Origin of the sequence: Propionivibrio sp. (assembly GCF_017995515.1) — a bacterium.
GTDB lineage: Bacteria > Pseudomonadota > Gammaproteobacteria > Burkholderiales > Rhodocyclaceae > Propionivibrio.
Genome location: NZ_JAGOIT010000018.1, coordinates 1 through 43,192, shown reverse-complemented (window position 1 = coordinate 43,192; position 43,192 = coordinate 1). Strand labels below are relative to the sequence as shown.

Annotated in this window: 40 protein-coding genes; 22 read left to right on the top strand and 18 right to left on the bottom strand. The window is 61.6% G+C overall.

The genetic code is table 11. The annotated features are described in order from the left end of the window. Positions 1 to 305: 305 nt before the first annotated feature. Genes KBA32_RS04885 through KBA32_RS04875 form a run of 3 tightly spaced genes read left to right on the top strand, consistent with a single transcriptional unit; the run spans position 306 to position 3,038 of the window. Entirely contained in the window at positions 306 to 1,430 is a 1,125-nt protein-coding gene (locus KBA32_RS04885; RefSeq protein ID WP_294356059.1) for an electron transfer flavoprotein subunit alpha/FixB family protein, read from the top strand. Next, entirely contained in the window at positions 1,427 to 2,728 is a 1,302-nt protein-coding gene (locus tag KBA32_RS04880; RefSeq protein ID WP_294356057.1) for an FAD-dependent oxidoreductase, read from the top strand. The genes KBA32_RS04885 and KBA32_RS04880 overlap by 4 nt, the downstream gene beginning before the upstream one ends. Positions 2,729 to 2,753: 25 nt before the next feature. Beyond that, positions 2,754 to 3,038 (top strand): ferredoxin family protein, encoded by a 285-nt coding sequence (locus KBA32_RS04875; RefSeq protein ID WP_294356056.1) that lies wholly within the window; start codon positions 2,754 to 2,756, stop codon positions 3,036 to 3,038. Positions 3,039 to 3,239: 201 nt separating this feature from the next. On the opposite strand, the gene KBA32_RS04870 is transcribed toward KBA32_RS04875, so the two are convergent. Beyond that, a complete protein-coding gene (locus KBA32_RS04870) occupies positions 3,240 to 5,549 on the bottom strand; it encodes a CHASE domain-containing protein (protein ID WP_294356054.1) in 2,310 nt (769 codons plus the stop codon). A gap of 435 nt (positions 5,550 to 5,984) precedes the next feature. Here KBA32_RS04870 and KBA32_RS04865 point away from each other — a divergent pair, with 435 nt between their 5' ends. Together KBA32_RS04865 and KBA32_RS04860 are read left to right on the top strand one after the other, a co-directional pair. Further along, positions 5,985 to 6,866 (top strand): DMT family transporter, encoded by an 882-nt coding sequence (locus tag KBA32_RS04865; RefSeq protein ID WP_294356052.1) that lies wholly within the window; start codon positions 5,985 to 5,987, stop codon positions 6,864 to 6,866. Between the two features lie 295 nt (positions 6,867 to 7,161). Then, the gene (locus tag KBA32_RS04860; protein ID WP_294356050.1) at positions 7,162 to 8,064 is read left to right on the top strand and encodes a carbohydrate kinase family protein; all 903 of its coding nucleotides are present in this window, start codon (positions 7,162 to 7,164) and stop codon (positions 8,062 to 8,064) included. 37 nt (positions 8,065 to 8,101) lie between these two features. Here the strand turns inward: KBA32_RS04860 and KBA32_RS04855 are convergent, their stop codons facing one another. Continuing rightward, positions 8,102 to 8,794, bottom strand: coding sequence for a hypothetical protein (locus KBA32_RS04855; protein WP_294356048.1), 693 nt, complete (start codon positions 8,792 to 8,794; stop codon positions 8,102 to 8,104). 306 nt (positions 8,795 to 9,100) lie between these two features. Next, positions 9,101 to 9,514 (bottom strand): helix-turn-helix transcriptional regulator, encoded by a 414-nt coding sequence (locus KBA32_RS04850; protein WP_294356046.1) that lies wholly within the window; start codon positions 9,512 to 9,514, stop codon positions 9,101 to 9,103. 286 nt (positions 9,515 to 9,800) lie between these two features. On the opposite strand from KBA32_RS04850, the gene KBA32_RS04845 reads away from it, so the two are divergent. After that, the gene (locus KBA32_RS04845) at positions 9,801 to 9,989 is read left to right on the top strand and encodes a hypothetical protein (protein ID WP_294356044.1); all 189 of its coding nucleotides are present in this window, start codon (positions 9,801 to 9,803) and stop codon (positions 9,987 to 9,989) included. 292 nt (positions 9,990 to 10,281) lie between these two features. Here the strand turns inward: KBA32_RS04845 and KBA32_RS04840 are convergent, their stop codons facing one another. Genes KBA32_RS04840 through KBA32_RS04830 form a run of 3 tightly spaced genes read right to left on the bottom strand, consistent with a single transcriptional unit; the run spans position 10,282 to position 15,557 of the window. Continuing rightward, complete coding sequence (locus KBA32_RS04840; RefSeq protein ID WP_294356042.1) at positions 10,282 to 10,725, bottom strand: DUF3293 domain-containing protein; 444 nt, start codon at positions 10,723 to 10,725, stop codon at positions 10,282 to 10,284. A 32-nt stretch (positions 10,726 to 10,757) separates the two neighbouring features. Continuing rightward, entirely contained in the window at positions 10,758 to 12,101 is a 1,344-nt protein-coding gene (gene rmuC, locus KBA32_RS04835) for a DNA recombination protein RmuC (protein ID WP_294356040.1), read from the bottom strand. Positions 12,102 to 12,119: 18 nt separating this feature from the next. Beyond that, on the bottom strand, positions 12,120 to 15,557 hold the full coding sequence (locus KBA32_RS04830) for a DUF748 domain-containing protein (protein WP_294356039.1): 3,438 nt from the start codon (positions 15,555 to 15,557) through the stop codon (positions 12,120 to 12,122). Positions 15,558 to 15,724: 167 nt separating this feature from the next. On the opposite strand from KBA32_RS04830, the gene KBA32_RS04825 reads away from it, so the two are divergent. Both KBA32_RS04825 and KBA32_RS04820 read left to right on the top strand, forming a co-directional pair. Beyond that, a complete protein-coding gene (locus tag KBA32_RS04825) occupies positions 15,725 to 16,681 on the top strand; it encodes a diguanylate cyclase (protein ID WP_294356037.1) in 957 nt (318 codons plus the stop codon). 2 nt (positions 16,682 to 16,683) lie between these two features. Then, positions 16,684 to 17,058 carry a response regulator gene (locus KBA32_RS04820; RefSeq protein WP_294356035.1) on the top strand — a complete coding sequence of 125 codons (375 nt, stop codon included), beginning with the start codon at positions 16,684 to 16,686 and terminating at the stop codon, positions 17,056 to 17,058. Positions 17,059 to 17,064: 6 nt separating this feature from the next. On the opposite strand, the gene gloB is transcribed toward KBA32_RS04820, so the two are convergent. Continuing rightward, positions 17,065 to 17,826 carry a hydroxyacylglutathione hydrolase gene (gene gloB, locus KBA32_RS04815; RefSeq protein WP_294356033.1) on the bottom strand — a complete coding sequence of 254 codons (762 nt, stop codon included), beginning with the start codon at positions 17,824 to 17,826 and terminating at the stop codon, positions 17,065 to 17,067. A gap of 28 nt (positions 17,827 to 17,854) precedes the next feature. Here gloB and KBA32_RS04810 point away from each other — a divergent pair, with 28 nt between their 5' ends. The 3 genes from KBA32_RS04810 (at position 17,855) to dnaQ (ending at position 19,930) form a co-directional block, all read left to right on the top strand. Then, positions 17,855 to 18,577 carry a class I SAM-dependent methyltransferase gene (locus tag KBA32_RS04810; RefSeq protein WP_294356031.1) on the top strand — a complete coding sequence of 241 codons (723 nt, stop codon included), beginning with the start codon at positions 17,855 to 17,857 and terminating at the stop codon, positions 18,575 to 18,577. A 7-nt stretch (positions 18,578 to 18,584) separates the two neighbouring features. Beyond that, a complete protein-coding gene (rnhA, locus tag KBA32_RS04805; protein ID WP_294356064.1) occupies positions 18,585 to 19,019 on the top strand; it encodes a ribonuclease HI in 435 nt (144 codons plus the stop codon). Between the two features lie 188 nt (positions 19,020 to 19,207). Beyond that, the gene (gene dnaQ, locus KBA32_RS04800) at positions 19,208 to 19,930 is read left to right on the top strand and encodes a DNA polymerase III subunit epsilon (protein ID WP_294356028.1); all 723 of its coding nucleotides are present in this window, start codon (positions 19,208 to 19,210) and stop codon (positions 19,928 to 19,930) included. Between the two features lie 100 nt (positions 19,931 to 20,030). Here dnaQ and KBA32_RS04795 read toward each other — a convergent pair whose 3' ends face one another. After that, complete coding sequence (locus tag KBA32_RS04795; RefSeq protein WP_294356026.1) at positions 20,031 to 20,504, bottom strand: hypothetical protein; 474 nt, start codon at positions 20,502 to 20,504, stop codon at positions 20,031 to 20,033. 101 nt (positions 20,505 to 20,605) lie between these two features. On the opposite strand from KBA32_RS04795, the gene KBA32_RS04790 reads away from it, so the two are divergent. From KBA32_RS04790 to KBA32_RS04765, 6 genes are all read left to right on the top strand, one after another. Continuing rightward, positions 20,606 to 21,505 (top strand): recombination-associated protein RdgC, encoded by a 900-nt coding sequence (locus tag KBA32_RS04790; protein ID WP_294356024.1) that lies wholly within the window; start codon positions 20,606 to 20,608, stop codon positions 21,503 to 21,505. Next, the gene (locus tag KBA32_RS04785) at positions 21,483 to 21,890 is read left to right on the top strand and encodes a GIY-YIG nuclease family protein (protein ID WP_294356023.1); all 408 of its coding nucleotides are present in this window, start codon (positions 21,483 to 21,485) and stop codon (positions 21,888 to 21,890) included. Before KBA32_RS04790 ends, KBA32_RS04785 begins: the two co-directional genes overlap by 23 nt. Positions 21,891 to 21,978: 88 nt before the next feature. Further along, positions 21,979 to 23,083, top strand: a protein-coding gene (prfB, locus tag KBA32_RS04780; protein WP_294356021.1) for a peptide chain release factor 2 whose coding sequence is annotated in 2 segments (ribosomal slippage) — positions 21,979 to 22,059 and positions 22,061 to 23,083 — 1,104 coding nt in all. Because the reading frame shifts where the segments join, the coding sequence is not laid out codon by codon here. A 34-nt stretch (positions 23,084 to 23,117) separates the two neighbouring features. After that, positions 23,118 to 24,632 carry a lysine--tRNA ligase gene (gene lysS, locus KBA32_RS04775; protein ID WP_294356019.1) on the top strand — a complete coding sequence of 505 codons (1,515 nt, stop codon included), beginning with the start codon at positions 23,118 to 23,120 and terminating at the stop codon, positions 24,630 to 24,632. Positions 24,633 to 25,223: 591 nt separating this feature from the next. Then, on the top strand, positions 25,224 to 25,937 hold the full coding sequence (locus tag KBA32_RS04770) for an EAL and HDOD domain-containing protein (protein WP_294356018.1): 714 nt from the start codon (positions 25,224 to 25,226) through the stop codon (positions 25,935 to 25,937). Beyond that, the gene (locus KBA32_RS04765; RefSeq protein ID WP_294356015.1) at positions 25,930 to 28,119 is read left to right on the top strand and encodes an EAL domain-containing protein; all 2,190 of its coding nucleotides are present in this window, start codon (positions 25,930 to 25,932) and stop codon (positions 28,117 to 28,119) included. The genes KBA32_RS04770 and KBA32_RS04765 overlap by 8 nt, the downstream gene beginning before the upstream one ends. On the opposite strand, the gene hemN is transcribed toward KBA32_RS04765, so the two are convergent. The 6 genes from hemN to KBA32_RS04735 form a co-directional block, all read right to left on the bottom strand. Next, positions 28,116 to 29,513, bottom strand: a complete 1,398-nt coding sequence (hemN, locus tag KBA32_RS04760) for an oxygen-independent coproporphyrinogen III oxidase (protein ID WP_294356061.1) — start codon at positions 29,511 to 29,513, stop codon at positions 28,116 to 28,118. The two genes, KBA32_RS04765 and hemN, sit on opposite strands and share 4 nt — an antisense overlap. A gap of 88 nt (positions 29,514 to 29,601) precedes the next feature. Next, positions 29,602 to 30,864, bottom strand: coding sequence for a hypothetical protein (locus tag KBA32_RS04755; RefSeq protein WP_294356013.1), 1,263 nt, complete (start codon positions 30,862 to 30,864; stop codon positions 29,602 to 29,604). 49 nt (positions 30,865 to 30,913) lie between these two features. Further along, positions 30,914 to 31,297, bottom strand: coding sequence for a SirB2 family protein (locus KBA32_RS04750; RefSeq protein WP_294356011.1), 384 nt, complete (start codon positions 31,295 to 31,297; stop codon positions 30,914 to 30,916). A gap of 12 nt (positions 31,298 to 31,309) precedes the next feature. Continuing rightward, positions 31,310 to 32,596 (bottom strand): hypothetical protein, encoded by a 1,287-nt coding sequence (locus KBA32_RS04745; protein WP_294356008.1) that lies wholly within the window; start codon positions 32,594 to 32,596, stop codon positions 31,310 to 31,312. Positions 32,597 to 32,661: 65 nt separating this feature from the next. Then, positions 32,662 to 32,928 (bottom strand): DUF2249 domain-containing protein, encoded by a 267-nt coding sequence (locus KBA32_RS04740; protein ID WP_294356006.1) that lies wholly within the window; start codon positions 32,926 to 32,928, stop codon positions 32,662 to 32,664. Continuing rightward, on the bottom strand, positions 32,918 to 33,544 hold the full coding sequence (locus KBA32_RS04735; RefSeq protein WP_294356004.1) for a hemerythrin domain-containing protein: 627 nt from the start codon (positions 33,542 to 33,544) through the stop codon (positions 32,918 to 32,920). The genes KBA32_RS04740 and KBA32_RS04735 overlap by 11 nt, the downstream gene beginning before the upstream one ends. Between KBA32_RS04735 and KBA32_RS04730 the strand changes: the two genes are divergently transcribed. After that, the gene (locus KBA32_RS04730) at positions 33,543 to 33,986 is read left to right on the top strand and encodes a universal stress protein (protein ID WP_294356003.1); all 444 of its coding nucleotides are present in this window, start codon (positions 33,543 to 33,545) and stop codon (positions 33,984 to 33,986) included. The two genes, KBA32_RS04735 and KBA32_RS04730, sit on opposite strands and share 2 nt — an antisense overlap. Positions 33,987 to 34,001: 15 nt before the next feature. Here the strand turns inward: KBA32_RS04730 and KBA32_RS04725 are convergent, their stop codons facing one another. After that, positions 34,002 to 35,021 carry an AAA family ATPase gene (locus KBA32_RS04725; protein WP_294356000.1) on the bottom strand — a complete coding sequence of 340 codons (1,020 nt, stop codon included), beginning with the start codon at positions 35,019 to 35,021 and terminating at the stop codon, positions 34,002 to 34,004. Between the two features lie 138 nt (positions 35,022 to 35,159). Here KBA32_RS04725 and KBA32_RS04720 point away from each other — a divergent pair, with 138 nt between their 5' ends. From KBA32_RS04720 to KBA32_RS04710, 3 genes are all read left to right on the top strand, one after another. Next, positions 35,160 to 35,600 (top strand): NfeD family protein, encoded by a 441-nt coding sequence (locus KBA32_RS04720; protein WP_294355998.1) that lies wholly within the window; start codon positions 35,160 to 35,162, stop codon positions 35,598 to 35,600. Next, positions 35,600 to 36,457 carry an SPFH domain-containing protein gene (locus KBA32_RS04715; protein WP_294355996.1) on the top strand — a complete coding sequence of 286 codons (858 nt, stop codon included), beginning with the start codon at positions 35,600 to 35,602 and terminating at the stop codon, positions 36,455 to 36,457. Before KBA32_RS04720 ends, KBA32_RS04715 begins: the two co-directional genes overlap by 1 nt. Before the next feature lie 142 nt (positions 36,458 to 36,599). Further along, on the top strand, positions 36,600 to 37,493 hold the full coding sequence (locus KBA32_RS04710; RefSeq protein WP_294355994.1) for a DMT family transporter: 894 nt from the start codon (positions 36,600 to 36,602) through the stop codon (positions 37,491 to 37,493). A gap of 221 nt (positions 37,494 to 37,714) precedes the next feature. Here KBA32_RS04710 and KBA32_RS04705 read toward each other — a convergent pair whose 3' ends face one another. The 3 genes from KBA32_RS04705 to KBA32_RS04695 are packed head-to-tail and all read right to left on the bottom strand — an operon-like array spanning position 37,715 to position 42,582. Then, on the bottom strand, positions 37,715 to 38,848 hold the full coding sequence (locus tag KBA32_RS04705) for an ABC transporter permease (protein ID WP_294355992.1): 1,134 nt from the start codon (positions 38,846 to 38,848) through the stop codon (positions 37,715 to 37,717). A gap of 2 nt (positions 38,849 to 38,850) precedes the next feature. Beyond that, positions 38,851 to 41,589 carry a ribosome-associated ATPase/putative transporter RbbA gene (gene rbbA, locus KBA32_RS04700; protein WP_294355990.1) on the bottom strand — a complete coding sequence of 913 codons (2,739 nt, stop codon included), beginning with the start codon at positions 41,587 to 41,589 and terminating at the stop codon, positions 38,851 to 38,853. A gap of 6 nt (positions 41,590 to 41,595) precedes the next feature. Next, a complete protein-coding gene (locus tag KBA32_RS04695; RefSeq protein ID WP_294355988.1) occupies positions 41,596 to 42,582 on the bottom strand; it encodes an efflux RND transporter periplasmic adaptor subunit in 987 nt (328 codons plus the stop codon). A gap of 324 nt (positions 42,583 to 42,906) precedes the next feature. On the opposite strand from KBA32_RS04695, the gene KBA32_RS04690 reads away from it, so the two are divergent. Beyond that, positions 42,907 to 43,192 (top strand): circularly permuted type 2 ATP-grasp protein (locus KBA32_RS04690; RefSeq protein ID WP_294355986.1); only part of this gene is annotated, 286 nt, incomplete at its 3' end.

The window sequence follows — 43,192 nt, the reverse complement described above, 5'->3', positions numbered from 1 at the left end:
ACGCCGCCGGTGCCGCGCTGCTGGAGAAGATCCTGGTGGAGTCGCCTTGCGCCGCGAAGGAACTCGCCAAGCGCCAACCCGGCTACCACGAAGAAGAATGAACCTAAAAAACTCAGTTCCTCACCGCGAAGGCGCAAAGATCGCAAAGGTTCGCAAAGAAAATCAAAGCGCTACGCGAACAGCACTTATCTTCCATCGCCACCCACAGGGTGAATGGTCAAGTACGATCAACCTGCTGTTTCCTTTGCGATCTTTGCGCCTTCGCGCCTTTGCGGTGAGGTTTTCAGGATGAAGCGGAGAATGACATGAGCGAAGCTAAAACTGCAAAACCGATCAAGAAACGCAAGATCAAACTCGACGAAGCCCTGCTCGCCTATCGCGGCGTCTGGGTTTTCATCGAGAGCGAACGCGGCCACGTCCACCCCGTATCGTGGGAACTGATGGGCCAGGGCCGGCAACTCGCCGACCAACTTGGCGTCGAACTATGCGGCGTCGTCATGGGCGCGCCCGGCCACGAACTCGACGCGCACTGCAACTCGACCTTCCATTTCGGCGCCGACCGTTGCTACCGTATTGCCAGCCCGGTACTCGCCGATTACCGTAACGTGCCCTACACCAAGGCCCTGACCGATCTGGTGAACACCCACAAGCCGGAAATCCTGCTGCTCGGCGCAACGACGCTCGGCCGCGACCTCGCCGGCTCGGTGGCGACAACGCTGAAGACCGGCCTCACCGCCGACTGCACCGAACTGGCGATCGACCCCGAGGACCGTTGCCTGCTCTCCACGCGGCCGACCTTCGGCGGCAGCCTGTTGTGCACCATCGTCACGCTCAACTACCGGCCGCAGATGGCGACCGTGCGCCACCGCGTGATGCCGATGCCGAAGTTGCAGCCACACTCGCAACCGGAGCGCACCGGTCTGGTCATCGACTTCGACCCGGCGCTGATCGAGACCGACATCGTCACCAAGATTCTCGAATTCATCCCCGACGACCTGAGCAACAAGCAGCACCTGCCGTACGCCGAGATCATCGTCTCCGGCGGCAAGGGGCTGGGCAAGGCGGAAAACTTCAAGCTGGTGTGGGATCTGGCGCACCTGCTCGGTGCCGAGGTTGGCGCTTCGCGCGCGGCCATCCACGCCGGCTGGATCGGTGCCGACCGGCAGGTCGGACAGACCGGCAAGACGGTGCGCCCGGCGCTCTACATCGCCGCCGGCATCTCGGGCGCGATCCAGCACCGCGTCGGCATGGAAGGCGCGGACTGCATCATCGCGCTGAACAACGACCCGAACGCGCCGATCTTCGACTTCGCCCACTACGCCGTGGTCGGCGATTGCAACCAGACGCTGCCGGCGCTGACCCGCGCCTTCGGCCAGTATCTGGGCAAAAACGCCACTGACACCAACACTGCGCAGGAGATTGCAGCATGAGTGAGAAATTCGACGTCATCGTCGTCGGCGCCGGACCGGCCGGCAACGCCGCCGCCTACACGCTGGCCAAGTCCGGCCTCAACGTGCTGCAACTGGAGCGCGGCGAATACCCCGGCTCGAAGAACGTACAGGGCGCCATCCTCTACGCCAATTCGCTGGAACGCATCATCCCGAACTTCCGCGAAACGGCGCCGCTCGAACGCCACATCATTGAACAGCGGCTGTGGATGATGGATGAGAAGTCGTTCATCGGCACGCATTACCGCTCCGACGAATTCAACAGCGAGCCGTACAACCGCTACACGATCATCCGCGCCCGCTTCGACAAATGGTTCTCTGAGAAGGTGCAGGCCGCCGACGCGCTGGTGATCTGCGAAATGACGGTCAAGGCGCTGCTGCGCAACGATTCTGGACGCATCATCGGTGTCGAGGTCGAGCGCGAGGACGGCAAGATCTACGCCGACGCGGTGATTCTCGCCGACGGCGTCAACTCGCTGGTCGCCACCAACGCCGGCCTGCGCAAGGACATCCAAGCGGGCAACGTCGCCCTCGCCGTCAAGGAAATGATCTTCCTGCCGCGCGAGACGGTCGAGGCACGCTTCAACCTCTCGGGCCAGGCGGGCGTCGTCATCGAAATGCTCGGCAGCATCACCGAAGGCATGGTCGGTACGGGCTTCCTTTACACCAACAAGGATTCGCTGGCGATCGGCGTCGGCGGCATGCTCAACGACATGAAGGCCCAGCGCACGACGCCGGTCGAGCTGCTGGGAAAGATGAAGGCGCACCCGGCGATCGCGCCGTTGATCGCCGGCGGCGAAACGCGCGAATACGCGGCGCACCTGATCCCCGAAGGCGGTTATCGCGCACTGCCGCAGATCTATGGCGACGGCTGGATGCTGGTCGGCGATTCGGCCGGTTTCGTCAATTCGGTGCACCGTGAAGGTTCCAACCTGGCGATGGAAACCGGGCGCCTGGCCGCCGAGACGCTGGTCGAACTGTTCAAGGCCGGGAAGGCGCCGAGTTCCGACAACTTGTCGCGCTACCGCGCCAAGCTCGACGAGAGCTTCGTCATGAAGGACATGAAGAAGTACCAGAAGATCCCGGAGACGCTGCACAACCAGCGGCAGTTCATCAACGACTACCCGCCGCTGCTCAACAGTGCCGCGCACCAGTTCTTCACCGTCGACGGCCGCGACAAGCGCACCAAGGAGAAGGAAATCGTCGCCGCGTTCATGCAGCGCCGCTCCCTGTTCGGCCTGCTCGGCGACGCCTTCAAGCTGTGGCGCGCCACGCGCTGAACGTCGGCCAGAAAAGGAACCCATCATGATCAAAGTTGAAGAAAAACTCTTCCAGAACCGCTACCGCGTCGATGCCGACTTGCCGCACATCCGTATCAAGGACGAATCGGTGTGCAACACGAGCTGCGCGGCGCAGAAATGCACCGTCTGTTGCCCGGCCGGCTGCTGGACGATCGAGGACGGCAAGATCAGCCTGATGACCGACGGCTGCCTCGAATGCGGCACCTGCCGCGTCGTCTGCGACGAGCACAAAAACGTCGACTGGAACTACCCGCGCGGGGGCTACGGCATATTGTTCAAGTTCGGCTGACACGCCGGATTCCGCGCCTGACGCGCGGGCGTATTTTTTTCTTACAAAAGGACTCACCACCAGCCATAACAGTCGCTCTGCGCGGTGCATGCACCCGCATTGCGGGCCCTCAACACCTTTTGCGCAGACTCACCGTATCCTGGGCATCGGCATCCCGTTATTCTGCGGGTGGATGCCGACTGCGCTGCGCGCCTTTCGTCGCTAACCGGTGATACCCGCCTTCTTTAGTCGCGCAGTAAACCAGAACCGACTCCCTTGGCCCGGACGGCTTTCACAGCCGGCGTCCCCGCCCATCAGCTCTGCCAGATTCTTGGTAATTGCCAAACCAAGACCAGTGCCGCCGTACTGACGCGTGGTGCTGGCGTCCGCCTGCTCAAAGGCGTGGAAGAGCTTGTCGGTGACATCCGGCGCGATGCCGATCCCTGTATCCTCGACTTCGAATCTGATCCTCGCATCGCTCGGCGTTTCCTCTTCAATGAGTGTTCTCAGCGTCACCTTGCCTGCCGGGGTGAATTTGATGGCATTGCTTGCATAGTTGAGCAAGGCCTGTCGAAGTCGTGTTGAATCGCCGATGAGCTTCAAAGGTTGCGGTGCGTTCTCGACGCTCAACTGAAGCTGCTTGATCTCGGCCGACGGCGTCAATATGGAAACAATTTCTCCGGTGATGCCATTCAGGCAGACTTCGCCTTCTTCCAACGTCAGCTTGCCGGCCTCGATCTTGGAGACATCCAGAATGGCATTGATGACTCCAACCAGATGCGTTCCCGCAGCATGGAGTTTGTCCAATTGCTCGGCCTGCTTTGGTGTGACACCGCCGCGGCGGATGAGATGCGCCATGCCGAGAACTCCGTTCATGGGCGTGCGCAACTCGTGGCTCATGTTCGCAAGAAACGTGCTTTTTGCGCGATTGGCTGCTTCGGCCTCTTCCTTGGCTTGTTCCAACGCCTGGGTGCGCTCTTTCACCTGCCGATCAAGCGTGGCCTGAATCTCCTTCTGCTCCGAAATGTCGTAATTGACGCCGATCATCCGCTGGGGCTTGCCCTGTTCGTCGAAAGTGGTGTGGGACATCGCCTTGATGTGGCGCACCGATCCGTCTGGCCAGACGACCCTGAACTCCGGGGCATACTCACGCTCCCCCCGGAGCGCCGCCTTTATCTCGCCTTCGGCATAGGCTTTGTCCTCCGGGTGAATGGCGCTGGCCCAGGCTTCATAGGCTTCGCCAAAATCACCCTCCTTTCGGCCATAAAGGCGATACATCACTTCGTCCCAGAGCAGTCGGTTATTCACGATATCCCAATCCCATACGCCGACGATGCCGGCTGATGCCGCGGCCTTGAGCCTTTCCTGCTTCTCACGAAGTTGGGCCTCGGATGCGCGTAAGCGACTGACCAACTCGGCCATGCGCTCTGCGCTCCGGGTGGCTTGCTTGCGACGATTGGACAGCGAGCGGATGACTGCGAACAGGAGGATATCGATACCGACGCCAACCCAGGCGATGATCAATGGCTGGTAGTTCTGCATGTCGCGTTCGAGTTGTTCGCTGCTGGAAAATCGTACCGCCCAGAGGCGTCCGGGCAACGGGATACGCTCTTCCGACTCGAATCGGGGTGAGCTATTTTCGACCCGATGTGAAGAGGGCGAGGCGTAAAGAATGTTCGCCTCGGAGCGGCTGTCTTCGTCAAAGATCTTGAAGTCAATCAACGGCGTGCGGCCGCCCAGAATCCTCTGCATCAGATCCGTTGCCCGGAATGGGCTATAGACAAAACCCACGAGTGCAGCGCGCCGCTGTTCCTCATTCCCGAGCGGAAGCCCTTCACGATAGTGGGGCAGATACATCAGGAAACCCGCCTGCACATCCTTATCCGTTTCTTGAACCAACGTCACTTTGCCGGAGACCGCGGGTTTGCCACTGTCGCGTGCCTGGATCATGGCGGCCTGACGAGTCGGCTCGGAGAACATGTCATAGCCAAGGGCCCGTTGGTTACGCCAATCCAGAGGTTCCAGGTAGACGATGCTGCTATAGGTGTCGCGAATGCCTTCCGGCCTGATATTGAAATCCGGAAAACCCTCCCGACGGATGCGCTGAGCCAATGCATCGCGCTGCGCGGCGGGGATCATGATGGAATATCCGATTCCCTGAATACCGGGCCAGTAGGTATCGATTTCGAGATTGGTGACGTACCGGCGCCAATCCTCTCGCGAAAGACCGTCGAGCCCCCGGAACAGCCCCACGCCCCCGCGCAGCACCTGCTCATACTCCTGCATGCGTTTGGTGATGGCTTCCCGCGCCTGGCTGACTTCGAACTCGAAGCGATCCTTCGCGCGCTCATCGACGTAGTTGCTGGCGAACCACCAACTGAACACGGTGATCAGCGAGGAAATTGCCAGGACAACCCACGCGGCTGACTCCGTGTGGAACCGTTCCGCCACGAGCGGAGGCTTGTCGTCCTTGCCCATAAGGGAAAGGGAGTCGGTGGAGCCCGCATCCGCGGTGATTCCTTCCAAGGCCATCTGCGTCCCTCCGTTGGCCGAAAACGTCTGGCGTACACTGGAACAACGTTTTCAGTCTAGAACCAACTTCGACAGTGTCCCAAGGTTTTCACAGCAAGATGTTGCTACAACTTGAAGGTGATCAGCTATTCCTTGTTTGTAGCGGGTCTTGATTCTTCAGAGGACCAAAGGAGTTTGCCAAATCGTGGCATTTTGGGCGAGTGGAATTGTTGACTCAGGGACATTGGCAGAGCGGCGGCGCGTCGTGGTGGGCACGCTCGGCGTTGGGGGAATGACACAGGTTGCTCGCCGAATTTCTGAATCCCGGCTTTCACCGGGATGACACAGCATCTCCTGACCTTGCCCCCCCACAAAGCGAGACCGCAAGATTCAGGTGGAACGCACCGCGCGGCGCGGCGACAATGGCGACTCGTCTCGACCAACGCCGCGCCCGCCATGCAACTCACGCACCTCATCCAACTGCTCACCCTCGCCGCCATCTGGGGCAGCTCCTTCCTGTTCATGCGCATCGGCGTGCCGGTGTTCGGTCCGGCTTTCCTGATCGCGCTACGGGTGTTCATCGCCGCCGCCGTCCTCGGCCTGGCCGGACTGTGGCTGAGGAAGCCACTCGATCTACGCCGTCACTGGCGGCACTATCTGATCATCGGCTTCCTGAACTCGGCGCTGCCCTTCCTGCTCTTCGCCTATGCCGCGCAGTCGCTCTCCGCCTCGCTGCTCTCGATCCTCAACGCCACCTCGGCGCTCTGGGGCGCGATCATCGCCGCCGCCTGGCTGCGCGTGCCGATCACGCGTTCGATCGCGCTCGGGCTGTGTTGCGGCTTGTTCGGTGTGGTCCTGCTTGTCGGCAACGGCGTTGCCTTGAGCGGCGATGCGGGTTGGTTGCCGGTCGCCGCCGGGCTGGTCGCGCCTGTCTGCTACGCAATCGCCAGCACCTACACCAAGGCCTTCCCGAGCACGACCACGCCCTTCGCCAACACGCAAGGCAGCATGTGGATGGCCGGTCTGGTCTGCCTGCCCGTGCTCTTATTCGTGCCAATCCGGCAGACGCCGCAAGTCGGCGACTGGGCGGCGCTGGCCGCGCTCGGCGTGTTCTGCACCGGCATCGCCTACCTGATGTATTTCCGGCTGATCCAGGACGTCGGCCCAACCAAGGCGCTGTCGGTCACCTTCCTGATCCCGGTGTTCGGCGTACTGTGGGGCGCGTTGTTCCTGAACGAGGCGATCGGCTGGGACAAACTGTCCGGCGGCGTGCTCGTCCTCGCCGGCATTTCGTTGACCACCGGCATCGTCAAACTCCCGTCAAGGAGGTCCGCATGACCGGCATCGATCGACGCAGTGCCGCGTATGAAACCGTCGCTTACGAGTCGGCCGTCGCCCTCGGTGGCTGATAGTCAGAACTCGACACTGATAGCACCATTGAACCTAAACCCCTCACCACAGAGGCACAGAGGTACAGAGAAGAGCGAAAAAACAACCGGTTACCGGCACCGGATGATTCACCCGACGGGTGAGCGCCAGCAACGTCGTAACGCTTTGTTTTTCCTCTGTGTTCTCTGTTTCTCTGTGGTTCAACTGAGGTTTTCAGGTTGAATAACAAGATGGAGAAAGAACGATGTCGTTGGATGTGATTGGTCTGGGCGTATCCACGCTCGACATCCTCAGTCTGGTGGAAGCATTTCCGTCGGGCGACGAAGTTCAACGCGCCGCGGCGGTTGCCGTGCAGGGCGGCGGGCCGGTGTCTACAGCGATCGTGACCGCTGCCGCGCTGGGCGCGCGAACCGCGATGATCGATCGGTTGGGTGACGATTGGCGAGGAGCAACGATCATGGCCGAATATCGACAAGCGGGTGTCGGCACCGATTTTCTCGAGGTCGTACCCGGCGCTACGTCGTCGATCGCCACCATTCTTGTGCGACGAACGGACGGTGCGCGTGCCATCGCCTATTGCCCGGGAACCACGCCGGAGGTATCGCCGGCCGATCTTCCAGAGGACGCCATCCGCACAGCGAAGCTGCTGCACATCAACGGTCGGTATCCCGAAGCCTGCCTCCATGCCTGCCAGCTAGCACGCCAGGCCGGCGTGCGCGTCTCATTCGATGGCGGCGCACATCGCTACCGTCCGGAAATCCGGCCGCTCGTTGGGCTGACGGATATTTGCATCGTGGCGCTCGACTTTGCCCGCCAGTACACCAGCCACACCGAGATCGAGGCCATGGCCGGGATGTTGTTGGCGGAAGGCCCGGAGCTCGTCGTGATCACCGACGGTTTGCGCGGCAGCTGGATTTACCCGCGCGGCGGCGAGCCTTTCCACCAGGCAGCTTTCCCGCAAGCCGACCTGATCGATACGACCGGCTGCGGCGACACTTACCACGGCGCCTTTCTGTTTGGCCTTGCAAGGGGGCTGCCATTGACCGAATGCGCCGCCCTGGCCAGCGAACTGGCGGCGCAGAACTGCCGATTTCTGGGCGGACGAGGAGGTCTGTCTGTGCTGAAAGACGGCCGCTCCAACGCATAGTTCGGCCGCGCCGAGGACGATAGCGCCGTCGCTCGCATCACCCCAGGCCCAAGGCACGCAGGGTTTGCTGGAAACACTGCTCCGCAATGCGATCTGCGGCCTTGCTCACGGCCGCATGGTCATCGGCTTTCCATGCCTCCAGCGACATCTTCTCCGGAACATGGCCTTGGCACGAAACGCGCGCGAGGGTTTTCGGCGCTTCGTTCAACGGCTCGACCATGGCAACGCCCAGCGCATAGCTCAGCGTGTAGTCGCTGCTGGCGAGGAAAGATTCATACCCCAATTCCCAGCGCGACGCCGACACCACGAGTTCGATCGGCTGGCCAGGCGTCCCACCGGGCGCCGACGGGAAACGTTCGCGCAGTCGTTTTGCCAGGCGGGCCTCCACGCCGATCCCGCTGTCGCTTTCGGCGCCCGTCGGCAGAGCCCGATTCAGTTCTTGACCAAAGGTCTGGCCGATCTGCGTGTTGGCCTGCATTTCGCCTGCCGTACGGGCGCCGGCTGCACTCGATGCGGCGCTGGAAACGACACTGGCCAGCAAGAAATTGCCAACGGCCTGCCCCTTGGTACGTTCGACCAGTTTCACGGACGTGGTGACGGAGCGAACACTGACAACGCTGTGCTGCACCCGCGTTCTCAACTCATCCGGCGTCAGTTCGGCAATGGGGGTACGGTTGGTGGCGCATCCGGAAAGAATGAGCAGGCAACCAAGAGGGAGGAATTTCTTCATCCGTGGAGTGCTTTCTGTGAGTTGCGTAAAAGGAGTTGTGGTGAAGGGGCGCAGTTATCGAGGACTCGAAGGCCGCTGCTAATTGAACAGACCGCTTCATTGAATTCGCTCATGCGATTCACGAAGCGATGGATCATGGCTTGGCCTCGATTTGCCATTGTCGAGCGGAATGAGGGCCGGCAGCCAACCTACGGCATTGCTTGTCGCTGTTCCGGCGTATCGGTGTACGGCTGCCCAGAAATCCGCATTGCGGTAGATACGCGTCGGTTGCACCATCACGAAAGGGTTCAAAGTGATTTCGGATTTTCAAATTACTCTGACCCCTTTGGCTTTTGATTCCTTTGATTCCTTTGATTCCTTTGATTCCTTTGATTCCGCAAGATGATCGCAGCACTGTTTAAGCATCGCCATGGCGAATGCCCTGTCGGTGGGTGACAGCACGTCCAGCCACACGGTCATGGCCGTTGCATCGTCGCTCGGCTGTTGCCCCTCTTCGGCCAGCAAGTCGGCAACTGTCGTTTGCAGCAGCCCTGCCAAGCGGATCAAGTTCTTGAGCGTTGGAGCATGCTTGCCACGCTCGAATCTCGACAAGGTTTCCGTGTCCACGCCCAACCGCTCAGCCAGTTGTGCCTGCGTCAGGCCCAAGGCTCTACGGCGCTCTCCGATGTTGTGTCCTACGCGAAGTACGACAGCTTCTTCTGTTGTCTGTGTTCCAACCATAAATGTCGGCCTTTTAGTCGACAGATATAGTTGTCCAGCATGGTTGGCTGTGACAGAATCAAAACCGTCGATTTTCTTATCGATGAATTTTGTTGACTAACCAGAAGAAGGAGTAGGTTATGGCTACTGAGTATCGTAAGTGCGATGAATGTCGCGGCACTGGCAAGACCGAATGCTATGTCTGCAAGGGCAAGGGAGACTGGGAGTGCCGGGGTTGTGGTGGTAACAAGCGCGTTACCTGCCCCGCATGCGGTGGCACAGGCAAGGTTCCCCAAGGGAAGTAAGCATGCCAAACAAACTTTGGAGCAACCTGAAAGATGCGGTCAACAAGGCTGCCGCAGGCGACTGGGCGAAGGACTTGAACATTCCCGACCTGACGTCCAGCGAGTGGGCTCGCATCGGTGATCTTGGCCCGAACTACAGTAACAGCGAGCTTCGGCGCATCATCCTCGACGAACGTGCAAAGAAGCGCTGAGACGTTGACGGTCAGGCAGTTACTGACCATTGCATTGGACTGGATTGAGGCACTGGCCACCATGGATCAAGTCATGGTGGCAGCCAGTCTCCAACGCCAACTTGCCGAGTGCGAGCCAGCATGTCGCGCCGCATGCCTTGCCGTATCCCCTCGTAAACCGGCGTAAACCGGGACGGATCGTAAACCGCGTAAACCGGGACAGACCACGATTACCCACACCTTTTTGCTATCTCTGGGCTAAGGCCCGTCATAAGGCTAGCACGCGAATAGCGCTTTCGATTCCAACCGCAGACTATTCCGTGGCATCCTGCCCCGCCCCGGTCCAGACCAAACGCCCACCGGAATCGGCGATCTCGCCGTAGACGACGGCTGCCTGACCAAGTCCATGCGCGAGCTCAAGAAGCGACCGCCCCCCTGCGTTCAGCACGCAATAGCCGGGTTCATCCGGCCAGGCGCCGGAGTCCGCATGATTGATCGACGGAAAAGCCAGCCAGCCGTGCGCCCGGATTCTCGTCGCCAGTTCCCTGGTCGCGGCGGCGTTGGCCTTTGCATCAGGCACAAGCCGGCCACCGGGATTGCAGGCCGTGATGATTCCCCAGTCGGTCGCCCGCCATCTACGCAAAAAGAGGACGAAAGCAAGATCCGGCTGGCCGACTCTGAGATTGAAGGTCGCCGAGGGTGTGACCACGCGGTAGGTCGTGGCCAAAAAGGCGGCTTCCAGCGGTGTGTTTTCCATGCGACTTTCGGCCGGGGCTACGCCTGAACAGGCTACTCGTCCGCGACCGATTCAATATCCTCCAGATTGCCCAGCCTGGCCTGCGCATCGGCAACCGGCAAGGCTTCGACACCCTTGAGCTTACGCTCGATCTGGCGGGTGCGCACGCCGGCCGATTCGATGCTCTTGGTCGCCTGTTCGAGCTTCTTGCGCGTCGCTTCGAGCACCTCGCCGAACTTGCCGAACTCGGTCTTCACCGCGCCAAGGACGGCCCACACCTCCGACGATCGCTTTTCGATGGCCAGCGTCCGGAAGCCCATCTGCAAGCTGTTCAGTAGCGCGGTGAGCGTCGTCGGCCCGGCGAGGCTGACGCGATAATCGCGCTGCAGCGCGTCGGCGAGCCCCGGGCGGCGCAACGCTTCGGCGTACAGCCCCTCGGTCGGCAGATAAAGGATGGCGAAGTCGGTCGTGTGCGGCGGCTCGACGTACTTGTCGCGGATCTTCTTCGCCTCGTCGCGCAGACGAGCTTCGAGCGCCTTGGCCGCCGCCTCGACGGCGACCGGGTCGGCCCTGTCCTGCGCTTCGACCAGTCGTTGGTAATCCTCGATCGGGAACTTGGCGTCGATCGGCAGCCAGACCGGGCGGCTGTCCGCGTCGCGTTTGCCCTGTCCCGGCAGCTTGATTGCAAACTCGACGCGTTCGTTGCTGTTCGGACGCGTGGCGACGTTCTTCTCGTACTGCTCGGCGGTCAATACCTGGTCGAGCAAGGCCTCGAGCTGGACTTCGCCCCAGGTGCCGCGCGTCTTGACGTTGGTCAGCACTTTCTTCAGGTCGCCGACGCCGGCCGCCAGCGTGTGCATTTCGCCGAGGCCTTTGTGCACTTGCTCCAGCCGCTCGCTCACCAGCTTGAAGGAGTCGCCGAGGCGCTGCTCCAGCGTGGCGTGCAGCTTCTCGTCGACCGTTTTGCGCATTTCTTCCAGCTTGGCGGCGTTATCGGTCTGAATGGCGCTGAGGCGCGTTTCGACGGAAACACGGAGTTGCTCGAAACGCTGCTCGTTGCTCTGCGTCAGGCGCGCCAGTTGCTGGGCGAAGGCTTCCAGTTGCTGGCCCTGCAAGGCGCCGAGCTGGCCGACCTGCGCCGACAGCGTCTTGGCGAGTCGGTCGAGCGCCTGTGCCTGTTCTTCGCGATCGCCGCGCGCCGCACTGGCTGCTTCCTGGCGCACGCGCGCCAGTTCCTGGCGCAACTCGCGCTCCAGCCGCTCCAATCCGCCCTCAATCGTGCGAAATCCTGGCTCAACCGTCTCGTCCTTGCGCCCTGCGCGCTGCAACAGAAGGAACTGCAATACCAGAACAACGATTCCAATCGCCACCAGACCGTACAAAACAAACTCACTCATGTATTGCCCTCAAAAAGACTATCTCAGCGAAAAGTCGGCGCGCGCCGCCTTCGCCTTGTTTTTCTGCGTGGCATCCGGCTTGGCCTCGCTCGTCGCCGGCTGCGTCGGGCGCAGGAAAATCCGCTCGCTTTCCACCTGATGTTCGATCAGCCAGTCGCGCACTGCCTTGGCACGGCGGTCGCCGAGATTCAGCAAGTCCTCCTCGTCTACCGTCGAATTGGCGAGGATCAGCTTTTCCATTTCCTCGACCGGCAAGGTCTTGACCATGCCGACCATGTTGCGCGGCTTGGGAAACTTCTCGGCGCGATAGACCCGTTCGAGCAGGCCCGGATACTCCTCGTCACTCAATTGTACCGATGCCAGCGACTCGACCTCGATCCCTGCCTTGGTCATGTCTTCGCGCTTGGCCGCGCGCACCTTGCGCTCCATACGTGCGTGCTTCAACCCTTCCGGATCGTTTTCCGGATCGATGCGCCCCTCGATCTCGAGCTTGAGCGCCGGCCGGTCGATCAGCGCTTTCGACAGGTTTTCCAGTCGCTTCTGCGCCTCGGCGTCGAACGTCGCGTAACCCGCTGCAAATTCGACGTTGGATAGCTCTTCGCCACCGCCGAACATCGATCCGATCAGCGCAAACGGGGAAGTCACCGCCTTCACGAGGAGATTGACGATGACCTTGATGACCAGGCCACCGATACTGAACTGCGGATCGTTGAGCGAGCCCGAAATGGGCAGGTTGACGTCGATTTCACCCTTGCTGTTCTGCAGCAGGGCGATCGCCAGCTTGACCGGCAGCTTGGTCGCGTCCGGGCTCTCAACCTGATCGCCAAAGGTGAGCTGATCGAGAAAGACCCGGTTCTCGGCGTTCAGCTGATCGTTCTCGATCTTGTACTTGACGAAGACGGAGAGCTTGCCCTTGTCGATCGCGTAGCCCGCGTACTTTCCGGAATACGTCGAGAACGAGGTCATCTCGATACCTTTGACTTCGGCCTGAAGATCGAGATAGGGCTTGGCCGAGAGCGGGTTGATCTTCGCCGTCAGGCTGAGCGGCGCCACGTCGTCGTAACTGCCGCGCAGCGCCAGGTCGGCGACGCTGCCCGGCTCCGTGGACAGACCGGTGACGCTGCCGCCGATCTTGCGCAGATTGGCCGTGTAGTTCGGCTTGACGAAGTTGTCGGTGAAACGAACCGCCCCTCCCTGCAGCGTGATCTTGCCGATCTTGACCGGCATCGTCGGCGTACTCACTGCCGCGTTGTCGACCGGCACCTCTGCTTTGCCTTCGACCGCGGGCGCCGGACTCGCCGCAACGCTTTCCGGTTTCGAAGCAGCGGCGGCATCGGGCACGACCGCCACTGCCTCGCCATCCGGCTGGCGCACGATCTGCATCAGATTCAGCTTGCCTTCCGGCGTCACGATCACGCGCGCGAAGAAGTCGGACAGCGCGATCTCGCCGATCGACACCGAATTCGGATTGAGCTTCGCGTCGATCTTGCCGAAATAGAACGACTTCCAGCGCAGGAAGTCGGCCGAGTTGAGCTTGTCGACCGCCGAGAAGTCGCCGATCGTGGCCTGACCGGCGAAGCCGCCGGCCAGCGCGGGCGCTTCGCCCGCCTTCGTCGCTTCGTCCTGGCGCAATTGCAGGTCTCCGCTCACCGCGACCTGCCCGCGCGTTACGTCGACGTTCAGCTTCTCGGCGAAATACGGCTGGAACGGAAGGATTTCGAGTCCCTTCACGTCCAGCTTGATGTCAGCCACGAGCGGGAACGGCTGGACAGTGCCGCTCAGCGCAACCTCGCCCTTCTTGTTCAATTTGAAGTTCGTCGCCACCTTGGTGGCCTGCCCGGGCACGGTCGTCACGTTCTCGAGGTCGAGGCTCAGGTTCTCGATCGACTGCGTCACCGCCGGCGATACGCCGGCATCCTCGAAGCGCAGGCCGATGTCGTCGCCATGGTATTTGTTGATGGTCAGCGTCCATGGAGCCGACGCATCCTGCTGCGACGCTTCGACGGCGCGCAGCGTTGGCGGCTTGATCCAGTCGATCGCGCCGTCCCTGGTACGCCTGATCAAGGAACGCGCGCCCTGCGTCTCAACCTCCGGAATGACCGCCTCGCGCCTGGCGAGATCGATCTGGCCGCCCTTGACGGCAAACCGCTCCACCGTCAGCCATTCGCCGGCGTCGATCCGCCAGGAGAGATCGACTTCGGCCGGTTTGTCGCCATTGCTGAGCTTTCTCAGATCGATATCGATGTTGTCGACCTTGGCGTTGAACGGCTCGCCGTGCGACTCGTCGAGCCAATGCACCGCGCCGCCACTCACTTTGGCTTGGGCAAGCGACCAGGAAACCTTGGCCTTGGCCGCGGCGGGACTCGCCGCCTTTTCGCCGCCATCCGCCGCCGCGACAGGCGCTGCTTTCGCCAGTTCGCCACGGAAGAACTCGATCCAGTTGATATCGCCCTCTTTGCTCACCCGGGCATGGATCTCCGGGGACGCCAGCGTCACCTTTTCGACGGCATAGCGTCCGCCGAGCAAATCGGACGGCGCGATCGCAACATCCAGTTGCTTGAACGAGAGCAGCGACGCACCGCTGTTATCCTTGACGTTCAACCCCTTGATGCCGAGCGTACCGGACACTTCCAACGTCGCTGCCTTCTCCGGTTCCTGACGGAAAACTGCGGTCAATTGCGTGTCGAGCTTTCCGGACAGCATCTTGATCGGTAGTTTGATCGGCGAGTAGTCGAGGAATCGATCCAGTTCCAGGTCGGCCAGATCGAGCGTCATCTCGCTCTCGAGCGATTGCGAAAACGGCTTGCTCCGGCCCTTGATGACCAGCGGCGAGCCGTTGAACGTCGCCGAGAACGCCGGCTCGACGAAGATCTCCGTCGCGTAGGCGAGGCTGGAGATGAACGGCAGGCTGAGGTTGATGTCGCTGACGACGTGTTTTTCGTCGATCGGCTGGTCGTCGAACACCACTTCGCCGCCGGTCAGCTGGATGTTATTGACCGAGAAGGCGGGCGTCGGCCCTTCGCTCTTCGGCTGCGCCATGAACTCGTCCATCAGGTCCGAGAAGTTGTAGCGCGTGTCGGACAAACGCGCGATCCGGACTTTGGGTGCCACCAGCCGGAACTCGCCGATGACCGGGCCGCCACGGAAGATCGAAGCAGATTCAAGATTCACGTACAGGTTCTCGAAACTCGCGAACGTCTCGACGCCGTCCGGCTCCTTGATCGACAGTCCTTCGACCTCAAGCGACAAGGCGTAGGGATTGATGTGAATCTTCTTGACTTCCACTGTGCGGTGCAGCGCTTCGCTCGCTTTGGCCAGCGCGAAGTACTTGACCACCGGCGGCAGGACCAGGAAGCCCAGGACGCCGATGAGCACGAAGGCAATCACGGCGCGAAGCACGTATTTCTTCAATTTTGCCGATTTCAGCACAGCCAGCGTCTTTGCCTTATCGATCATGATATCCATCCGTAATCATCGGTTCGGGAGGAAGAATTTATCATGAACGACTAGCCGCCGAAGTCTCACCGAGGCGCTGAATCAACTGAGGAATCGGCATTCGTCGGATCAGGCGTAGAATCTCGGCCAGCCAGCCCATTCCCAACCGCCCTCCCACTGAGATTTGCATGAAAACGCTTGTCATCGAGGATAGCCGAAGCAGCCTGAATCTGCTCTGCGGACACATCCAGCGGATGGGTATCACACCGATCCCGGCCGAGACGGGCGCGACCGGTATCGATCTCTTCCTCAAAGAGCGCCCCGACCTGATCCTGCTCGACATCGTGATGCCGGACATCGACGGCTTCGAAGTCGCGCGCCAGATCCGCCAACTGGAGGCGCCCGGTGACTGGACGCCGATCATCTTCCTCAGTTCGCTCAGCAAGGACAAAGACATCGAGAAAGGTATCGCTGCGGGCGGCGACGACTACCTGCTCAAGCCGATCAGCGAGATCGTTCTCGCCGCCAAGATCCGCGCCATGCAACGCATCCTCCAGATGCGCCAATCACTGCTCGTCTTGACGCGCAAGCTCGACTCGGCCAACCAGGAGCTGAAGCGTCTGACCTCGCTCGACGGGCTGACCGGCATCGCCAACCGCCGCCACTTCGACAGCATGCTGGAACGTGAATGGCGGCGCGCCATGCGCCAGGGCGACGAAGTCTCGATCCTGATGTGCGACATCGACTTCTTCAAGCAGTACAACGACGCCTATGGTCATCAGAGCGGCGACGAATGCCTGCGCCTGTTCGCCCAAACCTTGTCCGGCACGATGGACCGCGGTGGTGATCTGCTCGCACGTTACGGCGGCGAGGAATTCGCAGCTGTCCTGCCGAGCACGGCGCTTCGCGGCGCGGTTCACGTGGCCGAGCAGATGCGAAAAGCGATCGACCGCCTGAAGATCGAGCACAAGGAGACGCCGTTCGGCTATATCACCGCCAGCTTCGGCATCGCTTCCGCAGTCGCCATGCCGGAAACCGATCCGCAAGACATCGTCGGCGCGGCTGATCGCGCGCTCTACAAAGCCAAGCACAACGGGCGCAATCGCGTCTGCGTCACCTACTCGCTCGATCCGCAGGACAACTAAAGATGGCCTCCCCGAAAATCATCATCGTCGACGATAACGACCTGATTCGCACCTTGCTGCGCGGCATCCTGCGTGCCGAAGACTGGGACATCATTGGCGAGGCCCGCAACGGCACGGCAGCGCTGGAGCTGATTGAAAAGAGCAAGCCGGACATCGTTCTGCTCGACGTCCTGATGCCCGAAATGGACGGCCTTGAGACGCTTCAGAACATCAAGCAGCAATACCCGGAAATCATCGTCGTAATGATCACCGGCAGTCCCAGCAAGGACAACGTCAAAGAGTCGATCGAGGGTGGCGCCAGCGGCTTCATCGTGAAGCCGTTCAACTCGGCCAAGGTCCTCGAGACGCTGAAGCGCGCCTGGAATCCCAGGCGTTAGCCCGCGTCAAAAGGCGTTACGCCACTGACGCAAGGCTGTGAAGACGGCGAGCGCATCGCTCGCGTTTTCGCCGCGGTCGCGGACGCACGTACTGATCTCCGGAGCATTGCAGCGCAGGAAGGGGTTCGTCGCCTTCTCGAGCGCGATCGTTGAGGGTATCGTTGCCCGCCCCTTCACACGCGCAGCGTCTACGGTCGCCACGCGACGCAGCAACTCGCGGTTTCCCGGTTCGACGGTTTGTGCAAAACGCAGGTTGGCCTGCGTATATTCGTGGGCGCAATAGACCGCCGTCTCGTCCGGCAACGCCGCCAGTTTGGCGAGCGAATCGCTCATCTGCGCCGCAGTCCCCTCGAACAAGCGTCCGCACCCGGCCCCGAACAGGGTATCGCCGCAAAACAGGCATCCATTCCCGTAATACGCCAGATGACCCAGGGTGTGTCCGGGAACAGTCAGCACCTGGAAGTCAGCGCCGATGGCCTCGAACCGGATCGACTCACCGCCGCGCAAGGGACGCGACAGCCCTGTGATAGACTCCGCCGCCGGTCCGAAGACCTCGGCCGGAGAATTCGACAGCAACTTCGCCACGCCGCCCTGATGATCGGCATGGTGATGCGTGATCAGAATCGCCTCCAGCTGCAACGCCTCGCGCTTGAGAACTTCAAGCACCGGTTGCGCATCCCCCGGATCGACGACGACCGCCAACCGGCCTTTGCGCAGCAGCCAGATGTAGTTATCCTTGAATGCAGGAATTCTGATGACCTCAAACATTTGATCGATTGTGGAAGAAGCGAGAAAAATGTCAAACCCCGGAATCGATGACTGGCTCCAGACGCAGCAAGGGCGCTATGTCATGGACTGGGAAATGGAACGGATCGACACCCTCGTGGTCGATCTGTTCGGCTACAACGCACTTCAGCTCGGTTTGCCCGAACTCGATCTGCTTGCGCACAACCGTATCCCGTTGCGCCAGGTTGCCGGCGAGACAGGCAAGGTGGACGTCGTTTGCGACTTGCGCGAACTGCCCTTCGCAGCCAACAGCATCGACCTGGTCGTTCTACCGCACGTCCTCGAGTTTCACGACAATCCGCATCAGATCCTGCGCGAAGTCGAGCGGATCCTGATTCCGGACGGCCAACTGGTGGTCACCGGTTTCAACCCTTTGTCATTGTGGGGGCTGCGCCGCCGCCTGCCCAACTGCCCGACGGGTTTTCCGTGCAACGGCAGCTACATCTCGGTGCTTCGCCTCAAGGATTGGCTGCAACTACTCAGCTTCGAGGTCGATCGCGGCAGCTTTGGTTGCTACGCTCCTCCCTTCCGCGAAACCCGCTGGCTCAAGCGTTTCCATTTCATGGAGGCGGCTGGCGATCGCTGGTGGAGTTTCGCCGGAGGCGTCTATATGCTGCGCGCCGTCAAGCGCGTGCGCGGCATGCGCCTCATTCTGCCGCCCTGGGAGCAGAGCAATGCCCCACACAAGGCACTTACACCCATTGCACAAAAAGGAATTCAAGACCGTGGCTGAAGAACCGATGATCAACATTTACGCCGATGGCGGCTGCCGAGGCAACCCGGGTCCGGGCGGCTGGGGCGTGCTGATGCAGACAGGCTGTGCCGAGAAGGAGCTGTGCGGCGGCGAGCGCGACACCACGAACAACCGGATGGAACTCACCGCCGTGATCCGCTCGCTGGAAGCGCTCAAGCGCCCGTCCACCGTCAACGTCCACACCGACTCCCAGTACGTGCAGAAAGGGATCAGCCAATGGATCCACAACTGGAAGCGCAACGGCTGGCGAACCTCGGACAAGAAGCCGGTCAAAAACGCTGACCTCTGGCAAATTCTTGACGGACTCGCGACACAGCATCAAATCAAGTGGATCTGGGTCAAAGGCCACGCCGGACACCCGGGCAATGAACGCGCCGATGCCCTCGCCAATCGCGGCATCGACCAACTGCTCGGCAAGTAGCCGAATACTGAGAGGTTGTGAACAAATGCAGAAACGCCTGCCACAGAGTCACAGAGACGCAGAGTTTTCGCAGAGAAAACCTTTGGAAACGGTGCTTTTCCTCTGCGTTTCCTCTGCGCCTCCGTGCCTCTGCGGTGGGGTTTGAGTTTTTTCACAGGCTCTGAGTGAATATCCAGACGAATCATCCAATGCGCCAGATCTTCCTCGACACTGAAACCACCGGTCTTGAACACAAACTCGGCCATCGCGTCATCGAAGTCGGTTGCGTCGAAATGCGCAACCGTCGCCTGACCAACCGGCATTTTCACCGCTACATCAATCCCGAGCGCGATATCGACGCCGGCGCGCTCGCGGTACACGGCATCAGCCTCGAGTTCCTGCAGGACAAGCCGAAATTCGCCGACATCGCCGAAGAATTCCTCGACTTCGTGCGCGGTGCCGAATTGATCATCCACAACGCCTCCTTTGACGTCGGCTTTCTGAACGCCGAACTTGCGCTGCTCGCCATGGCGCCGATCGAGACGGTCTGCCGCGCGGTGCAGGACACCCTGCGCATGGCCAAAGAAATGCATCCGGGCAAGAAGAACAACCTGAATGCATTGTGCGAGCGTTACGGAATCGACAATTCTCACCGGACACTGCACGGCGCCCTGCTCGACTCGGAGATCCTCGCCGAAGTCTACGTCGCGATGACGCGCGGCCAGGAAAGCCTGATCATGGATCTGACGTCCGATGAATCCGGGCAAACGGCGCTCGCATCGTCGGCCCAACGCAACCGGCCGCGGCGGACACACACGGTCGTTCGTGCTGCCGAAGGCGAGTGCGCGGAACACGAGAAGATTCTTGCCGCCATCCAGAAGGAGAGCAAGGGCAAGTGTCTTTGGCTGCCGCCAAGCGAACCGGCGGCCTAGCAAGCGTTCGAGACGAGGCGATGCAAAAACGGCAACCGAAGTTGCCGTTTTTCATTTGAACAACCAAGTCAACACCAACTTGGACGCCAGTGGCCCCAAATCACGCAGCCGGTGCGCCACCCTCGCTACCGCCGCCGGAACCACCGGCGTTGGCAGGACCGCCATTACCCGAACTGTTACCCGTCGAGCGCTTCGGCCGCCGATGCTGCCGACGTGGCGAGCGACCGTCGTTTCGCCCTTCCTGACTGCGGTTCTCCTGCGGCTTGATTTCCTGCCGAGGCTCCTGAGCGCGAGGCACATTGCCTCCACCGTTGGGATTCTTGCGATCCTGCTTCCGGTCCTGGCGCTTTGCATGGCCTGGCGCCGGCTGGTTGAAGCGCTTGTCCTGAGACCGTTCCGGCACTTCCCGATTACCGGGCGCCGTACGGATTTCCAGTTCGTTGAGCTCGTCCCATTCCGCATCGGTGCGATCACGATCAGGGATCGCGAGCAACTCACGGATACGACGGCGCGGATCTATCGGTTGAGGATCATTCATGTCGTCATTATCACCCACAGGCGCCCCGTCGTTCAAGCTGTTAAAGGTGTTCCTTCGCGCGACAGTCCGACGTCCTCGCATTGAGTAAAGAAGAGTCGTTTCAGCCCTATAATCGCTTCCTTTTTCGGATCTGCACCATGTGGTTCAAAAATCTCCAGCTCTATCGACTACCGAAGGATCTGTCGATCGACATCTCGTCCTTCGAGGAGCAGCTATCCAAGCTGCCGCTTCAACCCTGCACTTCGATCGAACCCCGCAGCACGGGTTGGGTTCCGCCGCGCGAGGGCGGTCCGCTCGTGCATGGCGTCAATCATCAATGGCTGATTGCGCTCGGCTTTGAGGAGCGCTTGCTGCCGGCCAGCATCGTCAAGCAGTTCGCCGCCGATCGCGCCAAGGCGATCCTGGAGAACGAGGGACGCAAGGTCGGGCGCAAGGAAATGCGTGACATCCGCGAGGCGACGGCAATCGAACTGATGCCGCGAGCGTTCCCGCGCCGCCGCGTCACTTACGGCTGGATCGACCCGGTCAACGGCTGGCTGGTCGTTGACGCGGGTTCACCTGCGAAAGCCGAAGAATTCCTCGAGCACCTGCGCCGTTCGGTCGACAGTTTCCCGGCCAAGCTGGTCAAGACGGTGCAATCACCCGCTTCCGCCATGACCGGGTGGATCGCCGACGGCGACGCGCCCGGAAGTTTCACGATCGACCAGGACCTCGAACTGCGCTCGGCGGAAAACGCGGCGGTGCGCTATGTGAAGCACACGCTGGAAGGCGACGAGATTCGCCAGCACATCGCGACGGGGAAGATTGTCACCAAGCTGGGAATGACGTGGGGCGAACGGATCTCTTTCGTACTCAACGAAAACCTGCAGCTCAAACGCCTCGCTTTCCTCGACATCCTGAAGGAACAAGCCGACGGCCAGGCAGAAAACGAAGACGAGCGCTTCGATATCGACTTCACCTTGATGACGGGCGAAGTCGCGCACCTGCTCGCCGACTTGCTCGAGGCGCTCGGTGGTGAGTTGCCTGGAGCGATCTAGCGCGACCACGCCGTCCGAACCGGGGACTTCGGGCGAATCCGGCGTGCAGGATTCGCCCCGACCAACACGGCAGATGCAGGCTGCTCCGTGGTTTGTCTATCTGATCGAATGCCGTGACGGCAGCATCTACACGGGGATCGCCATCGATGTTGCGGCACGCTACGCCGCACATGCTGCCGGCAAGGGCGCCCGCTATACGCGCGCGCACCCGCCGGCGCGCCTCCTGGGCTGCATCGGCTTCCCGGATCGTTCCAGCGCGTCGAAAGCCGAATACCAAATCAAGCAACTGAAGCCGGCGGACAAGCGGCGGTACGCCGAAGCGATGGGATCGCGGATGATTCAGCCACCTGATGCGGACAACACCGATCGAGTTGCCCGGCGATAGTACTCAGCCGCAAAAACTCGGCCTTGCCGAAGACGGGCTGCAGCCAGCGTATATAATCCCCGGTTTATCGATTAACGCCTGGATGATCATGGAAGCCGAACAACTCAATATCGTCACCAACCGACTCGTGGATCTCGCCCAGCGCGCCACCGAGTTGCGGAGGTATCTTTGACTACGATCAGAAATTCGATCAACTGAACGCCGTTTCGCGCGAACTCGAAGACCCGAAGGTCTGGGACAACGCCGAGCGCGCGCAGGAATTGAGCAAAGAGAAGAAGACGCTCGAGAACGTCGTCCTGACGCTCGATCGTGTAGCCGATAGCCTCAAGGATGCCGATGAGCTGTTTGCGATGGCGCGCGAGGAGAACGACGACGACACGCTGAATGCCGTTGCCGCCGACATCGACGAAATCGAGAAGGCCGTTGCCGCGCTTGAGTTCCGCCGCATGTTCAACAACCCGGCCGACCCGCTCAATTGCTTCATCGACATTCAGGCCGGCGCTGGCGGCACGGAAGCGCAGGACTGGGCCTCGATGCTGCTGCGCATGTACATCAAATACGGCGAACGCAAGGGCTACACCGTCGACGTGCTCGAAGAATCCGAAGGTGACGTCGCCGGCATCAAGACCGCAACGATCAAACTGACCGGCGAATACTGCTTCGGCATGCTGCGTTCGGAAACCGGCATCCATCGTCTGGTCCGAAAATCACCGTTCGACTCGAACGCCCGACGCCATACGAGCTTCTGTTCGGTCTTTGTCTATCCCGAGATTGACGATTCCTTCGAGATCGAGATCAATCCGGCCGACCTGCGCATCGACACCTACCGCGCCTCGGGGGCCGGTGGTCAGCACATCAACAAGACCGACTCGGCGGTGCGGATCACGCACAATCCGTCGGGGATCGTCGTGCAGTGCCAGAACGACCGTTCGCAGCACCGCAACCGCGCCGAGGCGATGGCCATGCTGAAATCGCGCCTGTACGAAGCCGAGTTGCGAAAACGCCAGGCCGAACAGCAAAAACTGGAAGACTCCAAGACCGACATCGGCTGGGGCCACCAGATTCGCTCATACGTTCTCGACCAGTCGCGCATCAAGGATCTACGTACCAACGTCGAGTGCGGCAACACGCAAAGCGTGCTCGACGGCGATCTCGACCAGTTCATCGAAGCCAGCCTGAAGCAAGGCGTTTAAGACCACCACACCACTCCATCGATTGAGATTGACCATGTCTGAACAGACCAACGCAAGCAACACCGCCGCCGAGCAGGACGAGAACCACATCATCGCCGAACGCCGCGCCAAGCTGGCCGAGTGGCGCGCCACAGGCAAAGCCTATCCGAACGATTTCGAGCGCGAAAACATCTCGGGCAAGATCATCGAAGTCTATGACTCGAAGTCGGCCGAGGAACTCGAAGCGAACCCGGTCGAGGTCAAGGTCGCCGGCCGCATCATGCTGAAGCGCGTGATGGGCAAGGCATCGTTCATCACCATTTCCGACGTCGGCGGCCGCATCCAGATTTACGTCGCCCGCGACAAGGTCGGCGAGGAAACCTACACGGCGTTCAAGCGCTGGGATATCGGCGACATCGTCGGCGTCGTCGGCGTCCTGTTCCGTACCAAGACCAACGAACTGACGGTGCAAGCCAATGAAATCCGCCTGCTGTCAAAGTCGCTGCGTCCGCTGCCCGAGAAGTTCCACGGGCTGACCGACCAGGAACAGAAGTACCGCATGCGCCACCTCGACCTCATCATGAACGAGCAGTCGCGCTTCACCTTCGTGGCGCGCAGCCGCATCGTCCAGTCGATCCGCAACTACATGAGCAACCACGGCTTCCTCGAAGTCGAAACGCCGATGATGCACCCGATCCCCGGCGGCGCCTCGGCCCGCCCGTTCGTGACGCACCACAACACGCTCGACATGGACCTCTACCTGCGCATCGCGCCGGAGCTTTACCTCAAGAAACTCGTTGTCGGCGGCTTCGAGAAGGTGTTCGAGCTCAACCGGAATTTCCGTAACGAGGGCATGAGCCCGCGCCACAACCCGGAATTCACGATGATGGAGTTCTACGAAGCCTACAGCGAGTACAACAAGCTGATGGACTTCACCGAAGGCCTGCTGCGCCACTCCGCGCGTGAAGCACTCGGCGCCGAGGTTTTCGAGTATCAGGGCCGCACGCTCGACCTCTCCAAGCCTTTCGCGCGGCTGACCATGGTCGAAGCGGTCATGAAGTACAAGCCGCAATACACGCTGGAGCAACTGACCGATGCCGACTGGCTGTGCCAGAAACTCACTTCGATGAAAGTCGAACTGAAGCCCGGCACCGGCATCGGCACGCTGCAACTCCTGATGTTCGAAGAAACCGTCGAGGCCGACCTCTGGGAACCGACCTTCATCGTCGACTACCCCGCCGAGATCAGCCCGCTCGCCCGCGCCAGCGACAGTAACCGCGACATCACGGAGCGCTTCGAGTTGTTCATCGTCGGCCGCGAAATTGCCAACGGCTTCTCCGAATTGAACGATCCGGAAGACCAGGCCGAGCGCTTCCTGTCGCAGGCCAAGGCCAAGGAAGCCGGTGACGAAGAAGCCATGTACTACGACGCCGACTTCATCCGCGCCCTCGAATACGGCCTGCCGCCGACCGGCGGCTGCGGCATCGGCATCGACCGCCTGGTCATGCTGCTCACCGATGCGCCCAACATCCGCGACGTAATCCTCTTCCCGCAGATGCGCCCTGAGTGATGTGCGCTAGCACATCACGAAGAAGTACTCTTGGGGTGCGCCCTGGATGAAGCATCGGAACCCGGCCTCGCGCCGGGGTTCCGCTTTTTGGCGGCCCTTCCTTCTACGATGTTTCGCTATTCACTTCGCCTACTCATTTCGAAAAAATCACGGCGCAGACGCAGGTAATCTTTACTAGAATCAGAACAACGCTTGTGTGTTGGTGCAGCAGGAATCAGCGCTCGAACCCTTGAGTTATTCCGTTGTGCGCCGTAGACACCCGGGGAACAAAGGCAGCAAACGATCGCTTGGACACCCACCGAGAGAGACGATATGAGCCTGATGCCGTTGATTTTCTTTGAACTGCTGGCAGACGCCAAACTCACCCCAATGGCAGCCAGACTACACGTCAGCAAAAGCGATTCGATCGGTTTGCTCCCGCTATGCGCGACCGAAGATTTTCAGGCCTTGACCAGCCGCTTTCCCAGCCTCATCGATGACGGTACCGAACAACGCTTTCCGGTCGAATTGAGCGAAGCGATGAACGCGAGCGGAATACAGATGGTTGCCGCTACCGCAATCCAGGCGGCTGAGCCAAACGGAAAACCGGCTATGCAGCCTGGAAAGCAATGGCTTTCAGGCGACTGGTATCTGGCGCAGCCCCCCAAGTCCACACCGACACAAGCTGCCTCACGCGCGCTCGCGCTCAAGCTGATGCAACTCGTCGCGACGGACGCAGATACCTGCGAGATCGAGGCCATATTCCGCCAGGAGCCGGTGCTCGCCTATCACCTCCTGCGCCTCGTCAATTCCCTTGGCGTGGGTGTCGGGCGGCATATTTCCAGCTTCTCGCAAGCCATCCTCATCCTTGGACGCCAGCAACTGAAGCGCTGGCTCAACCTGATGCTGTTCGCTGCGAGCCGCGACGATTATCGCTCGGCGATGCTGATCGCGCGTGTCGCCGTCCGCGCGCGCAGCATGGAGTTGCTGGCGAAGGCGGTCGGACTCGATCGATGGCATCAGGAGCAAGCGTTCATGGTCGGGATGTTCTCGCTGCTTGGCGTCCTCTTCGGCATGCCGCTCCCCGAAATTCTGACGCCCTTGAAGTTGAACGATCTGCTCGACGATGCCCTGCTCCGGCACGAGGGCGACATCGGTCACTTCCTGCAGTGCGTCGAAGCTTCCGAACGCCTCGACGAGACGCGCGTTCTCGCCTTGCTTCTCCAGATCGGCCTGACTGCTGACGACTGGAATCGGCTGACGCTCGAAGCGCACCTCTGGATGTTGGGCGCGATACACGATCAACAGGACAAGCGCCATGGCTGAATCTGGCGACGAACAACAACTGCGTCAGTGTCTTGACCTGTGCACCACTGCGCTGAGTCTAAGCGACACCGCGCGCTCGCACGTGCTTTCCGAACTCCGGCGCAGGCTCGCCTTGCTCGTCGAAAGCCCGGAGACCCTGGCGCCGACCGTCACCGCTCAGAAGTCGCAAGGCCACGAACAGGAGCCTGTGATCACGATGGACATGGCCGGCTACGTCACCGGCTGGAACCGTGGCGCGCAGCGCCTGTTCGGCTACCTGCCCGAAGAAGCGATCGGACAGCACATCCTGTTCCTCTACGCCGACGAACCCGGGCGACGCAACGGAGAGATCCACGAATTGTTCCTCGACTACGGCAGTCCGTTGATCGAGGTAAAACGGCGCAAGAAATCCGGCGAAACTTTCCGTGCCAACCTCGCGCTGACGCACATTCTAGACGAGAACAACGAGCCGGTCGGCATGGCCGCGCACCTCACGGAAATCGCGAACCGTCTATCCGAACAAGAGAAACATCGCCTGCACGCCCGCATCATCGAAGACAGCGACCAAGGCATCATGATTACCGACAACCAGGAGAAAATCGTCTCCGTAAACGCCGCATTCAGCCGGATCACCGGCTACTCGGCGACCGAAGCGATCGGCCAGACGCCCGACCTCCTGCGTTCGGGCGTGCACAGCGCCGATTTCCGTGAGCAGATGCGCGCCTCGATCCGCGGCGCCGGTGCCTGGCACGGCGAAATCATCGGTAAGAGAAAGAATGGCGAACTCTTCCCGCAGTCCGTCTCGATCGGTGTCGTGCGCGATGCCGACGATGCCATCACGCATGTCTTCTCGATCTTTTCCGACGCCAGCGTCCTGCGCGCGACCGAGGAACGCGTGCGCAATCTGGTCAATTACGATCACCTGACCGGCCTGCCCAACCGGGTTTTGTTCCATCAGCTCGTCGAACAGGCGCTGACCGCGGCCCGACGCAACAACGACCACGGTGCGGTGCTCGTGGTCAACGTCAATCGCTTTGCCGCTTTCAACGACACGCTGGGGCACGACGTCGGCGACGAATTGCTCAAACAGGTCGGACAACGCCTGCGCATGGCCTTGCGCGAGGAGGACATTCTGGCGCGTATCGGCGGCGACGAGTTTGTCGTCGCGCTGGTCAGCATCCAGAAGCGCGAACACAGCGGGCTGGTCGCCGACAAACTGCTCGACTCGCTGGCTCAGCCCTTCATCATCGAATCGCACGCGCTGCACATCAGTGCGCGAATCGGCATTTCGATTTATCCCGAGGACGGACAAAGCACCGCGGCGCTGCTGCGCTTTGCCGACGTCGCAATGAAACGCCGGCAAGGCAGCGGCGGTTCCGGCTATCTGCTCTACAGCCCGGAAATGAACGAACGCGCCAGGGAACAATGGCAGCTCGAAGCCGAATTGCGGCAAGCGCTGAAGAGCGATCAACTGCTCCTGCACTATCAACCCAAGGTCAGCCTGCGCAGCGGGAGGATCGTCGGCGCAGAGGCGCTTATCCGCTGGAATCACCCGGCGCAGGGCATGATTCCGCCCGACCGTTTCATTCCGCTCGCGGAAGAAACCGGCCTCATCTTTGAACTGGGCAGCTGGATACTCGAAGCGGCCTGCCGGCAGATCCGCGTCTGGCTCGACAACGGCCGAAGCATGCTTCCAATCGCCGTCAATCTCTCGGCCCGCCAGTTCGACGCGCAGTTGCCGGAACGCCTGCAAGCCGCGATCAAGCGGCACGACGTGCCTTGCGAGATGCTGATCCTCGAGATTACCGAGAGCCTGCTCGTGCGTGGGCCGGAATCCGTCATCCCGATCATGAACAAGCTCGTCGCCATGGGCTTCGCGCTCTCGCTGGACGACTTCGGCACCGGCTACTCAAGCCTCGCCTACCTGAAGAAATTCCCGATCACGACGTTGAAGATCGACCGCACCTTTGTCACCGGCATCCCGGAAGATACGAACGACTGCGCCATCGCACAGGCGATTGTCACCATGGGCAAGCAGCTGCGCCAGGAGATCGTGGCGGAAGGCGTCGAAACCGTCGAGCAGATGGGATTCCTGCGCGATCTGGGTTGTGATCAGCTTCAAGGGTATCTGTTCAGCCCGCCGGTTCCAGCCGCCGAATTCGAGCGCATGGTCAGGGAAGATCAACGGCTGGTTCAGACCTAAATCACCTTCGAATACCGCTTGTTCTCGTGGTCGGCGCGCAGGAAGCGATCAAAGGCCATCGAGATGGCGCGCACCAGCATGCGGCCCGGTGGCAGGACGACGATCCGCCGCGCTTCGATGCGCAGCAGACCACCCTCCTCCATCTCGCGCAGTGCCGCGAGTTCGGTCGCAAAGTAGCTCCGGAAATCGATGCCGTGCTTCGCTTCGACGGCGTCCATCGACAGCTCGAAGTGACACATCAGCGACTGGATGATCGCGCGGCGCAGGATGTCGTCGGCGTCGAGCTCGATGCCGCGGAAGACCGGCAGCACGCCCTTGTCGAGTGCATCGTAGTACTCGTCGAGCGTCTTCACGTTCTGGTAGTAGCCCGGTCCGACCTTGCTGATCGACGAGATGCCGAAGGACATCATGTCGCAGTCGGAATGCGTCGAGTAGCCCTGAAAGTTGCGGTGCAGGCGTCCTTCGCGCTGTGCAATTGCCAATTCGTCGCCGGGTTTGGCGAAGTGGTCCATGCCGATGAAGACGTAGCCGGCGTCGGTCAGCTTGCGGATGGCCAGTGCGAGAATCTGCAGGCGGTTGTCGGCCGTCGGCATGTCGGACTCGAGGATGCGTCGCTGCGGCTTGAACAGGCTGGGCAGATGCGCGTAGTTGTAGATCGACAGGCGATCCGGGCTCGCCGCAAGCACGCGATCGAGCGTGCGGTCGAAGCCTTCCACCGTCTGGCGCGGAAGGCCGTAGATCAGGTCGATGCTGACCGACTTGAAGCCGTTGGCGCGCGCCGCGTCGATCACGGCCATCGTCTCGGCCTCACTCTGGATGCGGTTGACCGCCTGCTGGACACGCTCGTCGAAGTCCTGCACGCCGACGCTCATGCGGTTGAAGCCGAGTTCGCCGAGCAATTCGACCGTCGCGTAGTCGACCTTGCGCGGATCGACCTCGATCGAATACTCGCCGTCATCGACGAGGCGGAAGTGCTTGCGCGTCGACGCCATCAACTGGCGCATTTCGTCGTGCGAGAGGAAGGTCGGCGTACCGCCTCCCCAGTGCAGCTGCTCGACGACGTTATCGCCTTCTGCGAGGAAACTGTTTTGCAGCGCCAGCTCGCGCGCCAGGTATTTCAGGTACTTGGCCGAGCGGCCGTGATCCTTGGTGATGATCTTGTTGCAGGCGCAGTAGTAGCAGATCGTGTTGCAGAACGGGATGTGGAAGTACAACGAAAGCGCCTGCCGCGACGCACCGCGGGTTCTCTCCGCGAGCCAGTGTTCGGCGTTTTCGGCGCCGACCTTGTCGGCAAAGCGGTCGGCCGTCGGATAAGACGTGTAGCGCGGCCCGTTGATGTCGAAGCGACGGATGATCTGAGGGTCAAAAACCAGCGTGTCGGTAAAGGTGTTCATGGTTTCCATGTGTATCGGTCTTGGTGCGCACCACGTATTGCACAGAGGCAGGAGTTTTCCGGCTCGCCGGCACGCTGTCAATCCAAAGTCATTGCAACGCCCCCGGCGACAGCGCGCTGGCCGGAACAACCTTTCGCACGCCGGCCGGAAAGACAAACTCGCCCGAGGGCAGCAGATCAACGCCGTTCGCCTGCCCGGGAATCCGAACTGAACCGCGCAACGGCGAACTGCTCCCCAGCCGCGCCGGGGCGCCGCCGTAGCCCAGCATCTCGCGCCGCTCCGCGGTGGCGTTCCCTTCGAACCGCCCATAGGCCGGTTTGTTCAGGTTGCCGTAGCCGATGGTCAGGTTGTTGATCACCCAGACTTCAAGGCCGCCCGGAAACTTCTCCGTCCAGAGCTTGAGAAAATCGCCCGACGGGTAATCATTGATCAGCGTGTTGTGCGCCAGGTAAAGCGCATTGTCCGGCCACCGCGGCCCTTCGGCGCCATACGAAACGATGTCCGGATTCTCCGTTTCTGCCGACTGCCCGATAACGTTGCCAACGACGTAAGCCAAGCCGCCGTTCGGGAATTCGAGTTCGTAGGACGCGCTGCCGTTGTCGCCATCCACGAGAAAGTTGTAGCGCACGTGGTTTTCCCGCGCGCGCGACTTGACGAGATGCCCGAGGTAGCCGCGCTCAAAACGACTGCCAATGAGTTCGAAACGCGCGATGGCGCCAACGTAAAGGAGATGATGCAGGTCACCGGCGGTTTCGGGTGCCGCGCCGAACTCGCTATCGCTCACGGTGAGCGTCATGTCCGGCAAATTGGCCGTCAGGATGCCCATCTCGTTGTCGAAGAAAGCGCAGCGATGAACGACGAGCTGGCCGCGCTCGAAACGGATGCCCGCACCGTTGAACTCGCCGACGCGCGCGCCGCGAAACTCGATGTTCTCGATGCGCACGTTGTCGCCGCGCACGACCCAGATCGCCTTGCCTTCGGCGCTCTTGCCGTCGGCGAGCATCACCGGACGCTTGTCCGAGCCGCGAATCGTCAGGTTGTTCTGCGTCCATACGACCGGCTGGCCCCGGTAGTCGCCAGAACGGATCTCGATAACCTCCCCGTCCTTTGCCAGCTTTGCCGCCTCGCTGATGCTCGTGATCTTTTCCTGCGGGCCGACAATCATCGAGGCGGCTTTGAGCGCAGCGCCCGGGAGCTCTGCCGACTCAATGGACATCAACCGACCATCCGGGCCGCGCCGGATCTCCCCTTTGTAGATGGATGAATCGGGCAGTCGCTCGTCGACCGCAGCGAGCGACGAGAGCGATGAGAGCGACGTAAGGAACAAGGCAAGGAGGACGGTTTTAACCACAGCGGCTCCAATCGAAACCGGATCGATACGCGGCCCGAGAAAATGCGCGTCAGGCGAATCCAGCCAGCGGACTGCGATGCAGGGCGACCGACACAATGTAGGCGAAAACCAGCAGCGCCACCACAAAAAACACGCCGCGGATGGACTTCGTCCGCCCGCGCTTGAGCGCCATCGTGCCACAGAGAATGTAGGCGACGAGCCCGATCACCTTGGCCGAAAGCCAGCTCTGCGCCAGCGGATACTGGCCGCTGATCGTCGCCAGCGCGATCGCACTCCCGAGCAGGCCGGTATCGACAACATGCGGAAAGATTTTCACCCAGCGCTGGTTCAGCCTGGGCGAATCGAGAAGCATCCAGATACCGCGCAGGACGAAACCGCAGCCGCTGGCGATGACGCAGCCCACATGCAAGTTCTTGAGCAGAAGGTAATCCACCGAAACTCCCGATCAGGCCGCCGCAATCTTGCGCAGGTGCGCGCGATAAACGGCCACGCCCGACCACAGATTGCGCAGCAGCCAGACGTTGGCAACGATCAAACCAACACCGGCCGGATAGACAAACCACGTCGGCCAGCAGGCCGCAGCAAGAACGAGCGCACAGGCAGCGAAATGTGCCCGTACCTGACGATCCATCGCCTGCTCGGCAATGATCTTCTTCATGTTCGGCACCAGAACACGGCGCGCGCCGGCATTTTGCAGGTGCAGCCAGATGAGGAAAGGAACAATCTTGTAGAGCATGCCGACGATGACCGTCATGAAGCCGCCGAACAGCACGAGAACGCCGCAGAGCAGCGGCCAGCCCATCCACTCACCGAACGCCGGCAGCAACATCGCCAGCAGCCAGACTGCGCACGCCGCGAGGGCACAAAGCATTGCGATGCGCCAGCAGTGCTGATTGGCGTCAAAGCGGGCGCGCTTGCTGGCACGCTGGAGCTGCAGTGTAATTGCCGCAAAGCTGGCGATAACGGCCACGACCGCCACACCGAGTATGAAGCGCGCGACTCCCAGCTCAAGATACTCGACGACTGACCAGGCACCGGCCATCGTCAGCGCGACGTACGAGAACCGTCGCTCGAACCCGCCCGGATACGCCGGCGTGATCTGGAACATCGGCACCACCACGTAGGCAACGGCCGCAAGCAGGATCAGGCCCCAGCCGACGAATCCCCAAACGAGATGAATGTCCGCCAACGGCAACAACGGCAGCCCAAGCGACCAGCCAAGCGATGTGGTCAGCGCAACGCCGATGCCGACGGCAACGCCCAAGCCGACCAGCGCGTGCTTCAAGCCCCGGATCGACGCGCTGGTCGCCGGAATGCCGCGCAGCGCAATGAACGCCGCGAAAAGGAATAACACCGTACCCGCACCAAGAACGATGGCTGCACCCTTGAACCAGCGCTCGTCGAACGTAAGAAAAGCCGCACCGAGCAGCAGCGCGCCGATGTTCAGCGCCCCATGCACGACTGCGGCAAGGCGCATGGGTTGCCGCAGATTGGCCCCCGCGACGACGGGAAGAATCTGGATCAGTGCGCCGAGCATCACCTGCAACATGAAACCGACGGTGATCAGGTGCGTCACGGCGAGCACATCTGGTGTCCAGCGCGACGCGAGCGCATCCGGCCCGCCCCAGAGCAGCAGTACGCCGGCGAGGATGGCGAACACCGGGGCGGTCAAGAAGAAGCGGAAAGGCGCCGCGATCGGCGGCGACTGGTCGTAAGAAAGCAGGGCCTGCATTACCACTCAAGGCCGGACGCAATGCCCGGTTGCAAAGGGAAAATCATCGTCAAAACAACAACCGCCTAACCGACCGCCTTGTGCCAGATCAGGATCTCCACGGAGCCGTCGTCCTTGCGCTCCGTTTGCCAGGCATAGCCGTTGAGCTCCAGCGCCCGGTAAAGCGGATGCGGCTCGCGGCCGAGGATGAGCATGACCTTCTGCCCCAGCGTGATCGCGTCGAGCGCATCCATCGCCTGCACGAAAGGTTCGGGCGGCTCCAGATTGCGGCCATCGACAACGCGGGCGACGCCGTCGCGTGTTGCGGGCATGGATTCCGACTTATCGGGCATTCAGGTTCTTTTTCAGCGTCGGCAGAATTTCATCGATCCGGTCGTTCAAGTGTTGGTCGCACATCGGATAGAGGATGTTCTCTTCCTTCATGTTGTGCTGTTGCGCCATGATCAGCAGCGTCTCGGCGTAGCCAGAGTAATCGTCTGCATCGCGTGCACCGAGAGAGACCTCGGCCGCCGCGAGGAGTTCGCGCATCTGGCGATGTTCGCTACGCATCACCTGCGTCGGCCCCATCGTCATTCCCGTCCGTGCCTCGAATTCCGGAAAGAGCGTACCCTCCTCGAGGTCGAAATGATTCAGCATCGCTGCGCAGAAACGTGCGAACGCAGCATCGGCCTTTTCCCACTCGCCCGCTGCCACCGCCTGCTCGACCACGGCGAACAGATCATCACACAGGCGATGGTCATCGGTCAGCAACTCCCGGATCGTTTCCATAAGCACCTCAATCGGCTTGTTTATTGATGGCGGGAATTGTCTGCCGATTGACGCCGATCCGTATTGACCGAAATCAAAACGATGCAATGTCATCGCTTGGTCCGATGCCGAAGCGATTGTCCTTCGCATGATTTTGGCTATATTGGGAACAGGCTCTCCACAAAAGAAAGGCGTCATCATGTTCAAGCACATCCTTGTTCCGACAGATGGTTCCCCGTTCTCGCAGGACACCTGCCGCCGCGCCGTCTCCTTCGCCAAGGAGGCCGGGGCGAAGATCACGGCGTTCTATGCCAAGCCGGAATATCCGGTCACCTACTACGGCGAGGGTGCGTTGATCGACTCGACGACGCCCGAGCAGTTCGCCGAACTGGCCGAGACACAGGCCAAGGAAATCCTGGGGTTCGTCGAACAGCTCTGCCGCGACGCCGATGTCGAATGCGCGACGATATCGCTCACCAACGACATCGTTTACGAAGGCATCATCGAGGCAGCGACAACCGCAGGTTGCGACCTGATCTTCATGGCCTCGCACGGACGACGCGGGCTGACCAGCCTCTTGCTCGGCAGCGAAACCCACAAGGTGCTCACGCACACCAAGATCCCGGTGCTGATCTACCGCTGAGTCAACCTTTGACGCTCAGGCGCCCGCTGCCGTGGGCGCCTTGCGTACCAGTCGCGGCTCTTCGAAGAGCGACGCGATTTCGACCCGGCCGATGTCCGGGCTGTCCGGCACCACGTAGAGCACCGGCGTCATCAATTCCTCGAAAATCCCGCGCAGGCTGCGGGCGCCGGTCTTGTATTCGATGGCAATCTCGGCGATCTGTTCGAAGACGCGCGGTGCGATAGCCAGTTCGACGCCTTCGGCGCGAAAAATCTCGACGTACTGCCGATAGATCGAGTTCTTCGGCACGCTCATGATCCGGACCAGCATCGACTTGTCGAGATCCTGGAAGCGCGCAACGATCGGCAGACGCCCGGTGAACTCTGGAATCAGGCCAAATTCGAAGAGATCGGTCGGCTTCACGCGCTTGTTCAAGCGATCGAGAATATTTCGGTCATCGCTGTCGGTGGTCGAAATAAAACCGAAGCCGTGTGTCTTGGACATGATGTTCTCCAGCCCGACAAACGCGCCGCCGCAGATGAAGAGCACGTTGCTCGTATCGAGGTACTGGCCGTCCTTCAGCTTGACCGGTGACCCTTCCATGATCTTCAACAGCGCGTGCTGCACGCTTTCGCCGGAGAGCACACGCGCCTCGGCCCTGGTCGCCTTCAACTTGTCGATTTCGTCGATGAAAACGATGCCGAGCGCCGCCTTGCGCAGATCGCCATTCGCCTTGTCGACCAAGCGCTGCAGGATGGCCTCGATTTCCTCGTTCACGTACTTCGTCTGCGCCAGCGAGGTCGCATCGGCGGTCACGAACGGCACACCGAGCATGTGCGAGAGCGTTTCACACAGGAGCGTCTTACCCGTTCCGGAGGAGCCGATCAGCAGCACGTTGCTCTTGGCGATCGTGCCGCTCTTCTGCAGCACGGTGGAAATCTTGCGGTAGTGCGAATAGACCGCGACGGCGACGGTCTTCTTCGCTTCATCCTGGCCGATCACGTACTGGTCGAGGTATCTGACGATGCGGCTGGGCGTGGTTTCCTTGGTCAGCATGGGTATTCCAGCGTTGGCGATTTGGCAAGGCGCCATGGTAATCCGAATTGCCGCAAATTCTCGTAAAGGCGCCCTGCCCGGCGCTTCTGGGCTATCCTTGCGGTATTCCCCGGTATCGATTCCACGGAGCGTCTTCTCATGTTCGAATGGTGGCACTGGATGGTTCTCGGGCTGTGCCTGTCGATGGCCGAACTGCTCGTCCCAGCCTTCTTCATCGTGTGGTTCGGCATCGGCGCGCTCGGCGTCGGCATCGTGCTGCTCTTTGCCCCCGCGCTTTCGCTGGCGACGCAGCTGCTCTTGTGGGCGGGACTATCGACGGTGCTCGTCGCCGTCTGGTTCAGACATTTCCGGCCGCGCACCATGACTTCGGTCGGCACATCGGCGGCATCGGTCGCTGGCGAGGTCGGCCTGTTGGTCAGCGACATCACGCCCGAGATCCGCGGCCACGTGCGCTTCCAGAAGCCGATTCTCGGCTCGGACGTCTGGGAGTGTTATGCCGAGACAGCGATCAAGGCCGGCGCGCGAGTGAGTATCGTCACCGTCGAAGGCAATTTCATCAAAGTGAAGGAGACGAAGTAATGGGCATGACAATCACCTCCCTGGTATTCCTCGCGTTCGTCCTCATCACGATCGCCAAAGGCGTACGCATCGTCCCGCAGGGCGAGGAATGGATCGTCCAGCGCCTGGGCAAGTACCGCGTGACGCTGCTACCCGGCCTGCGCTTCATCATCCCCTACTTCGACACCGTCTCCTACAAGGTAACGACCAAGGACATCATCCTCGACGTGCAGGAACAGGAAGTCATCACGCGCGACAACGCGGTGATCGTCGTCAACGCCATCGCCTTCATCAAGGTCACCGATCCGGTCAAGGCTGTCTACGGCGTCGAGGACTATTCCGAGGCCATCCGCAACATGATCATGACGACGCTGCGTTCGATCGTCGGCGAAATGGAGCTTGACCACGCCCTTTCGCAACGCGACATGATCAAGGCCCGCCTGAAAGCCGGCGTCGCCGACGAAGCATTGGACTGGGGCCTGACCGTGAAATCGGTCGAAATCCAGGACATCAAGCCGTCCGAATCGATGCAGCGCGCGATGGAACTGCAGGCGGCGGCCGAACGCGAGCGGAAGGCGATGGTCACCAAGGCGGAAGGCGAAAAGCAGTCGATGATCCTCTCGGCGGAAGCGCGGCTGGAATCGGCGCGGCGCGACGCCGCAGCGCAGGTCATGCTGGCCGAAGCCTCCTCGCAGGCGATCACCAAGGTCACCGCGTCGTTTGGCGACAACGAGTTGCCGATGCTCTACCTGCTCGGCGAGAAGTACATCACCAGCATGACCAAGCTCGCCGAGTCGCCGAACGCCAAGATGGTGCTGCTACCGGCCGACCTGCAAGGCACACTGCGCGGTCTCTTCCAGAAGGTCCCGAAAGCCTGATTGGCCGTGACAACTACAGAGACACAGAGACGCAGAGGTTGCACACAGAAAAACATCGGTCTCAAAGGTTTTCTCTGCGAAAGCTCTGCGCCTCTATGTCTCTGCGGTGGTCTTTTGATTGATTACAGACTCCGAGTTTCGCTTGCCTGACAGAAATCTGCTGTTGCGCGGCTACCTCGCCGCATTCTTTACGCTCGTCACCTGGACCGGCTTTTCCCTCGTCTCGCGCGTCGGCGGCAAGAGCCCGCTGACGCCCTACGACATCATCGCGCTGCGCCTGATAACCGCATCACTCGTCCTGCTGCCGATCGCCTGGCGCAAGCTGCCAGCGGGCGCATGGTGCGATGGGCGGTTGTGGATTCTGTCGCTGCTCGGCAACCTCATTTACTGCCTGCTCGTCTATCGCGGCTTCAAATACGCGCCGGCGGCGCACGGCGCCATCCTGCTCTCCGGCCTGCAGCCTTTCCTGATCAGCGCCGTCGCGTGGCTGATCGTCGGCACGCGCCCGTCGCGCAAACGACTCATCGGGCTCTTCTTCATCGCCGCAGGCATCGGCTGCGCGGCCACGCCCTACTTCTCCGACGGATCGCCCGACGCGCTGCTCGGCGACTTCCTCATCCTGGTGGGTTCGATCTGCTGGGCGGTGTACAGCGTGCTGGCGACGCGCTGGGGCTATTCCCCGTGGACGCTCACCTGCGCCGTCGCGCTTGGTTCCGCCGTACTGTACCTGCCTGCCTACGCCCTCTGGCTGCCGAAACGACTGGTGGCGGCACCGCTGTCGATGATCGTGCTGCAATGCGCGTTTCAGGGTATCGTCGCGACGGTGCTTTCGATGCTCGCCTACCTGAAAGCCATCTCCCTGCTCGGCACCGAACGCGCCGCCGCCTTCCTCGCCCTCGTACCCATCGTCACCGGCATCGTTGCCGTACCACTGCTCGGCGAGCCGCTGACCGGGTGGCTGTTGAGCGGACTTGTCTTCGTCTCACTCGGTTCGTTCATCGCTTCGCGCTATGGGAATACAGCTTCTAAGCGGTGACACACCTCACAGGGGCGCCCATTATCCAAAACCGTGGTCTGTCCCGAATGGCGCGTTACGAATGGCGCGTTAAAAAGACGGCGGCCGCAGCCGTCGCGAAGACTTGTCTGAGGAAAAGCATGTCGAAATTGCCACGGCGCCATGAGGGCGCCGCGCCGGCCTGATTGTCGGCAACGGGCGAGGCCCTGCCCATGATGCACATCAACGATTCCTGATGCGCTTCACACCTGCGTCTGCGTCACCGCCTTGCGGAAGCGCAGCAGCGCCACCGTGAAGAAGCAGGCGCCGACGCCGATCATGGCCAGCAGGTCGCGCCAGATCACGTCCAGGCCGGCGCCCCGGTAGAGGATGGCCTGGGCCAGGCGCACGAAGTAAGTCGTCGGGGCGGCCAGCATGAGGTTCTGTACCAGCGGCGGCATGCTCTCGCGCGGCGAAACGCCGCCGGAAAGCATCAGCAGCGGGATGATGCAGAGGATGACGAGCAGCCCGAACTGCGGCATCGAGCGCGCCAGCGTGCCGAGGAAGATGCCGATCGACGCCGCCGCGAACAGGTAGCAGGCCGCTGCCGCCAGGAACAACGGCAGCGAGCCGGCAATCGGCACTTTCAGCACCTGCTGCACCATCACCAGCAATGCAAAGGTGACGCCCGCCAGAACCGCCAGCCCGTTGGCCCAGATCTTGGCCATCATGATCTCGAACGGGGTCAGCGGCATCACCAGCAGATGCTCGATGGTGCCGTGCTCGCGCTCGCGGATGAAGGCGGCGCCGACCAGGATGATGGTCAGCATGGTGACGTTGTTGATGACCTCCATGACGCCGCCGAACCAGACGCCGATCAGGTTGGGGTTGAAGCGCACGCGGGTGGTCAGCTTGATCGGCGTGGCGGCGCTGTCGCGGGTGCCGGTCAGGTATTCATTCACTTCGCCGAGGGCGATGCTCTTGATGTAGGTGGCGCCGATGAAGGCCTGGCTCATGATCGTCGCGTCGATATTGAGCTGGACATCGGGCGCGCGGCCCTTCTCCACATCGCGCTGAAAATTGGGCGGAATCACCAACGTGAAGTTGTAGCGGCCCGAATCCATGCCCTGATCGAGTTCGCTCAGCGTCGTCTGCTGCGGTGGACGGAAATACGGCGGGTAAAACGCACCGACGATGCGCCGCGAGAGCGGCGACTGGTCTTCGTCGACCACCGCGATCGGCGCATTGCGCAGCTCCTGCGAAGCGCCGGTCGCCGCCGTGTAGATGGCGCCGGAAAAGGCCCAGCAGATGAGGATCAGCAGCACCTTGTCGGCCCCCAGGCTTTTCAGCTCCTTGAGGCCGAGGCGGTAGATGTTGGACAGCGTGGCAAGACGCATGGCTATTTCTCTTGCTTGCGCAACAGCGCCACCGAGGCCAGCGTCAGCACCGGGATGAATGCAGCCAGCGCGACGAACTGCGGAATCAGGTCGGCAAAGCCGAGCGCCTTGGTAAACACGCCGCGACTGATGACCAGAAAATAGCTGGCCGGGAAGAACTGGCCGATCCAGTAGCTCGCCCCTTCCAGCGCCGCGACCGGCGTCGTCAGCCCGGAAAAGCTCACCGTCGGCAGGATGGTCAGGATCGCCGTGCCGCACAGCGCGGCGATCTGCGTGCTGGTGAAGGTCGATATCAGCAGGCCGAAGCCGGTGGTAGCGATGACGTACAGAAAAACCCCGAAACTCAGCGCCAGCAGGCTGCCCTTGATCGGCACGTGGAACATGAGCTGCGACTGGATGACCAGCAGCACGAAGCTGATGAGCGCCACGATGATGTACGGCAACTGCTTGCCGAGCAGGAATTCGAGGCGCGTCACCGGCGTCACGTAGAGGTTGGTGATCGAGCCGAGTTCCTTCTCGCGCACGACGCCGAGCGCCATCAGGATGGCCGGGATGAAGATCAGCAGGATCGGGATCACCGCCGGCACCATCGCGTAGATGCTCTTGAAATCCTGGTTGTAACGATAGCGGGAAACGATATTGACCGGGTAGGCGGTGTCGACGCCGGTCGCCTCGCGAACGATCTGCTGCACGTATTGCAGGTGCATGCCCTGCAGGTAGCCGCGCACGGTTTCGCCGCGATAGGGCATGGCGCCGTCGATCCAGACGCCGATTTCCGGCCAGTGGCCGCGCCGCAGATCGCGGCCGAAATCGGCGGGGATGTCGATGGCCAGCGCCAGTTCGCCGTTTTTCATGCGCCGGTCGAGATCGGCATCCTCGAGGATAGCCGGCTGCTCGATGAAATAACGCGAGCCGGCGATGTTCTGGATGTAGGCGCGGCTTTCCGGCGACTGGTCGCGGTCGAGCGCGGCGAAGCGCAGGCCTTCGACATCGAGCGAAATGCCGAAACCGAGCACGAACATCAGCAGCACCGAGCCGAGCAAGGCGAAGGCCAGGCGGATCGGGTCGCGGCGCAATTCCAGCGTCTCTCGGTAGGCGTAGCCGAGCAGGCGGCGCGGACTGAAGGCGCTCGGGCCAATTTTTTGGCTGTTACGGTCGACCGTGGTTTTTGCCTGTTTTTCAGGATCGACCGCAACAGGCGCGCCGGTAATGCCGGTAGCTTCCTCCAGATAGCCGATGAAGGCCGCCTCCAGCGTCGGCTGGCCGCGCGCCGCGCAGAGGCCGGCGGGCGTGTCGCTGGCCAGCACCTTGCCGGCGTGCATCAGCGAAATGCGGTCGCAACGCTCGGCCTCGTTCATGAAGTGCGTGGAGATGAAAATGGTGACGCCCTGCCCGCGCGACAGTTCGACCAGCAGCGCCCAGAATTCGTCGCGCGCCACCGGGTCGACGCCGGAGGTCGGCTCGTCGAGAATCAGCAGTTTCGGCGCATGCACCACCGCCACGGCCAGCGACAGGCGCTGGCGAATGCCGAGCGGCAGGTCGGCCGCCGCCTTGTCGGCATGCGGTTCCAGCCCGAAGCGCTGCATCAGTTCGGCGATGCGCGGCGCGCGCCGGTCATCCGGCAGGTGGAAGAGCCGCGCATGCAGGTCGAGGTTCTCGCGCACCGTCAGTTCGCCGTAAAGCGAGAAGGATTGCGACATGTAGCCGACCTGCCTGCGCGTGTCGAGATCGCGTGCATCGACGGTCTTGCCGAACAGCTTCGCCGCGCCCTCGGTGGGCGGCAAGAGGCCGGTCAGCATCTTCATCGTCGTCGTCTTGCCGCAGCCGTTGGAACCGAGGAAGCCGAAGATTTCGCCGCGCTCGATCCGGAAGCTGACGCGGTCGACCGCGGTGAAATTGCCAAAACGCTGCGACAGCCCGTCGGCCTCGATGGCGTAAACGCCGCCGTCGCCGACGCGCGGCGGAATCACCAGTTCGTGGTGCGCCCGCCGGCGTTCCTCGGGCAACAGGCGGATGAAGGCGCCGTCCAGCGTCGCCTGCCCGGTCTGCGCCCGCAATTCGGCCGGCGTGCCGGTGCCGATCGCCCGGCCGCCGTCCATCGCCACCAGCCAGTCGAAGCGCTCCGCCTCCTCCATGTAGGCGGTCGCCACCAGCACGCTCATGCCCGGCCGGCGGGCGCGGATGCTGTCGATCAGATCCCAGAACTGACGGCGCGATAGCGGATCGACGCCGGTCGTCGGCTCGTCGAGGATCAGCAGGTCGGGATCGTGGATCAGCGCGCAACACAGGCCGAGCTTCTGCTTCATGCCGCCCGAGAGCTTGGCCGCCGGGCGGTCACGAAACGGCGTGAGGCCGGTGCTGGCCAGCAATTCGGCGATGCGCTGCTCGCGTTCGCGCCGGCCCTGCCCGAACAGGCGGCCGAAGAAATCGACGTTCTCGAACACCGACAGCGTCGGGTACAGATTCCTGCCCAGTCCCTGCGGCATGTAGGCGATGCGCGGCTGCACGGCCGCGCGGAAATGGCGGTCGCCGATGTCGCCGCCGAGCACCTCGATCTTGCCCGTCTGGAACTGCCGCGCCCCCGATACCAGCGCCAGCAGGGACGACTTGCCGACGCCGTCGGGGCCGATCAGCCCAACCATGCAGCCGGCCGGCAAGGCGAGATCGACCGCCTCCAGCGCCGTCACCGCCCCATAACGGTGGCTGACGCCGGCAAGACGGGCGACCGGCGGGCGGTCCATGGCCGATTACTTTCCGTCGATCTGCAGGTTGGCCGGCCACGCCGCATCGGCATCGAGGCGCACGATGGCGACACCCGGGAGGCCACCCTTGACCAGGTCGCGGTGCGCCGCCAGCCAGGCCGGGTCGGGCTTGACCTTGAGGCGGAACATCAGCTTTTCGCGCTCGGTGCGCGTTTCGACTTCACGCGGCGTGAATTGCGCCTTCGCCGCCACAAAGACGACGGTGGCGGGAATCGGCTGCCCCGGCATGGCATCGAGCACGATGCGCGCCTCACTGTTCAGCGCCACCTGCCCCGCCTTGTCGGTCGGCAGGTAGATGGTCATGTACATGTCGGACAGATCGAGCAGCGTCAGTGCCTTGCCGCCCGCCGCCAGCACCTCGCCGGGCTCGGCCAGGCGGTACAGCACGCGGCCGGAAATCGGCGCCTTCAGCGAAGTGTCGTTCAACGTCGCTTGCAGGCTTTCCACCTTCGCCACGGCCGCCGCAGCCGCCGCTTCGGCCTCGGCCACCCGACTCTGCGCCTGATCCATGCCGGCCAGCGCGCCTTCCATGCCGGTCTGGTCGGTATCCAGCTTGTTCCGGCTGATGAAGCCCTTGTCGACCAGACTCTGCGAACGCTTCAGCGTCTTGCCGGCCAGTGCCACATCGCTGCGCGACTTGCGCTCGCCGGCGCGCGCCTCGTCCACCGCCTTCCGCGCTTGCGTCACCGCCGCCTCGGCCGCGCGCAACTGGGCGCGCAAGTCGTCGGCTTCGAGCCGCGCCAGCACCGCCCCCGCCTCGAGCATGTCACCCTCGCGCGGCAGGAGTTCGCTCAGACGGCCGGCAATCTTCGTCGCGACATCGACCTCGGTGGCCTCGAGGCGACCGTTGCCCGAAGAAAACCCGCTGGGCAGGCCGGCGTTTCGATGCTGCATGAAGTAGAAGATCGCGGCCGCACCGAGCAGCGCGAAGAGCAGGAAAATGACGATTTTGACGAGGGGTGCGCGGTCCATGAAACACCTGTCGTTTTACTGACCACATGGTCATTAGAAGAACCCAGTATACCCCATCCCGTTACCTGATTAGCAACAATCGTCAGCCAGGCTCATGTAGTGAGCCTGGTGGGGGCACACGTCGTTGGTGCCGCAAACAGAGTGTGTAGCACTGCATGCACAGCAACCGGCTGTTTTGCACCACTTTGGTTCGCCAACAGCCATCGCATTAAAAATTACTACATAAAAACAATACACTACTAGCTGGCACATTTCTCGCTGATAACGCACCACTTATTCTCTCAGCGAGCTTGAGCCATGAAGTCTGCGGAGTTCTACAACGAAATGCAGGACGCCAGTGGTGGTATCCGGTCGCACTACGACGCTTACTACCGCTGGCTGAACGAGATGCCGCCGGGCAAGATCAATGCGAAGCGGGCAGAGGCCGATGCGCTGTTTCACCGGGTTGGGATCACCTTCGCTGTTTATGGCGAAGAAGGCGGTTCCGAGCGCCTGATTCCGTTCGATATCATTCCGCGCATCATCCCGGCCAGCGAGTGGGAGTTTCTTTCGCGCGGGCTGCGTCAGCGGGTCCAGGCCTTGAACGCCTTTGTCCGCGACATCTATCACG

Coding starts and splice junctions, on each gene's coding strand:
- KBA32_RS04730 (WP_294356003.1), top strand. CDS start 33,543: ATGTTCAAGCACATCCTTGTTCCGACAGATGGTTCCCCGTTCTCGCAG.
- KBA32_RS04880 (WP_294356057.1), top strand. CDS start 1,427: ATGAGTGAGAAATTCGACGTCATCGTCGTCGGCGCCGGACCGGCCGGC.
- rmuC (WP_294356040.1), bottom strand. CDS start 12,101: ATGAGTGAGTTTGTTTTGTACGGTCTGGTGGCGATTGGAATCGTTGTT.
- KBA32_RS04850 (WP_294356046.1), bottom strand. CDS start 9,514: ATGGTTGGAACACAGACAACAGAAGAAGCTGTCGTACTTCGCGTAGGA.
- KBA32_RS04725 (WP_294356000.1), bottom strand. CDS start 35,021: ATGCTGACCAAGGAAACCACGCCCAGCCGCATCGTCAGATACCTCGAC.
- dnaQ (WP_294356028.1), top strand. CDS start 19,208: ATGCGCCAGATCTTCCTCGACACTGAAACCACCGGTCTTGAACACAAA.
- KBA32_RS04765 (WP_294356015.1), top strand. CDS start 25,930: ATGGCTGAATCTGGCGACGAACAACAACTGCGTCAGTGTCTTGACCTG.
- KBA32_RS04865 (WP_294356052.1), top strand. CDS start 5,985: ATGCAACTCACGCACCTCATCCAACTGCTCACCCTCGCCGCCATCTGG.
- KBA32_RS04860 (WP_294356050.1), top strand. CDS start 7,162: ATGTCGTTGGATGTGATTGGTCTGGGCGTATCCACGCTCGACATCCTC.
- KBA32_RS04740 (WP_294356006.1), bottom strand. CDS start 32,928: ATGCCCGATAAGTCGGAATCCATGCCCGCAACACGCGACGGCGTCGCC.
- KBA32_RS04830 (WP_294356039.1), bottom strand. CDS start 15,557: ATGATCGATAAGGCAAAGACGCTGGCTGTGCTGAAATCGGCAAAATTG.
- KBA32_RS04745 (WP_294356008.1), bottom strand. CDS start 32,596: ATGCAGGCCCTGCTTTCTTACGACCAGTCGCCGCCGATCGCGGCGCCT.
- rnhA (WP_294356064.1), top strand. CDS start 18,585: ATGATCAACATTTACGCCGATGGCGGCTGCCGAGGCAACCCGGGTCCG.
- KBA32_RS04735 (WP_294356004.1), bottom strand. CDS start 33,544: ATGATGACGCCTTTCTTTTGTGGAGAGCCTGTTCCCAATATAGCCAAA.
- KBA32_RS04855 (WP_294356048.1), bottom strand. CDS start 8,794: ATGAAGAAATTCCTCCCTCTTGGTTGCCTGCTCATTCTTTCCGGATGC.
- KBA32_RS04840 (WP_294356042.1), bottom strand. CDS start 10,725: ATGGAAAACACACCGCTGGAAGCCGCCTTTTTGGCCACGACCTACCGC.
- KBA32_RS04825 (WP_294356037.1), top strand. CDS start 15,725: ATGAAAACGCTTGTCATCGAGGATAGCCGAAGCAGCCTGAATCTGCTC.
- KBA32_RS04720 (WP_294355998.1), top strand. CDS start 35,160: ATGTTCGAATGGTGGCACTGGATGGTTCTCGGGCTGTGCCTGTCGATG.
- KBA32_RS04770 (WP_294356018.1), top strand. CDS start 25,224: ATGCAGCCTGGAAAGCAATGGCTTTCAGGCGACTGGTATCTGGCGCAG.
- KBA32_RS04810 (WP_294356031.1), top strand. CDS start 17,855: ATGTCAAACCCCGGAATCGATGACTGGCTCCAGACGCAGCAAGGGCGC.
- KBA32_RS04715 (WP_294355996.1), top strand. CDS start 35,600: ATGGGCATGACAATCACCTCCCTGGTATTCCTCGCGTTCGTCCTCATC.
- gloB (WP_294356033.1), bottom strand. CDS start 17,826: ATGTTTGAGGTCATCAGAATTCCTGCATTCAAGGATAACTACATCTGG.
- KBA32_RS04820 (WP_294356035.1), top strand. CDS start 16,684: ATGGCCTCCCCGAAAATCATCATCGTCGACGATAACGACCTGATTCGC.
- KBA32_RS04885 (WP_294356059.1), top strand. CDS start 306: ATGAGCGAAGCTAAAACTGCAAAACCGATCAAGAAACGCAAGATCAAA.
- KBA32_RS04845 (WP_294356044.1), top strand. CDS start 9,801: ATGCCAAACAAACTTTGGAGCAACCTGAAAGATGCGGTCAACAAGGCT.
- rbbA (WP_294355990.1), bottom strand. CDS start 41,589: ATGGACCGCCCGCCGGTCGCCCGTCTTGCCGGCGTCAGCCACCGTTAT.
- KBA32_RS04705 (WP_294355992.1), bottom strand. CDS start 38,848: ATGCGTCTTGCCACGCTGTCCAACATCTACCGCCTCGGCCTCAAGGAG.
- hemN (WP_294356061.1), bottom strand. CDS start 29,513: ATGAACACCTTTACCGACACGCTGGTTTTTGACCCTCAGATCATCCGT.
- KBA32_RS04875 (WP_294356056.1), top strand. CDS start 2,754: ATGATCAAAGTTGAAGAAAAACTCTTCCAGAACCGCTACCGCGTCGAT.
- KBA32_RS04790 (WP_294356024.1), top strand. CDS start 20,606: ATGTGGTTCAAAAATCTCCAGCTCTATCGACTACCGAAGGATCTGTCG.
- KBA32_RS04870 (WP_294356054.1), bottom strand. CDS start 5,549: ATGGCCTTGGAAGGAATCACCGCGGATGCGGGCTCCACCGACTCCCTT.
- KBA32_RS04695 (WP_294355988.1), bottom strand. CDS start 42,582: ATGGACCGCGCACCCCTCGTCAAAATCGTCATTTTCCTGCTCTTCGCG.
- lysS (WP_294356019.1), top strand. CDS start 23,118: ATGTCTGAACAGACCAACGCAAGCAACACCGCCGCCGAGCAGGACGAG.